Source organism: Streptomyces sp. NPDC059398 (assembly GCF_042751845.1).
In the GTDB taxonomy this organism is placed as follows: Bacteria; Actinomycetota; Actinomycetes; order Streptomycetales; family Streptomycetaceae; genus Streptomyces.
In genome coordinates, this window is the sequence record NZ_JBHYWP010000026.1 from 1 (window position 1) to 56146 (window position 56146).

The window sequence follows — 56146 nt, forward strand, 5'->3', positions numbered from 1 at the left end:
CCCCTGGGGGGGCCGCGGGGGGTCGCGGGCCCCCGAGCCCCCGCCGCCGTACGCCCCTCGTCGGGCCGCTACTAGGGCATTTCGGCAACGCCGCGAGCAGTGGGGTCTCCCCTGTTCGAGCGCAGCCGAGAACTTGGGGATGTGCCAGACACCGCGCGGCAGGCGGCACTCTGACGACAGTCCCTAGGTGTGCCGGATGTCACGCTTCCCCCGCGGCGCCGGGAGCCGTCAGACTCGTCCCTCCGCACGCGGACAGGTCAGCCCCCATGGCAGCTGCCGATTCAGCCGTCGTGAAGCCGTCATGGAGCCGTCATCGAGCCGTCGTGTGCACCGAACCGGAAAGACGGGAACCACGCCCGTAGAACCAGCAGGCCCGAACCCACCACGAGGAGCCGCCCGATGTCCGACGCCGCAGCCGCAGCCGCAGCCGCCTTCGTACCCGGACTCGAAGGAGTCGTCGCATTCGAGACCGAGATCGCCGAACCGGACAAGGAGGGCGGTGCCCTGCGGTACCGCGGCGTCGACATCGAGGACCTGGTCGGCCATGTGTCCTTCGGGAACGTCTGGGGTCTGCTGGTCGACGGGGCGTTCAACCCCGGGCTGCCGCCCGCCGAGCCGTTCCCGATCCCGGTCCACTCCGGTGACATCCGGGTCGACGTGCAGTCCGCGCTGGCGATGCTCGCGCCCGTCTGGGGCCTGAAACCGCTGCTCGACATCGATGAGCGCACCGCGCGCGACGACCTGGCGCGTGCGGCGGTGATGGCCCTCTCGTACGTCGCCCAGTCGGCGCGCGGCCAGGGCAGCCCGATGGTCCCGCAGAGCGAGATCGACAAGGCGGACTCGGTGGTCGAGCGGTTCATGATCCGCTGGCGTGGTGAGCCGGATCCCCAGCACGTCAAGGCGGTTGACGCCTACTGGACGTCGGCGGCCGAACACGGAATGAACGCCTCCACGTTCACCGCCCGGGTCATCGCGTCGACCGGCGCGGATGTCGCCGCCGCGCTCTCGGGTGCGGTGGGCGCGATGTCCGGGCCGCTGCACGGCGGGGCGCCGTCGCGGGTCCTCGGCATGATCGAGGAGATCGAGCGGACGGGCGACGCGAGCGCGTATGTGAAGCGGGCGCTCGACCAGGGCGAGCGGCTGATGGGTTTCGGCCACCGCGTCTACCGCGCGGAGGACCCGCGGGCCCGGGTCCTGCGCCGCACCGCGAAGGAGCTGGCCGCACCGCGCTTCGAGGTCGCCGAGGCGCTGGAGAAGGCCGCTCTTGAGGAGCTGCACGCCCGGCGCCCGGACCGGGTGCTGGCCACGAACGTGGAGTTCTGGGCAGCGATCGTGCTGGACTTCGCGGAGGTCCCGGCGCACATGTTCACATCGATGTTCACCTGTGCCCGTACGGCCGGGTGGAGCGCGCACATCCTGGAACAGAAGCGGACGGGGCGGCTGGTGCGGCCGTCGGCGACGTACGTGGGGCCGGGGACGCGCGACCCGCGTGCGATCGAGGGGTACGACAGCATCACGGGGTGAGCGTGGGGGCGCCCGCACACCCTGTACGGCGCGCTCCAGGGCGTACAGGGTGCGGCGGGGCCGTCGCTTGTCTGCGGACGCTCATCCAGGCTGCTTGTCAGCCGGCCGGCCTCCTTCACGCTGCCACTGTGCCTCGCTCCACTCGACGTATTCGACGCGAACACCGCCACCCAGCTCGGCCGTCAGGTTCCGGCCCGTCGGGACCTCCTGAGGGCCGCGCAAGACCCGCGCACCTGTTTCGGTGAGGCGTGCCAGGCACTGGTCGAGGTCGTCGACGATCACCGTGGCCGCCGTCGCCCGGTACGGTGCCAGCGTGCTCTGATCGCCGGCCACCACCAGAACACGGCCGATGGTGGCCAGTTGCAGCCCGTTGGGCATCGTGAACCGGCTGCCGACCGACTCACCGGTCACCGCGGTGAACGATGCCAGTACCGAGTCGAGGTCGTCGGTGTAGACGCGGGCGTAGGTGCGCAGGGTAAGCATGCCCCTCCACAAGTCCTCAGCGGACGCGAATATTCCGCCGACCGCCCTCAGGCGCTCGGCCGCCGGGAGGGGCGCGCCTCCCTGAGGCCCTTCAGGGTGCTGCCGCTGAAGGCCCCGACGTCGAGGCTCGCGTACTGGATGCCGTTCGAGTCATTGGCGTACGGGTCGAAGGATCCCGCCGTGCTGGTGACATCGCTCGTGGCGGATGCCTGCCCGGCCGAGAGCGGAACGAGGACGAGGGCCGGCAGGGCGGCGAGGGCGGCCAGGACCGGACGTTTCCGCATGAGCCGTCTCCAACTGGCTTTTCGGCCACAGGAGTTCCGGCGTGCATAGTGATGCGCGAGCCTGTGTCACCTGGGTCACTGGTAAGCAGTGATCCGGGGTATGTCCTGAACCGGAGTCGTACCGAAGACGTACCGGATTCGTCCCGGAGTACGGAGGATCCATGCGCGCCGGAATGCGGACGCCCCAGGTGGGCGAGGGATGGTCCAGGGGGCGTCGGCTCACTGTCGTCGGGTGGACCTTACGGGTGGCCGGGGCGGCCCTTGGCGTCACCGGCTGGGTGATCTTCCGGGCGGGATGGACCAGCGATCAGGTTCCGGCGATGCTCCACCCCCTCTGGTGGCTGCGCGCACTGGTGGCCCTGGTCGCTGTCGCCATCGGCCTGCGGGCCTTCGGCGCCGGCCGCCGTCTCGTGGTGCAGGGCAAGCGGTACACAGCCGATGTGATCGACTCGTTCGGCCCGCTGGCGGGGGCCCGTTACGTGCTCTATCTGCGCCCCTTCGCGAACGACGCCGACATGGCCGCACTGGACTCCGACATCCAGGGCGGCGGGGGTGAGCCGGGGATGCTGTTCTTCCTCTCGGGGCTGACCCGCGAGGAGCAACTGGTGCATCACTTCGCGCACTTCGGCCGGGTCATCGCCATCGGCAGCCCCGGCGAACTCCTTCCGCCCATCGGCGCCGTACGCGGCCAGCTGCCCCTCGACGACTGGCAGCCCACCGTGAGCTCGCTGATCGACGGGGCCCAGGTGGTGCTGATGGCGGCGGGCCACGGCCCCGGGACGGTGTGGGAGTTCACGGAAGCGGTGCGACTGTTGCGACCGCCCACCCGGCTGGTCGTGCTGGTCTACTGCGATGCCGCCACCTATGGGCGCTTCCGCGAGGCGGTCGCCCTGGAGTACGAGCGGCGCGTGCTGGCCGCCATTCTGTTCGTGGCTACCTCCGGCTGTCGTGGTCAACGGTGTACCTGCGCTTCGCCGAGTGGAGTCAGGCGAGGGTCTGGGCCAAACTCCACCGCCTGGTGCCGGACGAACTCGGCGCGAACGGCAAGCTCGACTGGTCGCGGTGCGCGATCGACTCGGTGAACATGCGGGCAACGAAAGGGGGGATCTGACAGGCCAGGACCGTACCGCCCGCATGCTCCGTACCGCACGGCCATACCTCCCGCACGACCGGGCCCGTTTCGCGTGGCGCGGGCGGGTGGCGCTTCCGCGTGGCGGGGCCCGTCCGACCCGTCCGCCGTGCGGCGGGAAATGCCAACAGCCCTTCCACCGTTACGCATTGGTGATCACCCGGACCAAGGACGATCATATGAAACGACGACATTGAGCGCATTCGCCCTCGGCGCGGCCCGCATGGGCAGACAGCCGGTCGCGCCGGGGCATTCCGTATCCCGCGACGAACCATGACGACCCATGACGAGCCGTCATAGTCCGCCAGGGGCCGTCATGCACCGTCACGGGCCGTAGAAGTGGGGAGAACGCATGCTGCTCAAGCGACTGCTCACCCTGGCCTCAGCTGTAGCCGTGGTCGCCGTGGCCGGTACGGCATCGGCGGTCACGGCCGAGGCCGGCACCATCGGGTCCACCGGCACCACCGAGTCCCCTACCGCCAACACCGATACCACCAACACCGTTCCGACCGAGACCAGTACGACCGCGCCCGCCGCCCTCACCCTGGTCACCGGTGACCGGGTCATGGTGACGTCGGTCAAGGGCAGGATCACCTGCACGCCGGTCGGTGGGAGCCGCGACGCCGGCTTCCGCGAGATACGCCGGCCCGACGGCGACGTGGAGGTGATCCCCGCGACGGCCGTGCCCTTCCTCGGGCATGGCCTCGACATGTCGCTGTTCGACGTCTCGGCACTGCGCGCGTACAGCCACACCGGCCGGATTCCGGTTCGCCTCTCCTTTGCGGCGGGCCAGAAGCCCACCGCACCTGCGGGCGTCACCCTGACATCGGTCAGCGGCAACACCGCGACCGGCTACCTGACTTCGAAGTCGGCCACGGCGTTCGGCACGGCGCTGCGGCAGCGGAACGCGACGGACGCGACCGGCCCGCTGCCGCGTGGACTGACCAGCATGACGCTGGCCGGTGCGTCGGCACAGGTGCCGACATCGGCGCGGTACGCGTTGAGCCCCGTGCAGCTGAACATCACCGACCTGACCGGCGCCCCCGCCTCGAACGCGCTCGTCACCCTCGTCAACACCGACTCCTTCGACCGGCTACGGGCCGACCAGGTGCCCCTCTCCGACGGCGTCGCTCGCATCCAGGCACCCTCAGGCCACTACATGCTGATCGCCTCGTTCCAGGACGAGGACGCCGCCGGGAACACCACCGCGACCAGGCAGGTCGTGATGGACGACCTGACCGTGCCGTCCGGCACGGGCGGCGTGACCGCATTCAACGTCAGCGAGGCCACGGCGTCCGAGCGGATCACCGTGGGGACCCCGAGGCCGGCCACCCAGAACTCGCTGTCCGACGAGGTGCTGCGCACCGACGCGACCGGCGCCACCATGACGTTCTCCGCCGATGTCAGCGGAACGACTCCGCTCTACGTCAACGCGGTTGACGCGCCCGCCACCGGCACTCTGTCCAACATGGTGGTGTGGAGCGGCTCCGCCAGGGACTACGGGTACGACCTGGCGTTCGTGTCGAAGGACAAGGTGCCGGCGAACGAGTCCTACCGGGCGAAGCCCGCCCAACTGGCCACTGTGCGCAACCGGTTGTACAAGTCTCCCGGACACTCTTCGGCAAGCGGGAACATGACGGCCGTACTGACCGATCCGGGGTTCGGAACCTCCCTCACCTTCAGGCCGGCGACGTTCGGCACGGTGCTCACCGACTACGTCCTCTCCACCGGGGAAGGCACCTGGTCGGAGGAGATGACCACGCCCGACCACGTCACCTTCACGAGTCCGGCCGACCAGTACGTCGCAGGGCGCGCCTACACCGAGGACTGGGGCAAGGGGCCGGTCGCCCCGACCTCGACCGTCGTGTGGAACGGCCGGGCCTGTGCGATGTGCACCGCCGGTGGAACACTGAGCATCGGTCTGGGGTCTCTCGGTGACAGCGGCCCGGGGCACTCGGGTGTTTTCCTGTTCGGCATGCCGGCCTCGTACCACCTCACCGCGTACCGCGACGGCACCCACATAGGCGAGACCACCTCTACTCAGCCGCTGACGATCACCGGCCAGCCACTGGCCCCGGCCACCTACCGCGCGGTCGCGGACCTGGACGTGGGCGGTTCGAGCCTCGGCACCACGAGCCACACCGATCTCACGATGAAGTACACGCCCGACGCCCCGAGCGCCGGCGCGTCCGACTGCGACGGCGGGTCGGGGACCGTGCCCTGCCAGGTGCTTCCGATGCTGGGCGCGCACTACGACCTGGCCGGTCTTGACCTGTCGGACACCAGCACGACGCCCCAGCAGCAGCTGCACTTGACGGTCGATCACCTGGTCGTGAACGGTGCCGGCTCCGACAGCCCGGTCACCGCGGCGACCGTGGACGTCTCGTACGACGGGGGAAAGACCTGGCAGCAGGCGAGGCTCACAGGAGCGGCCGGCGACTATGTCGCGTCCTGGCCCAACTCCCCCGTACACAAAGGTGTTCTGCCGGCGATCCGGGTCACCGCTGCCGACGCCGCCGGTAACACGCTGAGCCAGACCGTCACCAACGCCTACCGCATCGGGAGCGCCCAGTGAGAAGATTTCTCCGCGTCGGCACTGGGCTGGGGGCCGTCCTGGCCGCGACGCTCGCCACCGCCGTACCCGCCTCCGCCACGCCTGCCTCCGCCCCGACGCGGATGGCAGGGGCCGCCCCCGGTCCGCAGGCATCAGCGGGTCTGTCAGCGGTGCATGACGTGTGTCCGACAGCCGCGCCCGGCCATGCCCGGTGCTACGCGCAGATACGCACCGACCCGGGCGGCGTCCGCGGTGTGCGAAGCGCCGACGCGCTGCCCGCGGGTTACGGCCCGGCCGATCTGCGCGCCGCCTACGACCTGCCGGACACGGGCGGCGCGGGACAGACGGTCGCCGTGGTCGATGCCGGTGACGACGCCACCGCTGAAGCCGATCTCGCCGTCTACCGCACGACCTACGGCCTCCCCGCCTGCACGACCGCGAACGGCTGCTTCAGCAAGGTGAACCAGGAAGGCGCAGCCGGCCCGCTGCCCGAAGACATGGGCTGGGAAGGCGAGACCGCGCTCGACCTGGCCATGGTCTCCGCCGCGTGCCCGCAGTGCCACATCCTCCTGGTGGAGAGCGACGACACCGAGTTCGCCGACTTCGCCGCCGCCGAGAACACCGCGGCCCGGCTCGGCGCGACCGAGATCTCCAACAGCTATGGCGACACGGAATCGGGCTCCTTGGTGAAGTACGCCTCGGCCTACTCCCACCCGGGCGTGGCGATCACCGTCGCCAGCGGTGACAGCGGCTACGGCCTGCCGAGCTTCCCCGCCGATCTGGACTCCGTGGTCTCCGTCGGCGGCACGACGCTGAAGCGGGCCGACAACGCGCGCGGCTGGAACGAGACGGTGTGGAACTCGCAGAAGGGAGGCGCGGGCAGCGGGTGTTCGGCGTGGGTCGACAAGCCGGCCTGGCAGCATGACGCGAACTGCCCCGGCCGTATGGTCGCGGACGTCGCCGCGGTCGCCGACCCGGACACCGGTGTCGCCATCTACGACAGCCTGGACGGTTGGAGCGTGGGAAGCGGCACCAGCGCCTCGGCCCCCCTTGTCGCCGGAATCATCGGGCTGGCCGGCCATCCCGAACACCTTCCCGACGCGTCTTACCTCTACGCGCACTCCGCCGGCCTGAACGATGTCGTCGGTGGGAGCAACGGGCTCGTGACCGACTGCGGCGGCGACTACCAGTGCACCGGCCAACCGGGCTACGACGGCCCCACGGGACTCGGCACACCTGCCGGTCTGTCGGCATTCTGACCGCGCTTCGCGTCGAGTGACGCACCGCGTGTGCGGCGGCCCACCGGCCCGCCGCACACGTACCGGCGCGGTGCACACGTATTGGCGCGGTGCAACTCCTGTGGCGCCGGCCGGTCAACGCCGGCAGAACGGCCAGACGACGAGCAACACCATCAGCGCCGCGAAGAACACCCACTTGGTCACCGAGTTCCGCGAGCCGCCCCCGCCGGAGCCGTCACCGCCCGGGGTGTACATGCCGGGGTTTCCTCCGGAGTGGTGGTGGGACCCGCCGCCACCGTGGTGGCCGCCACCTCCGCCCCCGCCGCCTCCGTGTGTCATGACTGGCTCCTTCCGTCGTCAAGAACGAACACGCCCCAGCGCCACCGGCCGGTTCCCGCGGGCCGGGGCCGTGCAGGGCCACCTACCGGCCGAAGCCCATACGACCCGGCTCTCTCACCGCTTCACCTCGGCCCAGACGGAATCGAGGAGCGCGACAAGGTGGCGGCTCACCGGGACGCCTGGCAACGGCTCACCTCCGCTGCCGAGTCGGTCGAGGCATCGGCGGATCTGATCACAGAGATAAGGAAGAACACATGAACCATGTTGACGACGCCTCCACCCTCCCCGTGACGTGGTGGAAGTCCTCGCGGTCGGACACAGGGGCGCAGTGCGTCGAATGCGGCATCGTCTCCGCCGAATCGGTCGCCGCACGGGACAGCAAGAACCCCAACGGCCCCGCCCTGCTGCTCTCCCACGGCGCTCTCGGCGGCCTGGTCGGCGCGCTGCGGTCCGGTGCGCTGAAGTAGCCCGCCGGGCTCCGGAGACGGCCGGGGCGCGGCAGCCGTCGAGCGCTACCAGACGCCGCACCGGCCACGCCCCGCACCGGCCAGCTCCACGAGGAACAGGACTGGTAGTTCAGCCCGGTGCCGTGGAGTAAGGTGCCGCACAAGCCCGGAGACGGGTGCAAGCGGTCCGTTCCCCGGCGTGACGGGAATGGGCCGCTTTGCGTATGAGCCTTGGGTTTGTGCTGGTTGGTGGGTCTGCCGGAGTTGACGTGGGTTGGCGTGGGCGGGGCCGTCACGCGTTCTGCTCGGCTCCGTCGCCCGGCGAGTACCCCGCCCCGCAGCTATGCCCCCGTAGCGCCCCCTCCACCAGCTCGCCCCACTGCGTCACCACGCGCTCGCGCCGTTCGGCGTCGTCCGTGAGCAGATTCGCCAGGCCCAGGCCCCGGGCCATGTCGAGGAGGCCCTGCACCGTCTCCCGTACGCCGGGTGCCGACTCGTCCGCTCGCAGGAGCCGTACGGCGATGCGGTGCGACTCGCGGCCGACCCTGGCCTCCAACTCCGTGACCCGGGCGTGCAGCTGGGGTTCGTTCGACGCGGCCACCCACAGGTGCAGGGCGGCCCGGAAGAGCGGGCCGGTGTAGAGGTCGACCAGGGCCGCCACCACCGTGCGGCGGTCCTGCGGGGGCAGGGTGCGCAGGGCCGTGGAGCGTTCCTCGGCCACGTACTCGACCGCCGCCGTGAAGAGGTCCTCGCGGGTCGGGAAGTGGTGCTGCGCCGCGCCCCGGGAGACGCCCGCGCGTTCCGCGACAGCGGAGACGGTGGAGCCCGCCCAGCCGTGTTCGGCCAGGCAGGAGACCGCCGCCTCAAGGAGGCGCTGCCGGGTGGCGCGGCTGCGGTCCTGCTTGGGGCCGCCCCGGCCCGTACGGGACTGGTCACCGCCCCCGACGGCGCCACCCGTACCGGACTGGTCACCGCCCCCGGCAGCACCACCCGTCCCGGACTGGTCAGCGCCCCCCGTACCGCCGTCCCGGTCCGTCAGCACACCCATGCGGGATCCCGTCGTTCGAGGAAGGCCCGTATGCCCTCCCGCGCCTCGGCGGACGCGAAGAGGGCCGCTGAGTGGGCGATGAGATCTTCCGTGTTGCGGTCGAAGTTCTCCAGCACCGTAGCGGTGACCAGGGACTTCGATGCGGCCAGGCCCTGCGGTGAGGCCCGGCGCAGGCCGTCGACGACGGGCGCGAGGGCCGCGTCCACATCGTCGGCGGCGCCGGTGATCAGTCCCGTACGGGCGGCTTCGGCTGCGTCGAACCGTTCGCCCGTGAGGTAGTAGCGGGCCGCGGCCCGTGCGTCCATGCGCGGCAGCAGCGGCATGGAGATGACGGCGGGCGCCAGGCCGAGCCGTGACTCGGTGAAGGCGAAGGAGGCGCCGGGTCCCGCCAGCGCGATGTCGCAGGAGCCGAGCAGGCCGAGCCCGCCGGCCCTGACATGGCCGGTGACCCGGGCGACGACGGGCCGGGGGTGGGCCACGATCGCCCGCATCAGGGCGACGAACGCGGCCGGATCCGGCGGCCCCTTCAGGTCCGCGCCCGCGCAGAAGGTGTTCCCGGTGTGGGTGAGGACCACCGCGCGTACGGAGCCGTCATCGGCGGCGGCCGTCAGGGCGTCCGACACCTCGGCCACCAGCTGCGCGGAGAGTGCGTTGCGGCTCTGCGGCGCGTCCAGGGTGAGGGTGGTGATGCCCCGGTCGTGGGCCGTCCGGATCGTGCTGGGCGGTGGCGGTGCCGTCATCGGGTCTGCTCCCGGCGGGCGCTGTTCCGGCGTTCCCGTTCGCGCAGTTCACGGCGGAGTATCTTCCCCGATGTGGCGCGCGGGACGGCGCCGACGAACTCCACGCGCCGGATCTTCTTGTACGGAGAGACACGCTCGGCGACGTACGCCATCAGCTCGTCCTCCGTGAGGCGCGCGGACGCCTGCCGGACGGCGAACGCCTTGGGCACCTCGTTGCCGTCCTCGTCGTACACGCCGATCACCGCCGCGTCGGCGACCGCAGGATGGGTCAGGAGCAGCGCCTCCAGTTCGGCGGGGGCCACCTGGAAGCCCTTGTACTTGATGAGTTCCTTGACCCGGTCGACGATGAAGAGCCAGCCGTCACCGTCCACCCGGCCGACGTCCCCGGTGTGCACCCAGCCGTCCTGGTCGATCATCGCGGCGGTGGCGTCCGGCCGGCCGAGGTAGCCCTTCATGACCTGCGGCCCCCGGACCGCGACCTCGCCGACCTCGTCCACGCCCAGGTCACGGGCGGGCCCCTCCAGGGACAGGATGCGCATCTCGGTGCTGGGGAAGAGCTTGCCGACCGCTCCCGGCGGGGGGTCCTCGGCGTCGAGCGGGACGACATGGGTGCCGGGTGACAGCTCCGTCATGCCGTACGCCTGGCGTACCGGGGGCAGTCCGAGCCGGGCCGAACAGGCGGCGGCCAGCGAGGCGTCCAGCGGGGCGGCAGCGCTGACGATGTAGTCGAGGGACGACAGGTCGTAGCGCTCGACGGACGGGTGTTTGGCCAGGGCGAGGACGATGGGCGGGGCCACATAGAGACCGTTGATGCGGTGCTCCTCGATGGCGGCCAGGAACTGGCCCAGCTCGAACCGGGGCAGCACCACCACCGTCGCGCCGTACCGCAGCGGGGCGTTGAGCAGCGCGGTGAGTCCGTAGATGTGGAAGAAGGGCAGTACGGCGAGGATGCGCTCGCCGGGCCCCATCCTGGCGAAGGGGTGGAGCTGCGCCAGGTTGGTGGCGAGGGACCGGTGGGTGAGCATGACGCCCTTGGGGGTGCCGGTGGTGCCCGAGGAGTACGGCAGTACGGCGATGTCGTCGGCGGGGTCGATGGCCACGGCGGGTACAGGGGCACCGGGGGCGGCCAGGTCCATCACCGAGCGGTGGCCTTCGGCCCGGTCACAGACGAAGATCTCCTCGATCCCGCCGACCAGTTCGGCCGCCCGGCGGGCCACGTCGAGCAGCCGCGCCACGGTGACGATCCAGCGGGCGGCGGAGTCCCGCAGCTGTTTGGCGAACTCCTCGGGGGTGGCGAGCGGATGCACGGTGGTGACCGTGGCACCCGCCCGGCTCGCGCCGTGGAGGACCGCCGGGTAGGCGATGCTGTTGGGGCTGTGCAGGGCGAGGACATCGCCCTTGACCACCCCGGCGGCGGCCAGTCCGGCGGCCACCGACCGGTGGAAAGTATCGAGTTGGCGGTAGCTGACCGTGGTGCCGTCCACCGCGTCGATCAGCGCGGGGGCGTCGCCGTACTCGGGGGCCCGGCCGAGGACCGCCTCGTGGAGGGGCTGGTCGAGGGCCGGGACGGCTTCGTACTCACTGTGGAACGACACCATGGCGGTTCCTTTCGGCGCGTGCGATGCGATCTCGTGACCACAGTCACGGCCCCGGTTGTGGCCCTGCCGTGGTCGTGGTCACGGACCTGGTCGTGGTCGGGCCAGAATCCTCCTGTCAGTAGGACTTGGGGAGACCCAGGGACTGGTGGGAGACGAAGTTCAGGATCATTTCCCGGCTGACCGGTGCGATCCGCGCCACCCGCGATGCGGTGATGAGCGCCGCGAGGCCGTACTCACGGGTGAGGCCGTTGCCGCCGAGGGTGTGCACGGACTGGTCGACCGCCTTCACACACGCCTCGCCCGCCGCGTACTTGGCCATGTTGGCCGCCTCGCCCGCGCCCAGGTCGTCGCCCGCGTCGTAGAGCGCGGCGGCCTTCTGCATCATCAGCCGGGCGAGTTCGAGTTCGATGTGGGACTGGGCGAGGGGGTGCGCGATGGCCTGGTGGGAGCCGATGGGTTCCTTCCAGACCTGCCGGGTCTTCGCGTAGTCGACGGCCTTCGCCAGCGCGTACCGCCCCATCCCGATGGCGAAGGCGGCCGTCATGATGCGTTCGGGGTTGAGCCCGGCGAAGAGCTGGAGCAGCCCGGCGTCCTCGTTCCCGATCAGGGCGTCGGCGGGCAGCCGTACGTCGTCGAGCACCAGCTCGAACTGCTGCTCCACCGCCTGGATCTCCATGTCGATCGGGGTGCGCCGGAAGCCGGGGGCATCCCGGGGCACCAGGAAGAGGCAGGGTTTGAGGCGCCCGGTGCGGGCGTCCTCGGTGCGGCCGACGATCAGGGTCGCGTCGGCCAGGTCGACCCCGGATATGAAGACCTTCCGGCCGGTGAGCAGCCAGTCCGTGCCGTCGCGGCGGGCGGTGGTGGTGATGCGGTGGGAGTTGGACCCGGCGTCCGGTTCGGTGATGCCGAAGGCGAGGGTCAGCGAACCGTCCGCGAGCCCGGGGAGCCAGCGCTGCTTCTGGGCGTCCGTGCCGAAGCGGGCGATGACCGTGCCGCAGATGGCGGGCGAGACGACCATCATCAGGAGCGGGCAGCCGGCCGCGCCCAACTCTTCCAGCACAATGGAGAGTTCGGCGATCCCGCCGCCTCCGCCGCCGTACTCCTCGGGGAGGCTGACCCCGAGATAGCCCAGCTCCGCCGCCGCGGCCCAGAGCGCCTGCCGGTCGTAGTCGCGGTGGCTGGTGCCCGCGTGGCGCCTGCCGAGTGCGGCCACGGCGGCGCGCAGGGCCGCGCGCTCCTCGGTCTCGATGGCGGTGTTCGGGGTGGGGGTGTTTGGGGTGGGGGTGTTTGGGGTGGGGGTGCTTGTGGTGCCGGGGCTCGGGGTGTCGGATTGCTCGGTTCCCACGCTGGTACTCATGACTCCAGGGCCTCCTGTGTGTCGGTGTCCGTGTCCGGCTGTGCGGGGCGTACGACGGCGAGCAGGGCGCCGACCTCGACCTGGTGGCCCGGGGCGGCGTGCAGCGCGGTGAGGGTGCCGGAGGCGGGAGCGGTGATGCGGTGCTCCATCTTCATGGCCTCCAGCCAGATGAGCGGCTGCCCGGCGGTGACGGTGTCCCCGGCCGCCAGACCGTCCGCGACCCGGACAACCGTGCCCGGCATCGGCGCGAGCAGCGAGCCGGGGGCGGTGCGGGCGGCCGGGTCGGGGAAGCGGGGCAGCCGGGTGAAGGTGTGCCGGCCGACATAGGTACGGTCGCCGTGCACCTCGACGTCGAAGTGGCGCAGCACCCCGTCCGCTTCGAGGGAGACGCGCCGGGGCGTGGCGGTGTGCAGCCGTACGCCGGGGAAGTCCTCGGCGCGCAGTCCGTCCCGGGTGAGGCGGTAGCGGACCTCGTGCACCTCGCCGTCGGGCTCGGAGCGGTAGCTCTTGGTCTGCGGCTGGGACGGTACGTTCCGCCAGCCGCCGGTCCGGGCGCCCGCCGCGTCCGCGAGGGCGGCCGCGAGCGCGGCGAGCGGATCCGGCGCCGGGGCGGTGAGCGCGGGCAGCTGCCGGTCGTAGAAGCCGGTGTCGAGCCGCGCGGCGGTGAAGTCCGGGTGGCGCAGGGACCGTACGAGCAGGTCGCGGTTGGTGACCGGGCCGTGGATACGGGCGTGTGCGACGGCGTACGCGAGGGTGCGCAGCGCCTCGGTGCGGGTGGGGGCGTGGGCGATGACCTTGGCGAGCATCGGGTCGTAGTGGATGCCGATGGTGTCACCCGCGGTGTAGCCGGTGTCCAGCCGGACGGTGGCCCCTGCGGCGGTACCGGCCGGGACGGCCCCGGCGGTACCGGCGGTGACGGCCCTGGCGGCGGTGACGGTGACGGCGGTGACGGTGACGGCGGTGACGGCCGGCGCGGCCCAGCCGTACTGGCCCGTCCCCGGCACGTCGAGCCGGTGCAGGGTGCCGGTCTGCGGTGCCCATCCGGCGGCCGGGTCCTCCGCGTACAGCCGGGCCTCCACGGCGTGGCCGCGGGGCGGTGGTGGGCCGCCGGGCGGGAGTGGTTCGCCCTCGGCGATCCGCAGCTGGAGTGCGACCAGGTCGAGCCCGAACACGGCCTCGGTGACGGGGTGTTCGACCTGGAGCCGGGTGTTCATCTCCAGGAAGTACGCCCGGCCCCCGGGCTCCCCGGCGCCCTCCGGATCCCCGGCGCCTTCCGGCTGCCCGGCGCCCTCTGGCTCCTCGGTACCCTCCGTGACCAGGAACTCCACGGTCCCCGCGCCCCGGTACTCCACCGCGCGGGCGGCAGCGGTAGCGGCGTCGTGCAGGGTGGCGCGCAGGGTGTCGGAGAGGCCGGGCGCCGGGGCCTCCTCGATGACCTTCTGGTGGCGGCGCTGGAGGGAGCAGTCGCGGGTGCCGAGCGCCCAGACCGTGCCGTACGCGTCGGCCATGATCTGCACCTCGACATGGCGTCCGCGCTCCACATACGGCTCCGCGAAGACCTCGCCGTCCCCGAACGCGGACCGCGCCTCGGCGACGGCGGCGGTCATCTCGCCTCCCAGCGCGCTGAGTTCACGTACGACCCGCATTCCGCGTCCGCCGCCGCCCGCCGCCGCCTTGAGCAGCAGCGGCAGATCGGCTGCGGTGGCGGCGGCCGGGTCGACCGGCGCCAGCAGCGGGACACCGGCCCCGGCCATGATCTTCTTGGCGCGGGTCTTGGAGGCCATCGCCTCGATGGCATCGGCGGACGGGCCGACCCAGGTGAGCCCGGCGGCGGTGACCTCGCGGGCGAACGCGGCGTTCTCGGAGAGGAAGCCGTACCCGGGGTGGACCGCGTCGGCCCCGGCGGCGAGCGCCGCCGCGACGACCAGATCGCCGCGCAGATAGGTGTCGCCGGGCGCCGCCCCCGGCAGCCGTACGGCGGTGTCGGCCTCCCGTACGTGCAGCGCGTCCGCGTCCGGGTCGGAGAAGACCGCCACGGTGGCGATGCCCAGGGCGCGGCAGGTGCGGAAGATACGGCAGGCGATCTCACCGCGGTTGGCGACAAGGAGCGAGCTGATCATCTTTGTCCTCATCTCTGTGCTGTCTCTGTCCCCGTGTCGGTCCGCACCCCGGTCTCCGTCCCGGTCCTCATCCCGGCCCCCATCCCGGTCTCCGTCCTCACATCCGGAAGATGCCGAAGCCGCCGCGGGCGCCCTCGACCGGTGCGTTGTGGATGGCGGAGAGACAGAGACCGAGCACGGTCCTGGTGTCGCGGGGATCGATGACCCCGTCGTCGTACAGCCGCCCGGACAGGAACATCGGCAGGGACTCGGACTCGATCTGCTGCTCCACCATGGCGCGCAGCGCGGCGTCCGCCTCCTCGTCGTACGGCTGCCCCTTGGCCTGTGCGGAGGCGCGGGCGACGATCGACAGCACGCCGGCCAGCTGCTGCGGTCCCATCACGGCGGACTTGGCGCTGGGCCAGGCGAAGAGGAACCGGGGGTCGTAGGCGCGCCCGCACATGCCGTAGTGGCCCGCGCCGTAGGAGGCGCCCAGCAGGACCGAGAGGTGCGGGACCTTCGAGTTCGATACGGCGTTGATCATCATCGCGCCGTGTTTGATGATGCCGCCCTGCTCGTACTCCTTGCCGACCATGTAGCCGGTGGTGTTGTGCAGGAAGAGCAGCGGGATGTCGCGCTGGTTGGCCAGCTGGATGAACTGGGCGGCCTTCTGGGACTCCTCGGAGAAGAGGACGCCCTGGGCGTTGGCGAGGATGCCGACCGGGTAGCCGTGCAGCTCGGCCCAGCCGGTGACCAGGCTCGGCCCGTAGAGCGGCTTGAACGCGTCGAAGTCCGAGCCGTCGGTGATGCGCGCGATGACCTCGTGCGGGTCGAACGGGGTCCTCAGATCGCCGGGCACGATCCCGAGCAGCTCTTCCTCGTCGTACCGGGGCGGCGCGGGCCTGCCCGGTGGATCCGGCTGTGCCTTGCGCCAGTTGAGGCGGGCGACGACACGGCGGGCCTGGCGGAGCGCGTCGGGTTCGTCCTGCGCGAGGTAGTCGGCGAGGCCCGAGACCCGGGCGTGCATCTCGGCGCCGCCGAGCGACTCGTCGTCGGACTCCTCGCCGGTCGCCATTCTGACCAGCGGCGGTCCGCCGAGGAAGACCTTCGACCGCTCCTTGATCATGATCACGTGGTCGGACATGCCGGGTACGTACGCGCCGCCCGCCGTCGAGTTGCCGAACACCACCGCGACGGTGGGGATTCCGGCGGCGGAGAGCCGGGTGAGGTCGCGGAAGAGCGCGCCGCCGGGGATGAAGATCTCCTTCTGGGAGGGGAGATCGGCGCCCCCGGACTCGACCAGGCTGATGCACGGGAGCCGGTTGGCGTACGCGATCTCATTGGCCCGGAACGCCTTCTTCAGCGTCCACGGGTTGCTGGCGCCGCCGCGCACCGTGGGGTCGTTGGCGGTGATCAGGCACTCGACGCCCTCGACGGTGCCGATGCCGGTGATCATCGAGGCACCGAGCGGGTGGTCGGTGCCCCAGGCGGCGAGCGGGGAGAGTTCCAGGAAGGGCGTGTCGGGGTCGAGCAGCAGCTCGATGCGCTCACGGGCGAGCAGCTTGCCGCGTGTGCGGTGCCGCTCGACGTACTTCTCACCGCCGCCCGCGAGCGCCCTGGTGTGCTCGGCCTCCAGCTCGGCGAGCTTGGCGAGCATGGCCTCGCGGTGCGCGGTGTACTCGGGGGACGCGGGGTCGACGGCGGTACGGAGAGTGGTCATCGGGGGCTCCCGGGGTGGCGGACGGATATGTCGTCGGGGCGCGGCTCGGGGACATCCACGGCGGACGGGGCCTCCCCGACCGGCCGCTGACGGGCGTCCGCTGCGGGTGTGGCCTCCTCGGCCTCCGCCGGTACGTCGACGAGCCGGCTCCGCAGCCACTCCCCCACCCCCTTGCCCTGCGCGTCGAACCGTGTCTGCGCCGCGACGCCCTCCCCGAGCAGCCCCTCCACCACGAAGTTCAACGCCCGCAGATTTGGCAGCACATGGCGCGACACCACCAGACCCCGCGTCTCGGGCAACAGCTCCTGGAACCGCTCGACGGTGAGCGCGTGCGCCAGCCACCGCCAGGCCGGATCCGTCCGCACCCACACCCCCACGTTCACGTCACCGCCCTTGTCACCACTGCGGGCCCCGGCGATCCGCCCGAGCGGGATACGCCGGGTGGGGCTGTTCCCGGGGAGCGGCGTGGGGAGCGCATCGGGCTGCGGGGCGGGGAGCGGCCCGGGAAGGGCGGGCGGTGGATCGGGAAAGGCGGAAGGCGGACCGGGGAGCGACGCCGGCGGGACGGGCGGAACGGCCGCCGTCCGGGTGGGCGGAACGGCCCCCTGCGACTCCGACGTACGGGGCGGGTCCGGTATCAACACCCTTTCCCCGTCCGGGAGTACGGCCACCTCCCGGACCGCCCCCCGGTCCATGTACACCGCGTCGAAGACCCCGTACGGCGCGCCACGGCCGGGCGGCGCCGTCACATGGAACCCGGGGTAACTGCCGAGCGCCAGCTCGATCGCGGCACCGCTCACCACCCGCCCGACCGCCTCCCGGTCGCTGTCCCGGACCACGAGCCGCAGCAGGGCGCTCGCGCACTCCTCGGTGTCGGCGTCGGCGCGGTCCGTACGCACCAGCTCCCATCGCACATCCGCCGGGCGGGACGCCCCCGGCCCGCCTGCCGCCGCCCCGAACGCGTCCTCGACCTGGGCGCGGACCAGCTCCGCCTTGGCCTCGATGTCGAGACCGGTGAGCACGAACACGACCTCGTTGCGCCAGCCGCCGATCCGGGTGACCCCGGCCTTGAACGTCGCGGGCGGCGGCTCTCCCTGTACGCCCGAGATCCGCACCCGGTCGGGCCCGTCCTGCGTCAGCCGTACGGTGTCGAGCCTGGCGGTGACATCGGGGCCCGCGTACCGTGCGCCGTCCGTCTCGTAGAGCAGCTGGGCGGTTACCGTCCCGATGTCGACGGCCCCGCCCGTACCGTCTTGCTTGGTGATCACGGCGGATCCGTCGGCGCTGATCTCCGCGACCGGGAAGCCGGGGTGGCGGATGTCGTGCCCGGTGAAGAACGAGTAGTTGCCGCCGGTCGCCTGGGTCCCGCACTCCAGCACATGCCCGGCGGCCACCGCGCCCGCCAGCCGGTCGAGTTCGCCGGGGCCCCAGCCGAAGTGCCAGGCGGCGGGGCCGGTGACCAGCGCCGCGTCCGTCACCCGGCCCGTGACCACCACGTCCGCGCCGCCGTTCAGACACGCGGCGATTCCGGCGCCGCCCAGATAGGCGTTGGCGGTCAGCGCGCCGTCCGGCAGCGGGAGGGCGTCCCCCTCCACATGCGCGACCCGGACCGGCACGCCGGTCCGCTCACCCAACTCCCGTATCGCGTCCGCCAGTCCGGCCGGATTGAGGCCCCCCGCGTTGGTGACGATTTTTACGCCCCGGTCGTGCGCCTCACCGAGGCAGTCCTCCAACTGGCGCAGGAACGTACGGGCGTAACCGGCGCGGGGGTCCTTGAGGCGGTCGCGGCCGAGGATGAGCATGGTCAGCTCGGCGAGATAGTCCCCGGTCAGCACATCCAGCGGGCCGCCGGTGAGCATCTCCCGCATCGCGCCGAACCGGTCGCCGTAGAAGCCGGACGCGTTCCCGATCCGCAACGGCCTGACGGGCATCTGCGCGGCGTGCGCGTCCCGGTCCCGCGACGGCCTGACGGAGGCGGCTCCTCCGCCCGGCGCGCCTCCGTCCCGCGAGGGCATCACACCGCGCCCCTGGGCGCGCGTCCGGCTCCGGGTGGCCCGGCGAACGCCTGCGCGATCCCCAGCCACCGGTCGGCGTCGGCGCCCGTCGCCCGCAGCGCCAGATCGTCGCGGTGGGCGCGCTGGGTGACGAGCAGACAGAAGTCGAGCGCGGGCCCGGTCACGCGCTGCTGGGCGCCGTCGGGCCCGTACACCCAGAGCTCCCCGCCCGGTGCCGTCAGCTCGACCCTGAACTCCGCACCCGGCGCGTCGAGTCCGTGTGCCCCGAAGGCGAAGTCCCGGGCCCGCACGCCGATCCGTGCCACATGCCGGAGCCGTGCGGTGGGTGCCCGGCGCACCCCGAGCGCGTCCGCCACGTCCTGGCCGTGCGCCCAGGTCTCCATCAGCCGGCCGGTGGCCATGGACGCGGTGCTCATCGGCGGGCCGTACCAGGGGAAGCGCGCACCGGCCGGGGAAGCCCGCAACGCCCGCTGAAGCCGTTCGCGGCCGTCGCGCCACCGGGCGAGCAGCACACCGGGGTCGAGCGCCGCGCCCTCCTCCGCACCGTCGTCCACAAAGGTCCCGGGGGCGGCGAGCGCCTTCTCGACCTCCAGGCCGAAGCTGTCGGGCTCGGTCACCGCGAGCAGCGCCGCCCGGTCGGTCCAGGCCAGATGCGCGATCTGGTGGGCGACGGTCCACCGGGGCGCGGGGGTGGCGAGCGCCCACCGCGTACGGTCCAACTCCCCTACCAGGAGATCCAGTTCGGCGCTCTCGTCGACCAGATCATCCAGCACGGCACCTGCATCGGACACGGAACGCTCCCTCCGGGCACGGCTTCGTGTCCGGGAGCATGGCAGCGGCCCGAAAAACAAGCAAGCGTGCTTGCATTATTTTTACGAAGCGTCGGCACGGGCAGGACGATCCTGATCACTCCGCACCCGCACCCTCACCGGCCAGGAACGGACGCAACAGCGCGAGCAGGGCCTGCGGCCGGTGCAGGGGAATGATGTGGCCGCAGTCCTCGATGACGTGTCCGGTGAGATCGTCGGCGACCGGGCGGAGTTGACGTTCCAGGGCAGGGCCGACGGGGTGGGCGCCCAGCGCCATCGTCGGCACGGTCAGTCGGGCGGAGGCGGTCGCCTGCTCGATCTGGAGGGCACTTTCGGGCAGGGCCCGGTAGTACGAGAACGCCCGCCCCAGCGCCTCCCTGCCCGTGTACGCGCGGACAAACGCGTCCCGGACGGCGGGGACCACCCCGTCACCGAGCGTCCCGGTGTTCAGGAACCAGTCGACGTATTCGGCCTCGTGGCCCTCCAGGACGGTCTCGGCGAGTCCGGGCGCGGCGGCGTGGAAACCGAACCACCAGGGCGGACCCCCGGCGAGGAAGTCCTCGGCGCCGGACAGCCGGCCCAGCAGCGACTCCATGACGACCAGCCGCCGCACGAGACCGGGGCGGCGCAGGGCGAGGAGGAAGGCCGGCGGGGTGCCAGCGTCGATGCCCACCACCGCAGCCGATGACACACCGAGCGCGGTGAGCAGCGCGGCGGCGTCCTCGACCAGGGTGCCCGCGTCGTATCCGGAGGCGGTCCCGCCACTCGCGCCGAAACCCCGCAGGTCGGGCGCGATGACGCGGTAGCGGTCGGACAGGTCGGCCATGATCTCCGTCCACAGCTCCCAGGTGTGCGGGAAGCCGTGGAGGAGCAGGACGGCCGGGCCTGATCCGGCGAGGGCGACGTTCAGCTCGACGCCGTTGACAGGGATGCGCCGCCGTTCGGGCAGTTCCGGCAGTTCCGGCAGTTCCGGCAGTTCGGGCATGAGGCAGTTCCAGGGGGTGAAGGAGGGGTGAAAAGGAGAGGGGTGGTGAGGAATGGTGACAGGGTCACGATAGGGAACTACCCTGGTCCGCCCAAGACGGCACTTTCTCCTCAGGTGGTGAGCTCCGGGTGACCATGCCCAGGACCGATGAGCCCGGTTCCGATGAGCCGGGTTCCGAAGAGCCCGGTCGGCGGCCCGGGGAGCGCGGTCGGCGGCCCGGGGAGCGCGGCGATCTGCTGGATCCGGACTGCCCGACCCGCCAGTTGCTCGACCGTATCGGCACCAAGTGGACCTCGATGGTGGTCAAGGTGCTGGCCGAGACCGACCCCGGGGAACTCCGTTTCGCAGAGCTGCGACGTCGCGTTCCGGGGATCTCCCAGAAGATGCTGTCCGTCACCTTGCAGGGCCTCGCACGGGACGGCCTGGTCGCACGCCGCGTGGAACCCACCGTGCCGCCCGCCGTCCACTACCGGCTGACCGGTCTCGGCCTCTCCCTCGAAGGTCCGCTCTCCGCACTGAGGGCCTGGGCCGAGACACACATGCCGGAGATCGACCGCAGCAACCGGCTCGCCGATGCCCGGCAGACGTGACGGGAACAGCTACGGTCCCGGCTGTTCCCTGGGGGCGGCCGCGTGGGATTCATGATCGGCAGTTGCAGAGACTACGCATAGTGCCGCGTCACGGATGTTGAGCCAGAACCGTTCGAAGTGAACGAAGCCACCCGGCCTCCACCGCGCTCATCCGTGCGCGGCACGGCCGCAGGTAGTCACCCGGTTCCGTCACAGCGGCCCTTCTCCGTCCGCTCCCCCGCACCACGCGCGTTCAACTGGCGAGTGCCTCCCCAAGTCTGCTGCGGGCCTGGCCCACGAGCGAATGATGCAGAGCATCAGCACGGGAGCGGACCAAGCCCTCTCGGTATGCCCGGGGCAGCCGTTGCCAGACATCGACAGCCGCATCTGCGGCCGCAGAGAAGTCCCCGTTCACCTGAAGGCAAGTAGCGGCGTCCAGAGCCAGCAGCGCGCGGGTCATGACCGAAGGGGAACCGGTCAGCGAAAATGCGGCTTCTTGTTCGGCGTTCGCTTCGCGGGTCCGTCCCATCAAGGTGAATGCCTGGGAGAGGTGGACGTGATGCTTCTGGAGGGGGTAGCCGAACCAGGTGTCGGCGCCTTGGGTCCTGTCCAACCGCTCGGCGACGGAGCGCGCGTCAGCGACCGCGCGCAGGGCCCCCTTGTGGTCTCCCATGGAGGCAAGGGCTCGTGCGGTGACCGCAGCGGCAAGCGCAGCAGGGGCTGTTGCCGTACGGCCGGCCTCGGCACGGGCCTGGGTGGCCAGTTCTGCGGCCGCGTTCGGAGCGCCGTAATTGAGCGGGACCATCGCGTGCCGTGCCAGGCTCCAGGCCAGCATCTGCCGGTCGCCCGACTCTCGGGCGGCCTGCTCGGCAGTGGAGAACCAGCCGTGCGCATCACGCTGGTCACCACGGTCGTGTTGGATGATCGCGACCAAGCCGGTGATCCCAGCCGCCGTACGGGCGAGATCCGCCCGAGCAGATGCCCGGTGCGGACGGCTGAGGGCGTCCCGCAGAAGGTTGAGGTCGTCCTTCATCTGAGCGAGGACGACGTCTGGCGGACGACCGCGATAGCCGCCTCGATGCCGCTCGAACGCTCCTTGCAGATAGCCGAGGTCGCCGGTATCGGAATCGAAGAGGCTGGCATTGATTCCCAGTCGCGCCTCAGCGATACCTGGCAAGGCGATCGCCCCGGTCGCGCCCGCTGCCACACCGAGAAACTGCCGCCGTTTCACGGTCGCAGCCTCCTCTCCTTCATCAACGGCTCGGCTCTGCAGCCTTCGGTAGCGCCTACTCACCGCCACCGCACGAACAATCTCCTCCACGGAGGGCCCGTAGACCTCTGCCAGCAGCTCGTGCCACACCGGTGTCGGCAGACGGCGCTCGGTCTCCCAGCGCTTCAGGTTCTCCGGATCGAACCACCGGCCGCCCTGGGCTTCCTGTATCGCCAGGGCCTGCTCATCACGTGTGAGCCCGAATGATTCGCGGATCCCTCTCAGCATGGCGCCGATGCCGTGCGGTTCCATGCCCACCCCCAAGCGTCCGACAGTCCCGAGCCCATTCCTGGCCCCCCAAAATGGCCCCCACGCGAAAACGCACCCCTCGATGGCACCGGACCGCCCTCACGTAGATGAGTTGACTGGGCTTCAGCCGAACCACGGACAGAAAAGGGATCCCCCGCCTCCCAGCTCGCTACGCCTCAACCCCGGTTCCGAAGTTCGCCGAAGGCCTCGCAGTGGGAGCAGTCCAGCCCGGGACCGGCAGCGGAGTCGGCAGAGAGCAACACACCTAGTGCGTTTCACCCAGAGAAAGAGAGTCACCATGCCCGACCGACAGAACACGACCCAGGACGAAGCGAACGACCTGATGCCCATCGAGATCGGTGACGTGGCCGAGCTGACCCAGGGACAGGGTGGCGGCAGCAGCGAGGACAAGCGTCGCGCCTACAACTGACCAACCAGCCTGGTGCGGCCTCACCACGGGGCCGCACCACGCCCCGGACCATGGAGGAACCGGTGATCTTCGGAGGCTTCAGCAGCCCGCACAAGCCCCACCCCCGGCTGAGCGGAGCAAACCCCGTCGCAGCTCGGTCCCGAACGTGGCAGCTGGGCGGTCCAGCCCGTTCGGCGACGGACGAGACCGGTCGCCGTCATGTACTCGTCCTCGGGCTCTGTGGTGCCACCAGCTCCGAAATTCAGTGTCTGGCCGGTCGCAGGCTGCCGGATGACGTGGGATGGCGATGGCCCGGCTCCTACACGGTCGTGGAAGAAACCGAGACCGGTGTGGCCGTACATGCGGACCCGGCCGCCAGTCGCCCCGTCTACGCCGCTGCCCACCAGGGTGGTTGGGCATGGTGCACGTCGGCCCGGGCACTGGCGTCACTCATCGATGCCCCCGTGGACGCCCAGCGGCTGGTGTGCTCGGTCTTGCTGCCATCGGTACCCGCTCTGGCCGGCAGAAGGACCTTCTTCGCGAAAGTCGAGCAGCTGCCGCCCGGCAGCCGAGTCGAGTTGCCGGCCAATGGCGGCAGCCCCAGGTGTACAACCTTGTGGCACCCCGGGGTCGACGCTGCCGGGCTGCCTACCCACCGTCTGCGTAGTGCACTGACCGAGTCCGTGGCGCTACGAGTGACAGCCGCCCCCGACCTGTCGTGCGACCTGTCCGGAGGGTTGGACTCGACCTCGATCGCCGTACTTGCAGCGTACGCATCGCCCCGCTCCGGGCGTCTCAATGCCGTCACTGTCCATCCCGAGGACGACACCTCCGGTGCGGATGTGCACTACGCGCGTATGACAGCCGATGCGCATGGAGACCGCATCGCCCATCACCTGTTGCCGATGACAGCGCGACACCTGCCGTACACCCGGATCACCGCGGTGACAGCCACCGATGAACCGGCCCCCTCCGTTCTCACTCAGGCCCGTCTGACCGGCCAGCTCCGCTGGGTGCGGACGAACCTCGGCAGTCATACACACCTCACGGGCGACGGCGGCGACAGCGTTCTGTTCCAGCCACCCATTCACCTCGCCGACCTCATACGCGACCGCCGCTGGAGGCAAGCAGTCGGCGAGGCCTTCGACTGGGCTCGCCTGCGACACGGCACGGTCCTGCCGCTTCTGCGCGATGCCTCTCGGGCCGCCAGGACCAGCCGCCGAGACGCCCTTGTTCATCTCGCCGACGTGGTCGGCACACGTGACCGATACGACCACGGGTGCGTCCGCTGGTTCCCCCTTCTTCCATTCCCCGCCTGGGCCGAACCGAAAGCTCAGCGCCTGCTGGGCCAAGCGGCACGCGAGGCGGTCAGTGCACCGGACACGCTGCCCGGTACAGACAGCTCCGTGCGAGTCCTGGTGGACGAGATCCGTGAAGTCGCCCGTACGGCAGCAGCAGACGCCGAGCTTGCCGCCTCCTGCGGAATCGATCTGCAAAACCCTTTCCTGGACTCCACGGTGATGGACACCGTGCTCCGAACACCACTCGCCCAACGGCCACCACTTCATGCCTACAAGCCGCTGCTGAGCGGGGCGATGGCAGGCCTTCTCCCACCAGCCGTAGCCGCCCGCACCACCAAGGGCAGCTTCGATGCTGACCACTACGCCGGCTTGCGCGCCAACCTGCCCGACCTCCTTGCCCTCGCCGACGGCTACTTGGCCAGTCTCGGCCTGATCGACCCGATCTCCCTGGGCCGCGCCCTGTACGGGGCTGCCACGGGCATCCCCATGCCGCTGGCGACCCTTGAACAAGCTCTGGCCGCCGAGGCATGGCTGGTCGCCCACCACCGCGACGCCCCACCTGCCTGGACGATTGGGCACGTCAGGAGCACACGTGATTGAGCTGCCCCGCTTTGCCACCGCCCCAGCCCAGGTCCGAGCCCTCGATTTCCGGCACGTGGTCGTCCTCGTCCACTACCGCAATGGCCAAGTCCTATGTCTCCCGCCCGCCGGAGCAGGACTATGGCGCGACGCTGCTGCCACTGGGCGCCTGGACCGCATACCCCCGGGACTCGCCACCCGCCTACTCACCGCCGGTCTTCTTACCCCGACCACTTCACCCACACCGTGGTCAGCGCCCCTGATCGCGAAGTCCGCCACCGCGAGCTGGGGAAGTGCGGAACACCCCGCCGGAGCGGCTCGACCCGCCGCCACCCGCACCTCCACTGCGGCCGCAGCTGCGGCCGCTCTGGCCGTGGTCCTCGCGACAACTCGACTCGGCAGCCGCAGCGCCGCCATGTACCGCATCACGACCATGATCCGGAGTGCGTTGTCAATCTGCCGCCGCCCCGCCACCCCCGAGCAGGCAGAGGCCGCCGTACTCGCCGTCCGCCGGGTCGGCTGGTACTCACCGGCAAGAACCGCTTGTCTGGAGGAGTCCGCCGCCTCCGTGCTCCTGCTCGCCTCTCGGCGTCTGTCCGCCACCTGGTGCCACGGTGTCGCACCGGACCCCATCAGGCTTCACGCCTGGGTGCAGACTGGCGATGGAGCCCCTGTCGCCGAGCCGCCGTCGACGCTCGCCTATACGCCCACACTCACCATTGGAGGCCGCCATCAGCACCTGCCCTGACCCGATCCTCTGGATCGGCACCGACACCTGCGCTCTCGGCCCCTACCGCGCCGACCTCGTCGAAACCTACTGGCGCTGGGAGCAGGACCCCGCTCTCCTCGTCGGCTATGGCCGCCAAGCACCCGAATCCCTCGAAGCACGCACGGAAGGCATGGCACACCAACTCCGGGGCGAGAACATCCGCTTCACCATCTACCAACTGGACAAGGGTGAACCCACCCCGGTGGGGGTCGCCAGCCTTCTGCCGGACCACGCTGTCCGCACCGCCGAGTACGTCGTCATGCTCGCCGCCGAAGCCCGTGGACGAGGGCTCGGAGCCCTGGCCACCCGACTGACCCTCGACTACGCCTTCCACATCACCAACTTGCGCATGGTCTGGCTCAAGGTCCTCGCCCCGAACAAGGCAGGCATCCGTGCCTACGAGAAGGCGGGATTCCGCACAGTCGGCGCTCTCCGTGAAGCCGGGTACTGGCTCGGGCAGACGTGCGACGAAGTCATCATGGATGCCACCGCGGGAGACTTCGAGGGCCCTTCAGTCGTGACGTGCATGGTGCGCAGCTAGAGGTTGCCCCGTCCGGGTTTGTACGCGTCACGGGCCAGGCCCACAAAGTACCCGTCCCACGGGCTGATGGCCCCTACTCGGGTGCGGCTCCGAACTTGGTCGAGCAGTAGATCCCGAACCCCGCCGAGCTGCTGAAGCCGCCCAGCGAGCTGAGGCTGAGCACCCGCCCGGACCGCTGGCCGCGCATCACCGGAAGCACCGCGCGGCTGACGTTGAGCAGACCGAAGACGTTGGTGTCGTACACCGCACGGACGGCGGCGTCCGTAGCCTCCTCCACCGCACCCAGCAGACCCCGTCCCGCGTTGTTGACCAGGACGTCGATCGTGCCGAAGGTGTCGACGGCGACGGACACCGCCGTACGGGCCTGGGCCTCGTCGGTGACGTCGAGGGCGAGCGGGAGCAGGCGGCCCTCGTACCCGGGCAGTGCCGAGGAGACGGTTTCGGGCTCACGGGCGGTGGCGACGACGTTGTACCCGCGGTCGAGGGCCTGGCGGGCGATCTCCCGGCCGAAACCGAGAGCGAAGCGCCGGTGAGGAAACATGTGGTCATGCGTACTCCTTGGCAGGAAGGACGAGGGATGGAGGCGGCGAACCGTGCGTCGTCCCTGGCGGGTGGGGGTCGTGCTTCCCATGCTCGGCGCGTCCGGGGCGGTCATCCAGGGAAGGATCTACCTAGGAACAGCTGTCCGATGCCGTCTTCGCGCCCACTCCGGTGATCGCCGCACGGTCGACCCCGAGTTCGCGTGCCAGGGCGTCGTCCGTCCACTCCAGCATCGTGGCGCGGGTGAGCGAGCCGGTGTACGAGGTCATCTGCACCGCGAGCCCGTCGAGCAGCGCGGTCAGCCGCCACGCCGCCGCTGCCGGGTCCGCGCAGGAGAACTCGCCCCGCTCGACGCCCTCCGCGACGACCTCGGCCAGCGCGGCCTTCCACTGCTGGTCGAGCCCGCGGGTCACCTCCCGCAGCGCCGGGTCCCGCAGCGCCGCCGACCAGCCCTCGATCCACAGCCGCCAGCCCTTGGCCTGTCCGGTCGGCGCGTACCAGCGGACCGCCGCGCGCAGCCGCTGTACGGCGGTGGTGCGGCGCCCGAGCACTCCACGGAGCTGGGCGAGGTCGGCCTCGGCGGCATGGTGGAACGCGGCCGCGACGAGCCTCTCCTTGGTCGAGAAGTGGTAGAGCACCAGCGCGTTGCTCACCCCGAGAGCCGCGGCCACATCGGCGATCCGCACTGCGGGCACCCCCCGCGCCTCGATCTGCTCGACGGCTGCGCGCAGCAGCTCCTCGCGCCGCTCCTCCACGCTCAACCGGACTCTCGCCATACCGTCACCCTAGGCCGGAGCGCCGGGCCCCCGGACCTCCCGTGCGCTGTCCGCCGTGCGCCGTACGGCGATGACGTTGTCGGTGACCGTCGCGGTCCGGCCGTCAGGCCCGGTGGCGGTCCGCCGGGGCGCGTGGCACCGCTCGGTGTGCCAGCCGTCATCGAGTCGCAGGGAGGCCAACACCTCGGCGGGCGAGGGGAATTGCACGTCCTCACCGGCCCGCCAGGACCATGGGGCCACCGAAGCGTGCTCCACCACGATCAGCAGACCGCCCGGCGCCACCGCACGGGCGGCACGGCGCAGCACCTCATCGCGGGGGATCTCGACCGGGGTGTGGAAGTAACTGGCACTGACCAGGTCGAAGGAGCCGTCGGGGAACGTCCTGGCCAGGTCGTGCCGGTCGGGGTGGACCCGGTCGGCCACACCGGCGGCCTCGGCCCCGGCGGCGACCCGGCCCAGGGCCGTGGCGGAGACGTCGACCGCGGTGACGTCCCACCCGCGTGCGGCGAGCCAGAGCGCGTCGCCGCCGTGCCCGCAGCCCAGGTCCAGGGCGGTCTTCGGAGCGGGGGCCAGGGCGGGGACGAGTTCGGCCAGGACCGCGTTGGGCCTGGTGCCCCATTGCGGCGGAAGACCGGCATAGTGGCGCTCCCAGAAGGATGTGGAGTCGGTGGTGGTGGGCGTGGTGGCGCTCTCCGGGGTGCTGCGGTCTGCGGCGCTGTTCATGGGCACGGCCTCTCTGCTGGGGGTGGGCTGCGCGGCCTGTGGTGAGGACAGTGCGCCGTCCACCGGCGGAGTTGCAAAGGTTCATGCCGTTTCGGCATCTTGGAGACATGGGCACCAAGGGCGCGGACGCAAAGGGCACAGGCGCCAAGGGCACGGACGCCAAAGGCATGAGCGCCAGGGGCGCGGGCACCGCGAAGAAGGACGTGCTGGACGCGGTCGGGCCGCGGCTGCGGGAGTTGCGGCGCAGGCGCGGCCTGACGCTGGCCGAGCTGGCCGAGCGGACCGGGATCAACGGGAGCACCCTCTCCCGTCTCGAATGCGGTGACCGCAGACCGACCCTGGAGCTGTTGCTGCCGCTCGCGGAGATCTACGCGGTCCCTCTCGACGAACTGGTCGGGGCGCCGCGCACCGGCGATCCGCGCATCCATGTCCAGCCGGTCACCCGGGACGGCATGACGTACGTACCGCTCAGCCGTCCCGGCGGTGTGCAGGCCCACAAGCTGCTCATCCCGCCCCGGCCCGGTGTCGAGCCCGAGCTGAAAACGCACGCGGGGTTCGAATGGGTCTATGTGCTCGCCGGACGGCTGCGGCTGATCCTGGGCGAGCAGCGTCTGGCCCTGAAGGCCGGTGAGGCGGCCGAGTTCGACACCCATGTACCGCACTGGCTCGGCTCGGACGACGACCGGACGGTGGAACTGCTCGTACTCTTCGGGCACCAGGGCGAGCGGGCCCACCTCAAGGCCCGCACCGGCTGACACCGCCGGACCTGCCGCGGCCTCACCGCCGAACCTGCCACGGCCTCACCGCCGGACCTGCCACGGCCTCACCGCCGGACCCGCCACGGCCTCACCGCCCCTGCCACAGCCTCCTGTCCTGCGTGCTGTCCGACGTACTGCCCGTCGTCCTGTCCGCCGTCAGGATGCGGTGGATCAGCCGGGCGCCCGCCCGTGCGGTGCGGCGGTCGGCGTCGAGGCCCGGGTTCAGTTCGGCGACATCGACCAGCAGGGGAGCCCCGCCGGCTGCCACGCGGGCGCAGACATGCTCGATGATCTCCATCTGTACGCCGTAGGCGGCCGGGGCGCTGACCCCGGGAGCCGCACCGGCCGGAAGCACATCGAGGTCGATGCTGAGATGGACGATGTCGCAACTCGCCAGGAACGCGTCGACGAACGCGTCCACGCGCGGCAGGTCGAACATCCGGCAGTGGGTGTCCGGCAGGTACCGCACGCCGAGCCGGTCGGCGGTGCGGAACAGCCGCTCGGTGTTGCTCGGCTGACTCACGCCGAGCACCCAGTAGTTCAGCTCCGCACCGCGCTGCTGCTCGGCGTGTGCCATCTGCAGGAACGGTGTGCCGGAGCTGGGCTGTACGTCGTCGCGCAGGTCGAAGTGGGCATCGAGGTTCAGTACGCCGAGACGGCCGCCCTCACGCACCGCGCGGGTACCGGCCAGCCCGATGTAACTGCCGTACGCCACCTCGTGGCCGCCGCCGAGCACCACCACCGGGTGGCCGCCGTCGACGAGCGGGGTGATCACCTGGCCCAGGCGGTGCTGCCCCTCTTCGAGGTGACCGTCGGCCACTTCGATGTCACCGATGTCCAGCGCGCGCAGCGGCCTCGGAAGCGCCATGGGCCCGAGGGCGGCGCGCAGTTCGGCCGGTCCTTCCGCCGCCCCCTGGCGGCCCTTGTTCCGGCGGACGCCCTCGTCGCTGCGGAAACCGACGAACGCCACGTCGCCCGGTTCCGCGTGGCCGGCACCGAGGCCGACCACATGGTGCCAGCGCAGGTTGTCGTCCCCGGGCCCGTCGTCACGGCCCGTCCAGGGTGCGGGGGCCACGTCCACGGCCGACGGCGGCATCAGGACCGACGTCGACTGCGGTGTCCGGGGCGACGCAGGTGTCCGGACCGACTGCGGTGTCGGGGCCGTCGGCGGTGTCTGGACCGACCGCGGTGTCCGGGTCGCCGTCACCGGCCGTCCTCCTCGGTCATCGGAATGCGTACGCCACGGTCGCGCGCCACGGACGCGGCGTGGTCGTAGCCGGCGTCCACATGACGGATGACACCCATGCCGGGGTCGTTGGTCAGCACCCGGGAGAGCTTCTGGGCGGCGAGTTCGGTGCCGTCGGCGATGCAGACCTGGCCGGCGTGGATGGAGCGGCCCATGCCGACGCCCCCACCGTGGTGGATGGAGACCCAGGACGCACCGGACGAGGTGTTCACCAGGGCGTTGAGCAGCGGCCAGTCGGCGATGGCGTCGGAGCCGTCGAGCATCGACTCGGTCTCGCGGTACGGCGAGGCGACGGAGCCGGAGTCGAGGTGGTCGCGGCCGATGGCGACCGGGGCGGACAGCTCGCCGGATGCGACCATCTCGTTGAACCGCAGTCCGGCGCGGTGGCGCTCGCCGTAGCCGAGCCAGCAGATACGGGCGGGCAGGCCCTCGAAGGAGACGCGCTCCCCGGCCATCTTGAGCCAGCGGTGCAGGTGCTCGTTCTCCGGGAACAGCTCCATGATGGCCTTGTCGGTGGCCGCGATGTCCTCGGGGTCGCCGGAGAGCGCGGCCCAGCGGAACGGGCCGAGGCCTTCCTCGAACAGCGGGCGGATGTGCGCCGGGACGAAGCCGGGGAAGTCGAAGGCGCGGGCGTAACCCGCCTTGCGGGCCTCGTCGCGGATGGAGTTGCCGTAGTCGAAGACCTCGGCGCCCGCGTCCAGGAAGCCGACCATGGCCTCGACGTGCCGGGCCATGGAGGCGCGGGAGCGCTCGGTGAAGTCGGCCGGGTCCTTGGCCGCCAGCTCGTGCCACTCCGCCAGGCTCACGCCGGCGGGCAGGTAGGCCAGCGGGTCGTGCGCGGAGGTCTGATCGGTGACGATGTCGAGGGGCGCGCCCCGCCTGAGCAGCTCGGGGAAGACGTCGGCGGCGTTGCCCGCCAGGCCGATGGAGAGCGGCTTGCGGGCGTCGCGGGCCTCGGTGGCGAGGCGGAGCGCGTGGTCGATGTCGTCGGCCGCGACGTCGAGGTAGCGGTGGGCGATACGGCGCTCGATACGGGTGGGGTCGACGTCGACGCAGATCGCGACGCCGTCGTTCATCGTCACGGCGAGCGGCTGAGCGCCGCCCATGCCGCCGAGCCCGGCGGTCAGGGTGATCGTCCCGGCCAGGGTGCCGCCGAACTTCTTGCGGGCGACGGCGCCGAACGTCTCGTACGTGCCCTGCAGAATGCCCTGGCTGCCGATGTAGATCCAGGAACCGGCCGTCATCTGCCCGTACATGGTCAGCCCGCGCGCCTCCAGGGAGCGGAACTCCTCCCAGTTGGCCCAGTCGCCGACCAGGTTGGAGTTGGCGATCAGCACGCGCGGCGCCCACTCGCTGGTGCGCATGACGCCGACCGGCTTGCCCGACTGCACCAGCAGCGTCTCGTCGTCCTTGAGCGTCTTCAGGGTGCGGACGATGGCGTCGTACGCGGGCCAGTTACGGGCGGCCTTGCCGGTGCCGCCGTAGACGACCAGGTTCTCCGGGTGCTCGGCGACCTCGGGGTCGAGGTTGTTCATGAGCATCCGCAGCGCGCCTTCCTGCTGCCAGCCGAGGCAGGTCAGTTCGGTGCCGCGGGGTGCCTGGACGGTCCGGGGGCGGGCCTCCGGGGAAACGCTGGTCATTGAGACTCCTGGGGGGAGGTCTGAGTGGGGAGCGCCGGTGGTGCGGTACCGGCGTGCTCTCCCATGACAGGCGGCGGGCGGGAGCCGGGCCAGTGCTTACGCCCCGGTTTCTCGGATCCGAGACCGTGAAGGGGGCTCGCCTATAGTTTTCGGGCGGGGGACAAGGGGCGGACGGGCTGGTGACAGGGATGGCGGACGGCTTGGCCGTGAGCACTGCGGGGCTGGCCCGGCTGTACGGGGAGCGCACGGCCGCCGGCACACCGGCGTACCAGCGGATCAAGGACCTGGTGGCGGAGCAGATCCGCAGCGGGCGCTGGCGGGAGGGCGACGCGCTGCCGTCGGAGAGCCAGTTCGTCGCCTCGCTCGGACTGTCCCGGATGACGGTCAACCGCGCACTGCGGGAGCTTGCGGCGCAGGGGCTGATCCGCCGGGTGATGGGCGTGGGCAGCTTCGTGGCCCTGGCCAAGGGGAGTTCGGGCCTGGTCGAGGTGCAGAACATCGCCGAGGAGGTCCGCCGCCGGGGCCACCGCTACGGCGCCCGGGTGCTGTCGGTCCGCGCCGAGCCCGCCGACCGCAGGGCAGGCGCCGAACTCGGGGTCGCCGCCGGGCGACCCGTCTTCCGCTCCCGGGTCCTGCACAGCGAGAACGGCGTGGTCATCCAGCTGGAGGACCGCTACGTCAACCCGGCCTTCGCGCCCGGGTATGCGGAGCAGGACTTCACCGAGCGGACTCCGTTCGCCTTCCTCTCCGCTGTCGCACCGCTCGACCGCGGGGAGCACATCGTGGAGGCGGTGCTGCCCGACGCCGAGGAGTGCGCCCTGCTCGGCGTCGCCGCGTCTGAGCCCTGCCTGCTCGTCCACCGTCGTACCTGGTCGCGGGGTGCCCTGGTGAGCATCGCGCGCCTGCTGCATCCCGGCTCGCGCTATCGGCTGGAAGGCGCCTTCGAGCCGGAGGGACCGGCCTGATCCGCCTGGCCTGTGCGAGCCACCTGACCCGTCTGGGCCGTCTGGGGTGTGCGCCCCCTCTGGGCCGTCTGGCCTGTGGGACCCGTCTGGGGCGTCTGGCCTGTGCGACCCACCTGCCCTGCCTGACCCGTCTGCCCCGCCTGGCCCGTCTGCCCCGCCTGCCCCGTCCGGGGCGTCTGGCCTGTGCGACCCACCTGACCCATCTGCCCCGCCTGGCCCGTCTGCCCCGCGGGCGCCCGGCCGGATACGGCGGACGTCAGCCGGGACGCGCCCTGCTGGAGGGCGTCGCGCACCTCGTCGGGGCCGTGCGGGCTGTGGTGGGTGTGCCAGGTGGTGCTGAGCGCCGCGACGGGGCGCCCGTGGTGGTCGAAGGCCGCCACCCCGAGCGAGCGGAAGCCCCGGGAGACCAGCTCGGTCTCCTCCGACCAGCCGCGTTCCCGGTCCCGGGCCAGCAGACCGAGCAGCTCCGTCAGTGACCGCGGCCCCTTCCCCGTACGGGTGATGAGGTCGCCGGGGCGTGAGAAGAGCGCCCGTACCTGCGCCTCGGTGGAGTGGGCGAGGATGGCGCGGCCGTTGGCCGTGAGATGGGCGGGCAGCCGTACGCCGATATCGGTGACGAGGCCGGCCTCCACATCGCCCGAACGCCCCGCGGACGGGCGTTCCTTGAGCAGATAGACCGTCTCGGCGCCGTGCAGGATCCCGAGGTGCACGGTCTGGCCGAGCCGGGCGGCGAGCGTGTGCAGCACGGGGCGGGCGAGCCGCTCCAGGGGCTCGTGGCGCAGATAGGCGGAGCCGATCTCGAAGGCGGCCATCCCGAGGCCGTACGCCTGTTCCTCCGGGAGGTAGGTGACGAATCCGCGCTCGGCGAGCACCGCGAGGATGTGGTACGCGGAGGAGCGCGGGATGCCCAGGTCGCGGGCGATGGCGGCGGTCTTCACCGGTCCCGAGCGCCCGGCCAGATGGACCAGGATGTCCAGCGCGCGGCCCACCGCGGGCGAAGTGCTCGACACCGGGCCGGTCGGTGCGGCGCCCTGCTCATTCACTCTGCTCACCCACCTTGCTCAGCCACCTTGCTCACCCACCCTGTTCACTCACTGGATCACCCCTTGACATCACCTGTATATACAGGAATATACAGGGTGCTCCCCGCGGTGCGCGGCGCTCAGGGATTCACTCAGGGGCTCCACTCACGGCTCCACTCACGGCTTCACTCACGGCTCCGGAGAGTCCCCACTCCGGCCTCCCCTCCCCCAAGCGTCCCGCACCCCCGTCACCGCTGGTCCCACCAAGGGAGGACACAGTTGTCCACCGAAAAGGCGACGCTGAGCCGAGGGCTCAACTCCCGGCACATCCGCTTCATCGCACTGGGTTCGGCCATCGGCACCGGACTCTTCTACGGGTCGTCCGAATCCATCAGAGCAGCCGGGCCTGCCGTGCTCCTGGCCTATCTGATCGGCGGCGCCGCCGTCTTCCTCGTCCTGCGGTCGCTCGGCGAGATGGCCGTACGCTCCCCGTGCGCCGGCTCCTTCGGCGAGTACGCCACGAAGCATCTCGGCCCGCTGGCCGGCTTCACCACGGGGTGGACCTACGCCTTCGAGATGGTCATCGTCTGTATCGCGGACATCACCGCGGTCGGCGTCTACATGGGCTTCTGGTTCCCCGGTGTGCCGCGCTGGATCTGGGTGCTGGCCGCCGTCCTCGTCATCGGCGCGCTCAATCTCGTCAGCGTCAAGGTCTTCGGTGAGCTGGAGTTCTGGCTCTCCCTGGTGAAGATCGTCGCCATCGCCGCGATGATCATCGGGGGCATCGCCGTGATCGTCTTCGGCCTCGGCAGCGGGAGCGAGCACGTGGGCGTGTCGAACCTCTGGGACAACGGCGGCTTCTTCGCCCATGGCGTCCACGGCTTCGTCATCTCCTTCGCCGTGGTCATGTTCGCCTTCGGCGGCACCGAGATCATCGGCGTCACGGCAGGTGAGGCGGACTCCCCGGAGAAGACCATCCCGAGCGCCGTGAACTCCATCCCGGTGCGCATCATCCTCTTCTACGTCCTGACCCTCGCCGTGATCATGTCCGTCAACCCCTGGCAGCACGTCGGCACCACGGGCAGCCCCTTCGTGCAGATCTTCACCGGCGTCGGCCTCAAGTCGGCCGCCGCCGTACTGAACGCCGTCGTCCTCACCGCGGCCCTCTCCGCGATCAACAGCGACATCTTCGCGGCGGGCCGCATGATGTTCGGCCTGGCGGAGCGCGGTCAGGGCCCCGCGGTGATGCGCAGGCTCAGCCGCAACGGCGTGCCCTGGGTGACCACCCTCAACATGATCGGAGCGCTGCTCCTCGGCGTCCTGATGAACTACCTGATGCCGGGCAAGGTCTTCCTGATCATCTCCTCGATCGCCACCTTCGCCACGGTCTGGGTGTGGCTGATGATCCTGCTGACCCAGGTGAAGGCCCGCCGGGACATGTCCCGCGATGAGCAGTCCGCGCTGCGGTTCCCCGTCCCCTGGTGGCCGTACGGGCAGATCGCCGCCATCGTCTTCATGGCCGGCGTCCTGGTGGTGCTCGGCTTCTACGGGAGCACCCGCGTCGCCCTGGTCGTCGGCGTCGTATGGCTGGCGCTGCTCGCGGGCATCCACACTCTCTGGGTGGGCCCGCGCCTCGCCGCCCGGCCGGATCCCGACTCCGCCCGGCCGGATCCCGACTCCACCGCGCAGCCGGATCCGGACTCCGCCGCCCGGCCGCGTACGGACGAGGTGGCGGCGCCCGGGACGGGGACCGCCACGGCGGGCCCGCGGTAACCGACGGGCGCCAGGACAGCCGCGTCCGGGATACCGGACCGCACGGTGCCACCCGGCCGTGTCTGGTATCCCGGACACATCTCTCCTGCCACCTGTCGCGTCTCCCCCCTGACATGCGGCTTCATGGAGACATGAACATTGTTGTAGGGATCGGCCCTCTCTCCGCCGAAGATGTCGTCTCCGTCGCACGCCACGGCGCCCGCGTCGAGCTCTCGCCGGAAGCGCTCAAGGAGATCGCACGCAGCCGCGAGGTGATCGAGGGCCTCGCCGACGACGTGGTCCCCCACTACGGCGTCTCCACCGGCTTCGGTGCCCTTGCCACCCGGCACATCCCCACCGAATCGCGCGCCCAGCTCCAGCGCAGCCTGGTGCGTTCGCACGCCGCCGGTTCGGGCCCCGAGGTGGAGCGCGAGGTGGTGCGCGCCCTCCTACTGCTGAGGCTGTCCACGCTGGCCACCGGCCGTACCGGCGTACGCACGGAGACCGCCGAGGCGTACGCGGCGCTGCTCAACGCCGGTCTCACCCCGATCGTCCACGAGTACGGCTCGCTGGGCTGCTCCGGTGACCTCGCGCCGCTGGCGCACTGCGCGCTCGCCGTCATGGGTGAGGGCGAGGTACGGGACGCGGAGGGCGTACGCAAACCGGCCGGCGAAGCACTGGCCGATGCGGGCCTCACCCCGGTCACCCTGCACGAGAAGGAGGGCCTCGCCCTCATCAACGGCACCGACGGCATGCTCGGCATGCTCGTGCTGGCCGCACACGACCTGCGGAAGCTGCTGCGCACCGCCGACATCGCCGCCGCGATGAGCGTCGAGGGCCAGCTGGGCACCGACGCCGTCTTCGCCGCCGACCTCCAGGCGCTGCGCCCGCACCCGGGCCAGGCCGACAGCGCGGCGAATCTGCGCGCGCTGATGGCCGGTTCCGGCATCGTCGCCAGCCACCGCGGCCCGGAGTGCACCCGGGTGCAGGACGCGTACTCGCTGCGCTGTTCCCCGCAGGTGCACGGCGCGGCCCGCGACACTCTCACCCACGCCGAGACCGTCGCATCCCGCGAGCTCGCCAGCGCCATCGACAACCCGGTGGTGACCCACGACGGCCGGGTGGAGTCCAACGGCAACTTCCACGGCGCACCCGTCGCCGCCGTCCTGGACTTCCTCGCCATCTCCGCCGCCGATGTGGCCTCGGTCTCCGAGCGGCGCACCGACCGCTTCCTCGATGTGGCCCGTAACAACGGTCTGAACCCGTTCCTCGCCGACGACCCGGGCGTCGACTCCGGCCACATGATCGCGCAGTACACACAGGCCGCGATCGTCTCCGAGCTCAAGCGGCTGGCCGCGCCCGCATCGGTCGACTCCATCCCCTCCAGCGCCATGCAGGAGGACCACGTCTCGATGGGCTGGTCCGCCGCCCGCAAGCTGCGCCGCGCGGTCGACGGGCTCACCCGTGTCCTCGCCGTCGAGATCTACACCGCGGCCCGCGCGCTCGACCTGCGGGCACCGCTGACCCCGGCGGCCGGCACCGGCGCGGTGCTCGGCGGACTGCGCGAAACGGTCGAGGGCCCCGGCCCGGACCGCTGGCTCGCCCCCGAGATCGAGGCGGCCGTGCGCTATGTCGCGGAGGGCGCCGCCGTGGCCGCAGCGGAGTCGGCGGTCGGCCGGCTCAGCTGACGCAGCGGCTCAGCTGACGCGGCGGCGCGGCTCACGCGGCGGCCCGGCTCACGCGGACGGCTCAGCTGAGGCGGGCGCCCGTACGGAGCGACGACGGCCGGGCGGCTCGGGCAGCCCGGCAGGCAGTAGCGGCGGCACGGGCAGCCCGGGCAGAGGCGGGCGCCCCACGCCGTACGGAGGGCCGGCACCCGGCGTGCTCACACGCTGCGGGCCGGCCCTTCCTCCATGCCCGCCGGCGCCTCCAGCACACCGCCCACCCGGCGGGTCAACTCCCTTGCGGTACGCAGGACATGGCCCGCGATCCGCTCCCGCTCCTCCAGCCCGACGGCGGCCCCCGGAAAGGTGACAGCGACGCCCGCGATCGGGTGGGCGCCGTGGTCGAGCACGGCGGCGGCGACGGAGGAGAAGCCCTCGGTGACCTCCCCCTCCTCCGTCGCGTAACCGCGCCGCCGCACCTCGACCAGCAGGTGATGGAGCGCCGACAGGGAGTTCGGCCCGGTCTCGTTACGCGAGACGAACGCCGACGCGTCGGGGAAGAGGGCGCGCACCTGCGCCCGCGAGAGCCGCGCCAGGACGGCCCGGCCACTGGCGGTGAGGTGGGCGGGAAGCCGTACCCCCACATCGCTGACCAGCGGCGCCCGGCCCGGTGCGCGCTCCTCGATCACGTACAGCACCTCGCGCCCGTGCAGCAGCGCGAGGTGCGCGTTGTGCCCGCTGCGGTCGACGAGCTGCGCGAGCGGCAGCCTGGCCAGCCGCTCGAAGGGGGCCTGCCTGCTGTAGCCCGAAGCGAGTTCGAAGGCGCTGACGCCCAGCCCGTAACGGCGCTCCTCCGTCAGATGGACGACGAAGTCCTCGCGGGCGAGCGTGTCGAGCAGGTGGTACGTCGTGGACCGGGGCAGCCCCACATCGCGGCTGATGGCGGCGGCGGGCACCGGACCGGCCTGACGTGCGAGATAGCGCAGGACAGCAAGTACCTGGGCGGCGGCGGGCACAGTGGACATGCCGCGAGCGTACGCGCGCCACGCACCGGGCCGCGCACGTCGCCGCCGTACACGCCGCCCCCGCCACGGCCGCCACCCCACCCGCCGCACCATGTCTGGGATGCCAGACAGTAGGTACGCTGCCACCGTGGCGGGACGGTCTCCGGCTGGGGCTTCATGGAGACATGGCACACGCGACCACCACCCTCGTCACGAACATCGGCAGCCTGGTCACGAACGACCCCTCGCTCGGTGCCGGCCCCCTGGGCCTGCTCCGCGACGCCGCCGTCCTGATCGAGGGCGCGGACATCGCCTGGGCCGGGCCCGCCGCCACGGCCCCGGCGGCGGACCACCGCGTCGACGCCCAGGGGCGCGCCGTCATCCCGGGCTTCGTCGACTCGCACAACCACCTGGTCTTCGCGGGTGACCGCACCGAGGAGTTCAACGCCCGTATGTCGGGCCGCTCCTACACCGCGGGCGGCATCCGCACCACCGTCGCCGCCACCCGCGCGGCGAGCGACCAGGAGCTGAGCGCTACCCTGGCCCGCCACCTCGCCGAGGCGCTCCGGCAGGGAACGACCACGGTCGAGACGAAGTCCGGTTACGGTCTCACCCCCGAGCACGAGGCCCGTGCGCTGCGGGTGGCGAGGGAGCACACGGACGAAGTGACGTTCCTGGGCGCGCACATCGTCCCGCCCGAGTACGCCGACGACCCCGCGGGGTACGTCGGTCTGGTCACCGGCCCGATGCTGGAGGCGTGCGCCCCGTACGCCCGCTGGATCGACGTCTTCTGCGAGCAGGGCGCCTTCGACGGCGACCAGGCCCGTGCGATCCTCACCGCCGGTACGGCCAGGGGCCTCATCCCCCGCGTGCACGCCAACCAGCTCGGCCACGGCCCCGGGGTCCAGCTCGCCGTCGAACTCGGCGCCGCATCAGCGGACCACTGCACCCACCTGACCGACGCCGACGTCGACGCCCTCGCCCAGGGCGGCACCGTCGCCACCCTGCTGCCCGGCTGCGAGTTCTCCACCCGCGCCGCCTACCCCGACGCCCGGCGGCTCCTCGACGCCGGCGCCACCCTCGCCCTGTCCACCGACTGCAACCCGGGCTCCTCCTTCACCAGCTCCATGCCCTTCTGTATCGCCATCGCCGTACGGGAGATGGGCATGACCCCCGACGAAGCCCTCTGGGCCGCCACCGCCGGAGGAGCCCGCGCCCTGCGCCGCGACGACATCGGCCGCCTCACCCCCGGCGCCCGCGCGGACCTCGCCCTCCTCGACGCCCCCTCCCCTGTCCATCTCGCCTACCGGCCCGGCGTACCCCTGATCTCCGCCGTGTGGCAGGCGGGCCGGCGCCACCCGGGCACCGCGTGAACGGCGGCCCGCCGCGCGCCGCACGACCGCATGACCACGTGACCGCCTGACCGAGGACCGCAGGACCGCACGACCGCACGACCGCACGACCGCACGACCGCACGACCGCACGACCGCACGACCGCACGACCGCACGACCGCACCCGAAGGGAACCACTCAGATGGTCGACCAGGCAGCCGCCACCGGCAGAGAGCTGCGCGTGCTCCGGGCGCACAACCGGGCGCAGGCGCCCTGGAAGAACGGCGGCGGCATCACCCGCGAGGTCGCCGCAGGACCTGCCGGGGCCGGTCTTGACGACTTCTCCTGGCGGGTGAGCCTGGCCGAGGTCGGGCAGGGGGGACCGTTCTCCTCCTTCGCCGGTGTGGACCGGGTCATCGCCCTCGTGGAAGGGGCCGGGATGGAGCTCACGGTCGACGGATTCCCGCACCCGGTCGCCGCCCCCTTCCGGCCCTTCGCCTTTCCGGGGGACGCGACCACCACCTGCCGCCTCATCGGCGGCCCCCTCGTCGACTTCAACGTCATGACACGGCGCACCGAGGCCACGGCCCAAGTCCACTTCGCCTGTGCGGACTTCGCCCCTGAAGACTTCGCCCTCTCCCCCCGTCAAGGGGAGCTGATCCTCGTGATCGCCCTGCTGGGCACGGTGACCTTCGACGAGCCGGGCGTGACCCTCGGCCGTTTCGACGCGGCCCTGCTCTCCGGCGGGGGCGCCGGGGCGGATGCCGGGGCGGGCGGCGGCTGGGACATCGGCCAGGACACCGACCCGGGCATCGGCCGTGAGCCGGCTCCGGCCACCGGCCGGGGAATCCGTCAGGTGCGGGTCGAAGGAGCTGCGGCGATCGTCACCCTGACCCCCGTCCCCGGCTCGTCCGGCCTGTGACCGGTGGGAACAGCCGTGCAGGCACCCGGGCGCGCCGACATCGCCGGCCCCGTCGCCGCCCGTCTGCGGCAGTTGATGGAGGGCCACCGGCCGACCCCCGCCCAGCAGCGCATCGCGGACAGTATGCTGCGCCGCCCGGCCGACGTACCGTTCCTCTCCAGCGTCGCGCTGGCCGGTCTTGCGGGTGTCAGCCAGCCGTCCGTCACCCGGTTCGCGGTGGCGCTGGGCTTCGACGGCCACCCGGCCCTGCGGCGCCATCTGTGGGAGGCCGTCACCGGCGGGCCGGGACCGGCTGCCACCACCGCGAACGCCTACCAGACGCTGGTCAGGGCCGAGATCGACAACCTCCGCGAGCTGACCAACGCCCTCGCCGACCCGGCGTCCGTCGTCCGCGCGGGCCGTCTGCTCGCCGCCTCCCGCCCGCTGCTGGTCCTGGGCCTGCGGGCCGCCGCCGCCCAGGCCGCCGACTTCGACCGTCTCGCCCGTACGGTGCACCCCGACGTACGGCTGCTCGACCGAGGCGGAACAGAGCTGACCGACCGCATCGACGACGCCGTGCGCACCGGCGCATCGGCACTGCTGTGTTTCGCCCTGCCCCGGCACCCGCGCGAGGTGGTCGACGCCCTCGCCTACGCGCAGGGGGCCGGTCTGACCGTCGTCACCGTCACCGACAGCGCCTTCGGGCCCGTCGCCCCCCACACCGACCTGCTGCTGCCCGCCGCGGGCACGGCCCGGCGGTTCGAGACCGGCTGCGCCACGGTGCTGCTCGGCCGCGTTCTGCTCCGGGCCGTCCACCAGGCACTCACCGGGGGCGCGTCACCCGCACCGAGTACGGAACCCACCACCAACCAGCCTTCCTGGCAGTCTTCCTGACAGGCCATCACCCATACCACCCGAAACGCTCGGCGATCACCGGCAGCCGGTCCGCGACGATGGCGTGGGCGGCAGCCCGCGGCGTCGTTCCGTCGGCAGCGGACCGGGCGAGCACCTGGTCGACCAGCGCCCGCATCGACCGCCGGATGTGGGCGAACGCCTCATCCGCGTCGGCTCCGATGTCACCGAAGAGCGTCCACCACCACCACGCGTTCGTGGCCGAGTTGACGACCACATCGGGCAGGACAGCGACACCGCGCTCCGCGAGCAGGGCCTCCGCATCGGGCCGTACGGGCATATTGGCCGCCTCGACGATCCAACGCGCCCCGATCCGTGTCTGGTTGGCCGCATCGATGGCGTACGAGACAGCCGCCGGCACAAGCACATCGGCATCGACAGCCAGCCAGGCATCCCGCCCCGGCAGCTCCACATCGCCGGGACCGAGCGCGGTACGGTCCACCGTCCCGTAGGCGTCGCGCGCGGACAGCAGCGCCTCCACATCGAGCCCGGCGGGGTTGGCGACCGTGCCCCTGACATCGGCCACAGCCACGATCCGCAGACCGGCAGCGGCGAGAAAACGGGCGGTCGCCCCGCCCATCGTGCCGAGCCCCTGCACCGAGACCCGCGTCCCCTCGTACGGGTCGCCCGCGCGGTCCAGGACCGCCAGCACCGATTCGGCGACCCCGCAGCCGCCCGCCAGTTCACCGAGCCCGATCCCGTCCACCTCGACCGCGAAGGCGTCCGCCAGCCGCTGCCGGGCCGCAGGCTCGTCGTCGAGGAGGGGGTAGACGGCCTGGACGGAGGAGACGAGTCCCGCATCGGCGGCGGCTCTGTCCACGTCGTCCTGGCTCAGCCCCAGATCCTCACCGGTGGTCCAGAACCTCTCGATGTACGGCCGCATGGCCCGCAGATACCGCACCAGGATGCCGTAAGCGTCGGGGCTGCGCGGGTCGCAGTCGATACCGCCCTTGGCGCCGCCGAGCGGGAGGTAACGGGCCGTGGGGTCGTCGCCGTTGAAGTGCAGGGCCTCCTTCATGGTCATGCCCCGTGCCAGCCCGGCGACCTCGTCGAGCGTGCAGCCCTCCCGCATCCGCAGACCGCCGCTGGACACACCGCGCACCAGCCGGTCGACCACCAGGTGGCCCCGGCGGCCGGTGACATGGTCGGTCCAGGTCAGCGAGATCAGCGGGGCGGGCGGCTCGGACACGGTGCCTCCTGGGACGACGTACGACGGCGGAGTCAATCTACTGAACCGCCAGTCAGCATGCCGGACCGGTCCCGGACAGGCCGGACCCGTCAGGAGAGGGCCCGGACCCGTCAGGAGAGGACCGGACCCGTCAGGAGAGGACCGGACCCGTCAGGAGAACGGAATGCCGTCGCCGCGGCCGGTCACGCCGGGCCGGGTGTTCAGCGACCACATGTGCGTACACCGAGGGCACTGGAGGTGGACGACCGGCCCCCTGTTGGAGATCAGATAGCGCCAGTGCTCGAAGCAGTTGCGGCGCGAGGCGCAGGTCGCGCAGTGGCGGGCGTCGTCGCAGACCGGACAGGCCACCCAGGCACGCCGCCCGGAGTCCGCCTGCGGATCAATGGGCAGCCGCACGGCCCGGCCCCTCCCCCGGCAGAACACCGGCCGCCACCAGCATGTCGTAGGTACGCTGCTGCTCCGCGTCCAGGCCCGAGTACAGCAGGGCGTACGCCTCGTCCTCACCCCGGAGCGCGGCCACCGGGTCCCAGTCGGAACCGAGCGCGGCCATGACCTCGGTCCGCCGCCTGACCTCGTCGAGGGTCAGGTCGACAGCGAAGGGGGTGAGGTCGGCGGCGCCGTCGGTGTTGTCCTGGTTCTCGGTGTTGTCCGGGTTCATGGCGAGACTTCCGATGAGCTGGCAGTTCACCACCATCTGTACCAGGCACCGAGGGCCCGAGGGAAGGGTGACCTAAGTCGCCCCGGACACCCCGGACGGCGCCCGGCCGGGGCGACCGGCGGACCGCACTCGGGCCCACGTCCGGATCCGCAGCCGGAGGAAGGCGGTTGCCCCCGTCGAGGAGCGCCGCACGGACCGGCCCGACCGGGACAGGCACCCATGGCACCCGTGGCACCTGTGACGTACTTCATGGCCCACCGGCCACAGGCTGAGCCGCCGCCTCACTTCCCCGTGACCTGTGTCCGTACCGCCCCCATGCTCGCCACGATCACCAGCGCGATGGCCAGCGCGTCCACGGCGGAGAGCGCCTGGTGCAGGACGAGGAAACCGGCCGTCGCCGCGATGGCCGGTTCCAGGCTCATCAGGACCGCGAAGGTCGACGCGGGGAGCCGGCGGAGGGCGAGCAGTTCCAGGGTGTACGGGAGTACGGACGAGAGCAGGGCCACCGCGGCGCCCAGCCCGAGTGTGCTCGGGACGAGCAGCTTCGAGCCCGCGTCCGCGATGCCCAGCGGCAGCATCAGCAGGGCCCCCACCGTCATCGCCAGCGCAAGACCGTCCGCGCGCGGGAACCGGGCGCCGGTGCGGGCGCTGAAGATGATGTACGCGGCCCACATCCCGCCCGCCGCGAGCGCGAACGCCACACCCACCAGGTTCAGACCGCCGAAGCCACCACCGCTCAGCAGCACCACCCCGCAGAGGGCGAGACCGGCCCACAACAGGTTCACCAGCCTGCGTGAGGCGATCACCGAGAGGGCGAGCGGGCCCAGCACCTCCAGGGTCACGGCCGCGCCCAGCGGGATACGGTCGGCCGCCTGGTAGAAGAAGCCGTTCATTCCGGCCATGGCGACCCCGAAGACCAGGACGGTGCCCCAGTCCGTCCGTGAAAGCCCGCGCACCCGGGGCCGGCACACGACGAGCAGCACGACCGCGGCGACGGCGAGCCGCAGCGAGACCACACCGAGCGCCCCGGCCCTCGGCATCAGCCAGACCGCCACGGCCGCCCCGAACTGCACCGAGATCCCCCCGGCCAGCACAAGCCCGAGCGGCCCGAGCCGACCGCGCAGCCCGGCGGGCCCGGATCCGGCGTCGGCGACCGGGACGGCGTCGGCCACGGCGGAGGGTTCGGTCAGCGCGGCGTCGAGGGCCTTGGCGTCGGCGGGGGCGATCGGATCCATGCCGTCCACAGTAAGGGCCCGCCACAAGGCCCCGGCCTTACCGCCCGTCGGCAACCCCGCCCCCGCTCACCACATCGAGGGAACCGGGCACACTTTCCTACCGTGCCCCTGTACCGGGCAGTACTCTGCGGCGGGTCCGGACAGGGAGCAGGAGAGGGCGCGGAGTGCAGGGTCTGCCAGGGCTGGATCAGGTAACCGGGCTGCTGCCCCCGGGCCGCTACGCGGCCGGTATCGACCAGTTGCACGCGCGATTCGTCGCCTCACCGGACTTCGCCGAATCGGCGACGCGGAAACAGCTGTGGGCCGAATGGGAACAGCACCGTCTCATTGTCGACGCGGTGACGGGCGGGGTATCCAGGCTGTGGCTGGGCGGGAGCTTCGTCAGCGGCAAACTCGATCCGGGCGACATCGACGTCACCTATCTGCTGCGCGCCCAGACATTCGACCGCCTGGACCGTGAGTCCCTCGCCTCGCTCGACGAGCTCACCGACAGAGCGTGGTGCGTGAAGCACAACATGCGCATGGACGCCTATCTCGTCCGGCTTCCGGAGGACGTGTCTTTCTGGCAGCTGATGCCGAGCCTTTTCACGCCACTCACCAACGATTCGTTCCGCGACATCGGGCTTTACGATGAGGACTGGCAATACGCCCGGAATTCGTCCCCGTCCGATAGTGAAGCCGACCGGCTGCGCCGAGGATATGTGGAGGTGCTGCTGTGACGGCTCAGGCTCCATTCCCGGACCCGCAGGACCGGGCAGCCGTACTGCGGTGGATGCGTGAGAACAGGCAGCGCGAGGGCGACCGGCCTGTTCCCGGGACTCCGGAGGAGTTCGCCGCTGTACAGCGCGAACGGTTGTTGCGCCGCGAGGACCTGCCCGGCACGCCGGCGACACGACGCCGTATGGACGTGGCGCTGACCGGTCCTTCCACCTCCGCCCACGAGGTGCGAGCGTCCGTGCTGGGCCCTTTCCTCGCCAACCTCCAGGAGTCGGTCTCGGCTGTCGCTCAGGCGCTGACCGGGCGGCCGACGAACGCCGCATCGATTCCCCGGCCCATTCGTGACATGACCGCGCTGAGCGCGGCTGCGCTGTTCCCGTCGTCGTTCGGAGTGGTCCTCTACGGACCGGAACGGGAGATCACACAGGACAGCCTCTTCCCCGGGCTTCTCGGAGACCTGCCCACCGTCCTTGACGATGCTGTCGGCACCGTTCTGGACGTGGTGGACCTGTCCGAGAACACCGGCCGGTCCGACGAACGCCTGGACGAACGGCTGGTACCGCTGGGTCAGCGCGCGATGAAGCACATCGGCGCGCTGACCGCCGGGCTCACCGACGCGGAGCTGGGGCTGCGTCTGACCTGGTACGCGGAAGGGGGCCGGTCCCGGCACAGCCAGTGGACGCCCGAGGGTGCCCGGCGGGTGCGCTACCTCTGTGAGCAGAGCGAGTTTCAGGCTCCGGAGATTCTGTCCGTCACCGGGTGGCTGGGCAGCGCCAGCGCGCTCCGGGGCACGGTCGAGATCCGCACCGACGGTGGGGAGATCATCCGGGCGCGCACGGACGAAGAGATCACACCACGGCTCGGCACCTACTTCGGCAATCGTGTGGAAGCCGATGTGGAGGTGACGGCCGTCCGCTCGGCCGGAGGCCGTGAGCGCAGAAACTACGCAGTCGTGGCCCTGCGGAACACGTAGCCCCACCCGTCGGTGGGCGGGGGGCGAAACCTTCGTGCCTGGCCCGTCCCGCCCCACCATTCACGCCTCGTCCAGCCCCTCCGCCAGCACCTCCGCCAGATGCCGGGCGGGCCGGCCGCCCCGCCCGGAGAGCTGTTCCAGCTGGGTGCGGCAGGAGAAACCGTCCGCGAGGATCTCCGTTCCGGGGGACGCTGCCCGTACCGAGGGCAGCAGCTGTTCCTCGGCGCAGGCGACCGACACCTCGTAGTGGCCGTTGCCGCGTTCGAAGCCGAAGTTGCCCGCGAGGCCGCAGCAGCCACCGCTCAGTTCGCCCGTCAGGCCCGCCTTGGTGCGCAGTCGGCGTTCGGCCGCGTCGCCCAGGACCGCGTGCTGGTGGCAGTGGGTCTGGCCGGCCACCTCGCGGGCGAGCACCGGGGGCCGCCACTGCGGGGCCTGTTCCTCCAGGGCCTGGGCGAAGGTCCGTACCGCAGCCGCCAGGCGGTGGGCGCGCGGGTCGTCCGCCAGCAGTTCCGGCAGGTCGGTCCTGAGGGCGGCGGCGCAGCTCGGTTCCAGTACGACGACGGGCAGCTCCGCTTCGAGCAGCGGCTCCACCCGGTCGAGCGTGCGGCGCAGCACCGTGCGGGCCCGGTCCAGCTGGCCGGTGGTCACATAGGTCAGCCCGCAGCACACCCCGTCCGGCGGAAGGGCGATGCCGAGCCCCGCCGACTCCAGGACCCGCACTGCGGCCCGGCCCACCTGCGGCGCGAGATGGTCGGTGAAGGTGTCGGGCCACAGCACGACCCGCGCGGGCGGCTGTACCCGGGTGCCGAACCACCGGCGGAACGTCTGCGGCGCGAGCACCGGGATGGTCCGCTCGGGGGCGATCCCACCGAGCCGTCCGGCGAGCGAGGCCAGCGGGGCCACCCGGGCCAGGGCGTTCACCGTGCGGGCGTACGGCGCGGCCATCCGCAGCCACTGGGGCAGCCGGCCCATCGTGTAGTGCGCGGCGGGCCGGATGCGGCCCGCGTAGTGGTGGTGCAGGAACTCCGCCTTGTACGTGGCCATGTCGACGCCGACCGGGCAGTCGCTGCGGCAGCCCTTGCAGGAGAGGCAGAGGTCGAGGGCGTCGCGCACCTCGGTCGAGCGCCAGCCGTCCGTCACGACCTCGCCCGCCAGCATCTCGTGCAGCAGCCGGGCGCGCCCGCGCGTGGAGTGCTGCTCGTCGCCGGTGGCGCGGAACGACGGGCACATGACGTCGGCCCCCGGCGCCTTCTCCGTACGGCACTTGGCGACGCCGACACAGCGGCGTACGGCGGCGGAGAAGTCGCCCCGGTCGGCGGGGTAGCCGAACTCCACGTCCACCGGTCCGGACGGCAGGACGGCGAAGCGGAGGTTCTCGTCGAGCCGGTGGGGGCGGGCCAGCATGCCGGGGTTCATGCCGCCCGCCGGGTCCCAGATGTCCTTGAAGCGGCCGAAGAGCGCGACCAGTTCGTCCCCGTACATCTTCGGCAGCAGTTCGGCGCGTGCCTGTCCGTCGCCGTGTTCGCCGGAGAGGGAGCCGCCGTGCGCGACGACCAGCCCGGCCAGTTCGCCGGAGAAGGTACGGAAGCGGGCGACGCCGCCGGGGGTGAGGAGGTCGAAGTCGATCCGTACATGGATGCAGCCGTCGCCGAAGTGGCCGTACGGCGTGCCGCGCAGCCCGTGCGCGGCGAGGAGCGCGCGGAAATCGCGCAGATACGCGCCGAGCCGGGCGGGCGGCACCGCGCAGTCCTCCCAGCCGGGCCACGCCTCCGCGCCGTCCGTGGTGCGGGTCGCGGTGCCGCTGGCGTCCTCACGGATCCGCCACAGGGTGCGCTGGGCCGCCGGGTCGTCGATGACCAGCGCGTCCAGCGCGTCGGCCGCGCGCACGATCTCATGGGCCCGGGTGCGGGCCGCGGCCGGGTCGTCGCCGCCTGTCTCGACGAAGAGCCAGGCGCCGCCGCGCGGCAGCCCGGCGGGCTCGCGCACCAGGTCGGCGGCCATGCCCTCGACGGTCAGCGGGTGGTACGGGAGCAGCCCGGCCGCCGCGTCGGCGGCGTCGCTCTCGTGGGCGTAGCCGAGGACGGCGAGCGCCCGTGCGCGGGGCGCGTCGACCAGCCGTACGGTCGCCTCGGTCAGCACCCCGAGCGTGCCCTCGCTGCCGCAGAAGGCGCGGGCCAGGCCGGTGCCGTTCTCGGGGAGCAGGGCGTCGATCGCGTACCCGGAGATCCTGCGCGGCAGACCGGCCGGGTAGCCGGTGCGCAGCAACGCCAGGTTCGCTTCGACGAGTTCGCGCAGTCCGGGCGGTGCGCCGTCCCAGCCCCGGCCGATGCGGTGGGTGCCGCCCCGGTAGGCGGCGGTGGTCAGCCCGACGACGTTGTCGGCCGTGGTGCCCCAGGCGACCGAGTGCGAACCGCAGGCGTTGTTGCCGATCATCCCGCCGAGTGTGCAGCGGTTGTGGGTGGAGGGGTCGGGGCCGAAGGTCAGGCCGTACGCACCGGCCGCCGCGCGCAGTTCGTCGAGGATCACCCCGGGCTGGACGACGGCGGTCCCGGCCTCCGGGTCCAGCGAGACGATCGCGCGCATGTGCCGGGTGAAGTCGAGGACGACCCCGGTGCCGGTGGCCTGGCCCGCGATGGACGTACCGCCGCCGCGCGGCACCACGGGTACGCCGTGGGCGCGGCACACGTCGAGCGCGGCCGCCACGTCGTCGGCGTCCCGTGGGGCGACGACGCCGAGGGGGACGCGGCGGTAGTTGGAGGCGTCCATCGTCATCAGGGCGCGGGCGGTGGAACCGAATTCGACGTCTCCGCGCACACAGCGGCGCAGCGCCCGCTCCAGTTCGCCGGCGGGCGGGCCGGTGCCGGGGCGCTTGCCCGGACGGCTGCCGGGGCGACTGCTGGAATGGGCAGCCGGACCATCGCCCGGACGGCCACCCGGGCCGCCACCCGGACGGGCGCTCCGACCGCCGTCCCGGCCGTTCCGCTCTCCGTTTACCTGCCCGTCACGGTGCTCGCCCATGGTCTACGCATGCCCCTGTGCACAATGTGTACCTGAGTCAACAATTTCCACACCTGCAACTTCCCAAACCGATCACCAACCCTCATATAGTTGACAGGCGTTACGCATGACTCACTGCATTCCTTTGGCTTACTTACTCCACTCCTGACCGCTTTACCCCACTCTCACCCCTTCTGACCCATCCGTCCATGAGGACTCCGCCAGATGACAGAGCGCCCCCCGCTCCGCCCGACCGCGCTGGCTCTGCTGATCTCCGTGATCGCTTCGGGCCTGCTGTGCGTCTGGGCGGTGGCCGCAGCCCCCGACTCCATACGCACCCCGCTCGCCTGGTGCTCGGCCGGGGCAGCCCTGCTGTTCAGCGCCGCCGTCGCCACCGCCGTCCACGCGGTCGCGTACGCCAGCAGAACATCGCGGACCCTCCGCGCCCAGATCGACCAACTGAGCGTGGAGAACTCGCAGTTCGGCGCGCGGGCCGCCCGTCTCACCGCCGAGTACGAGAGCCGGACCGCGCAGCTCACCGCCGCCCACGAGGCGAAGACAGCCGAGCTGACCGCGCAGCGTGAGGCCATCGCCGCCGGACTCACCGCCGAGTGCAACACCAGGACCGCCGAGCTGAACGCCCGGATCAGCCGCGCCGAGTCCGTACGCTCGGCCGCCCTGTCAGCGGCGGCCAACGCCGCCGGACGGATGCAGGCCCTGGCCACCGGCATGCTCGCCGACCTGCGTGAGATGGAGCACCGGCACACCGACGAGGACGTTCTCGGCGATCTGCTGCACCTCGACCACCGCACCGCGCAGGCGGGCCGGCTGGCCGACTCCATCGCCGTCCTGGCAGGGGCCCGCTCCGGGCGCCGCTGGGCGAAGCCCATCGTCATGGAGTCGATCCTGCGCGGCGCGATGGGACGGATCGCGGGATACCAGCGGGTACGGCTCCACTCGACCAGTGAGATCGCCATCGCGGGCCACGCGGCCGAGGGCATCATGCACGCACTCGCCGAACTCCTGGACAACGCGGCCAACTTCTCGCCGCCCACCGCCGAAGTGCATGTGTACGTCGAAGAGGTACCGGCCGGGGTGATCCTCACCATCGAGGACAGCGGTCTGGTCATGAGCGACGTCCAGCTGCGTCGCGCCGAACGGGCCGTCACGGCGGAGACCACCCAGCAGACCGACCTCGCCGGACTCTCCGGGACCAGGCTCGGCCTCGCGGTCGTCGGGCGGCTGGCCCGCAAGCACGGGCTGACCGTGTCGTTCCGCCCGTCGGCGCGCGGCGGCACCGGTGTCCTGGTGCTCCTCCCGCACGAGCTGATCACCCGCACCCCCCGGCCTGCCGTGCCCGCACCGCTGGCCGCACCGCCCCGGGCCGTACCGCCCCAGCACACCAGGGCTGCGGACCCGCCGACCGCCGATGCTCCCCCGGCCGCGCCGGAAGCCCCGGCCCCGCTGCCCACACGCTCACCCGCGCCGGCGCCCGTACCAGCGCCCGCGCCGGAACCCGGGCACGGGACCTCGTACGGCCCCTCGGCCCCGACCGGCCCCGCGTCCACCGCGACGTCACCAGCGACGCCCCCGGAGGCCGCCGCCCCCACGGCGCAGCCCACCCCCGCGACCGCCCCGGCCCCCGGCTCCGAGCCCGAACCCGCCCACTCGGCAAGTGAGTTCGGCGAGAGCGGCCTCCCCAAGCGGCGGCGCGGCCAGACCCTGGCGGCTGCGCATCCGGGAGGCACCCATATCCCGGGCTCCGCCAAGCCCGTCGACTCGACCTCGTCCACGACATCCGCCGCCAGGTTCAGCGCGTTCCGCCAGGCCGTACGTGGCGATTCCCCGAACGGCGACTCCCAGAACCCGGAAGGCAGCAGCTCATGAGCACGACCACCACCGACGAGAAGCTCAACTGGCTCCTGGAGAGCCTCCTCGAGCGCACCCCGGGCGCCCGGCACGCCCTGGTCCTCTCCCGGGACGGCCTCAAGCTCTGCCGTACGTCGGCGCTCTCCGTCGACCAGGCCGACCAGCTGGCCGCCATCTCCGCCGGTATCCAGTCGCTCTCGCACGGCGCGTCGATGGAGTTCGGCGACGGCACCGGCGGCGTACGGACCGCGATGGCCGAGTTCTACGGCGGGGTGCTCTTCATCGTCGAGGCGGGCGACGGCGCCCATCTCTCCGTCGTCGCCGACGAGTCCGCCGACGTGGGCCTCATCGGGCACAACATGAGCGAACTGGTCGAGCAGCTGGGTGAACACCTCAGCGCGGAGCCGCGCGCGTGACCGCCCCGGTGCCCAGGCCCAGGCCGGGCCGTGACGACGACCCGGACCGCCTCTACACCGTCACCGGCGGGCGCAGCCGGTCCGACGCCACCGCCTTCGACCTGGTGACCCTGGTCGTCGGCGAGTGCGACCCGACGCCCGGCATGCAGTCGGAGCACGCCACGATCCTGCGGATGTGCGGCCGCCCCACAGCCGTCGTCGAGATCGCGGCCGGGCTGAAGCTGCCCGTGTCCATCACCCGGATCCTGCTCTGCGACCTGCTCGACACGGGCCGGATCAGCGCCCGCCACCCGCGCACCGCACGCGGCGCCGACAGCCTTCCCGACCCTCACATCCTGGAGCAGGTGCTCGTTGGACTCCGCAGCCTCTAACCAGAACGCCCTGGCCGGCACCGCCGACAACGGTCTCAAGATCGTCATCGTCGGCGGGTTCGGCGCCGGGAAGACCACCATGGTCAGGTCCGTCAGCGAGATCCGCCCGCTGAACACCGAGGAGACCATGACGCAGGCGGGGGCGGCCGTCGACAACACCGACGGGGTGCAGGCCAAGACCGCCACCACCGTCGCGTTCGACTTCGGCCGCATCAGCATCGACGAGCGGACGATCCTCTACCTCTTCGGCGCGCCCGGCCAGGAGCGCTTCTGGTTCCTCTGGGACCGGCTGTTCTCCGGCACGCTCGGCGCCGTCGTCCTGGTCGACACCCGCAGACTCGCCGACTCCTGGTACGCCATCGACCGCCTCGAACACCACGGCACACCGTTCATCGTGGCCTGCAACGACTTCGGCGGCCCGGTCCACTCCCTGGAGCAGCTCCGTGAGGCGCTGGACCTCTCCCCCGAGATCCCGCTGATCGACTGCGACGCCCGGGACCGTACGTCGAGCAAGTACGTACTGATCACCCTCCTCCAGCACCTGCACGCCCTGTCCTCAGCGTCCTCAGCAACGTCAGCGTCCTCGACATCCGCAGCGACCTCCGCAGCGACGTCCGCACGGGAGCCAAGCACCACATGACCACCGACACCCCGCCCACCCCGCTGAGCGGCCCGCGATTCCAGACGGACCCGGCCCAGCTCTACCGGGAGATGCGACGCGCGCACGGACCGGTGGCCCCGGTGCTGCTCGACGGCGACGTACCGGCCTGGCTGGTCCTCGACTACCGCGAGCTGCACCAGGTCACCGCCGACCCGGTGCTCTTCAGCCGGGACTCCGAGCTGTGGAACCAGTGGGACAGCATCCCCGCCGACTGGCCGATGCTGCCGATGATCGGCCGTAAGCAGCCGTCGATCCTCTACACCGTGGGCGAACGGCACCGCGAGCGCGCCGCGATGATCGGCGACGCGCTGGAGTCCGTCGACCCCTTCGAACTGCGGCGCGTGGCCGAGCAGTTCGCGGACGAGCTGATCAACGCCTTCTGCGGCAGGGGCGATACGGACATCATCGGCCAGTACGCGATGCTGCTGCCGGTCCGGGTGCTCGCCCGGCTGTACGGATTCCCCGACGACGAGGGCCCGGCCCTGGTCAAGGCGATGAACGACATGATCGACGGCCGTGAACTGGCCCTGGCGGGGCAGCAGCACCTCGGGCGGTCGATGATGAACCTGCTCATCGCCCGGCAGGAGTCGCCGGCCGAGGACGTCGCCTCGCACATGCTGGCCAACGAGGCGGGCTTCACCGTCGAGGAGATCGCCCAGGACCTGATGGTCATGATGGCGGCAGGCCACCAGCCCACCGCCGACTGGATCGGCAACTCACTGCGGCTGATGCTGACCGACGACCGGTTCGCCGCCTCGCTCTCGGGCGGCCGGCACAGCGTCGCCGAGGCGATGAACGAGGTCCTCTGGGAGGACACCCCCACCCAGAACGTCGCGGGCCGCTGGGCCTCGCGCGACACCCACCTCGGCGGCCGGCACATCCAGAGCGGCGACATGCTGCTCCTCGGTCTCGCCGCCGCCAACGCCGACCCCCAGGTACGCACCGACGGTTCGGCCCTGACCGGCGGCAACAACGCCTTCTTCTCCTTCGGCCACGGCGAGCACCGCTGCCCGTTCCCGGCCCAGGAGATCGCGGAGGTCGTCGCGCGTACGGGGATCGAGGTCATCCTCGACCGCCTCCCCGACGTCGACCTCGCGGCCCCCGGCGAGAGCCTCACCCAGCGCCCCTCGCCCTGGCTGCGCGGCCTGTCCACCCTGCCCGTCATCTTCACGCCGGTTCCCGCGCTGTGAGCCGAAGACCCGCGCAGCGCGGCCGTACCCACCCCAGGAGGCACAGATGAGTTGCCCGGTCGACCACGGAAGCCACTCCCGGAGCACCGGCCACGCCGACAGCGTCGCCCTGGACCCGTTCGTCCGGGACCTGGACGGGGAGGGCGCCGCCCTGCGTGCGGCGGGCCCGCTGGCCCGGGTCGTCCTGCCGGGCGGGGTGCCCTGCTACGCGGTGACCCGGCACGCGGAGGCCAGGCAGCTGCTCACCGATGCCCGGCTGGTGAAGGACATCAACGTCTGGGGCGCCTGGCAGCGCGGTGAGATCCCGCTGGACTGGCCGCTGATCGGGCTGGCCAACCCGGGCCGCTCGATGCTGACGGCCGACGGCGCCGAGCACCGCAGGCTCCGTACGCTCGTCGCGCAGGCGCTGACCGTGCGCCGGGTGGAGCGGCTGCGCGCCGGGATCGAGAAGCTCACCGCCGGGATGCTGGACCGGCTGGCGGAGGTGCCGGCCGGCGAAACGGTCGACCTGAAGGCGGAGTTCGCGTACCCGCTGCCGATGAACGTGGTCAGCGAGCTGATGGGGGTCGACCCGGTCGACCACCCCCGGCTGAAGACCCTCTTCGAGAAGTTCTTCTCGACGCAGACACCTCCGGACGAGGTCCCGCAGATGATGGCGGACCTCGGCGCGCTCTTCTCGAAGATCGTCGAGTCGAAGCGGGCCCGTCCGGGCGACGACCTGACGAGTGCGCTGATCGCCGCGTCCGAGGACGGCGACCACCTCACGACGGAGGAGATCACCAACACCCTCCAGCTGATGATCGCCGCAGGCCACGAGACGACGATCAGCCTCATCGTGAACGCGGTCGTCGCCCTCCAGGCCCACCCCGAGCAGCGCCGGATGGTGCTCGCGGGCGAGGTCCCCTGGGAGAACGTCATCGAGGAGACGCTGCGCTGGTCGACGCCGACCTCGCACGTCCTGATCCGCTTCGCGTCGGAGGACATCGAGGTGGGCGGTGCGGTGCTGCCGAAGGGCGAGGGCCTGATCGTCTCGTTCGGCGCGATCGGCCGCGACGAACAGGCGCACGGTCCGACGGCCGGGGACTTCGACATCACCCGCACCCCGAACCGCCACATCTCCTTCGGCCACGGCCCGCACGTCTGCCCCGGGGCCGCGCTCTCGCGTCTCGAAGCGGGCGTCGCACTGCCCGCGCTCTTCAACCGCTTCCCCGAACTCCACCTGGCGGTCCCGGCCACGGAACTGCGCAACAAGCCGGTGGTCACCCAGAACGACCTCTTCGACCTGCCGGTGAAACTCGGCGCCTGAACGACGCGTTCCGCCCCCGGGGCAGCCGATCCCGGGGGCCGGGCCGGCCGGCCAGGAGATCTCCCTCCCGGCCCGGAGACCTCCGTCACACACCGTGCCGTCCGTCTCACCGGCCGGACCCGCTGTCCGTGAACGCCCGGAACCGGCTACGCTCCGGCTCGTGGCTGAGATCCGGATTCCCGCTGACATCAAGCCCGCCGACGGCCGTTTCGGCGCGGGCCCCTCCAAGGTGCGTACCGAGGCGCTGGACGCCCTCGCCGCCACCGGCACTTCCCTGATGGGCACCTCCCACCGCCAGGCCCCGGTGAAGAACCTGGTCGGTGCGGTACGCACAGGCGTACGCGACCTCTTCCAGCTCCCCGACGGCTATGAGGTGATCCTGGGCAACGGAGGCTCCACCGCCTTCTGGGACATCGCGACCCACGGACTCATCGAGTCCAAGTCGCAGCACCTCAACTTCGGCGAGTTCTCGTCCAAGTTCGCCAAGGCGTCGAAGCTCGCCCCGTGGCTGGCCGAGCCGACCGTCATCGCCTCCGACCCGGGCACCCACCCGGAGCCGAAGGCCGAAGCGGGCGTGGACGTGTACGCGCTGACGCACAACGAGACGTCGACCGGTGTCGCCGCGCCGGTCAAGCGCGTCACCGGCGCCGATGAGGGCTCCCTCGTGCTGGTGGACGCCACGTCGGGCGCGGGCGGCCTGCCGGTCGACATCACCGAGACCGACGTCTACTACTTCGCCCCGCAGAAGTCCTTCGCCTCCGACGGCGGCCTGTGGATCGGCGTGTTCTCCCCGGCGGCGCTGGAGCGCGCGGCGCGTATCCACGCCTCGGGCCGGCACATCCCGGAGTTCTTCAGCCTGCCGACGGCGATCGACAACTCGCTGAAGAACCAGACGTACAACACCCCGGCCCTCGCCACGCTGTTCCTGCTCAACGAGCAGCTGACCTGGATGAACACCCAGGGTGGCCTGGACTGGACGGTCGGCCGCACGGCGGCGTCCGCTCGCGCCCTGTACGGCTGGGCCGAGCAGTCCAAGTACGCGACCCCGTTCGTCACCGACCCGGCGAAGCGCTCGCAGGTCATCGGGACCATCGACTTCGCGGACGAGATCGACGCGACGGCCGTCGCGAAGGCGCTCCGCGCCAACGGCATCGTGGACACCGAGCCGTACCGCAAGCTGGGCCGCAACCAGCTGCGGGTGGCGATGTTCCCGGCGGTCGACCCGAAGGACATCGAGGCGCTGACGGCCTGCATCGACTACGTGATCGAGCAGC

Annotated in this window: 50 protein-coding genes and 1 pseudogene (1 of these 51 cut by a window edge); 26 read left to right on the top strand and 25 right to left on the bottom strand. The window is 71.7% G+C overall.

All coding sequences use genetic code 11. The features are described 5' to 3' along the window. The first annotated feature begins 399 nt into the window (after nt 1-399). Complete coding sequence (locus ACFXBC_RS12345; RefSeq protein WP_385022359.1) at nt 400-1524, top strand: citrate synthase 2; 1125 nt, start codon at nt 400-402, stop codon at nt 1522-1524. 81 nt (nt 1525-1605) lie between these two features. Here the strand turns inward: ACFXBC_RS12345 and ACFXBC_RS12350 are convergent, their stop codons facing one another. Together ACFXBC_RS12350 and ACFXBC_RS12355 are read right to left on the bottom strand one after the other, a co-directional pair. Then, nucleotides 1606-2007: a VOC family protein gene (locus ACFXBC_RS12350; protein ID WP_385022362.1), complete on the bottom strand. Its 402-nt coding sequence runs from the start codon at nt 2005-2007 to the stop codon at nt 1606-1608. Nucleotides 2008-2054: 47 nt separating this feature from the next. Then, nucleotides 2055-2291 carry a hypothetical protein gene (locus ACFXBC_RS12355; protein ID WP_385022365.1) on the bottom strand — a complete coding sequence of 79 codons (237 nt, stop codon included), beginning with the start codon at nt 2289-2291 and terminating at the stop codon, nt 2055-2057. 899 nt (nt 2292-3190) lie between these two features. On the opposite strand from ACFXBC_RS12355, the pseudogene ACFXBC_RS12360 reads away from it, so the two are divergent. From ACFXBC_RS12360 to ACFXBC_RS12370, 3 genes and pseudogenes are all read left to right on the top strand, one after another. After that, nucleotides 3191-3464 (top strand): annotated as a pseudogene (locus tag ACFXBC_RS12360) (IS5/IS1182 family transposase); the annotation flags it as partial. A gap of 308 nt (nt 3465-3772) precedes the next feature. Beyond that, nucleotides 3773-5995 carry a hypothetical protein gene (locus ACFXBC_RS12365; protein WP_385022368.1) on the top strand — a complete coding sequence of 741 codons (2223 nt, stop codon included), beginning with the start codon at nt 3773-3775 and terminating at the stop codon, nt 5993-5995. Beyond that, complete coding sequence (locus ACFXBC_RS12370; protein ID WP_385022371.1) at nt 5992-7233, top strand: peptidase S8; 1242 nt, start codon at nt 5992-5994, stop codon at nt 7231-7233. Before ACFXBC_RS12365 ends, ACFXBC_RS12370 begins: the two co-directional genes overlap by 4 nt. Nucleotides 7234-7347: 114 nt before the next feature. Here ACFXBC_RS12370 and ACFXBC_RS12375 read toward each other — a convergent pair whose 3' ends face one another. After that, nucleotides 7348-7551 carry a hypothetical protein gene (locus ACFXBC_RS12375; RefSeq protein WP_385022373.1) on the bottom strand — a complete coding sequence of 68 codons (204 nt, stop codon included), beginning with the start codon at nt 7549-7551 and terminating at the stop codon, nt 7348-7350. 254 nt (nt 7552-7805) lie between these two features. Here ACFXBC_RS12375 and ACFXBC_RS12380 point away from each other — a divergent pair, with 254 nt between their 5' ends. Then, nucleotides 7806-8018 carry a DUF397 domain-containing protein gene (locus tag ACFXBC_RS12380; protein WP_385022376.1) on the top strand — a complete coding sequence of 71 codons (213 nt, stop codon included), beginning with the start codon at nt 7806-7808 and terminating at the stop codon, nt 8016-8018. Between the two features lie 271 nt (nt 8019-8289). Here the strand turns inward: ACFXBC_RS12380 and ACFXBC_RS12385 are convergent, their stop codons facing one another. The 9 genes from ACFXBC_RS12385 to ACFXBC_RS12425 form a co-directional block, all read right to left on the bottom strand. After that, a complete protein-coding gene (locus ACFXBC_RS12385; RefSeq protein ID WP_385022379.1) occupies nt 8290-9045 on the bottom strand; it encodes a TetR/AcrR family transcriptional regulator in 756 nt (251 codons plus the stop codon). Next, nucleotides 9033-9785, bottom strand: coding sequence for an enoyl-CoA hydratase family protein (locus ACFXBC_RS12390; protein ID WP_385022382.1), 753 nt, complete (start codon nt 9783-9785; stop codon nt 9033-9035). The genes ACFXBC_RS12385 and ACFXBC_RS12390 overlap by 13 nt, the downstream gene beginning before the upstream one ends. Beyond that, nucleotides 9782-11380: a 4-coumarate--CoA ligase family protein gene (locus ACFXBC_RS12395; protein ID WP_385022545.1), complete on the bottom strand. Its 1599-nt coding sequence runs from the start codon at nt 11378-11380 to the stop codon at nt 9782-9784. The genes ACFXBC_RS12390 and ACFXBC_RS12395 overlap by 4 nt, the downstream gene beginning before the upstream one ends. 118 nt (nt 11381-11498) lie before the next feature. Next, nucleotides 11499-12740: an acyl-CoA dehydrogenase family protein gene (locus tag ACFXBC_RS12400; RefSeq protein ID WP_385022385.1), complete on the bottom strand. Its 1242-nt coding sequence runs from the start codon at nt 12738-12740 to the stop codon at nt 11499-11501. Next, nucleotides 12737-14860: an acetyl/propionyl/methylcrotonyl-CoA carboxylase subunit alpha gene (locus ACFXBC_RS12405; protein ID WP_385022388.1), complete on the bottom strand. Its 2124-nt coding sequence runs from the start codon at nt 14858-14860 to the stop codon at nt 12737-12739. The genes ACFXBC_RS12400 and ACFXBC_RS12405 overlap by 4 nt, the downstream gene beginning before the upstream one ends. 97 nt (nt 14861-14957) lie before the next feature. Then, a complete protein-coding gene (locus tag ACFXBC_RS12410) occupies nt 14958-16559 on the bottom strand; it encodes an acyl-CoA carboxylase subunit beta (protein ID WP_385022391.1) in 1602 nt (533 codons plus the stop codon). Further along, the gene (locus tag ACFXBC_RS12415; protein ID WP_385022394.1) at nt 16556-18490 is read right to left on the bottom strand and encodes an acyclic terpene utilization AtuA family protein; all 1935 of its coding nucleotides are present in this window, start codon (nt 18488-18490) and stop codon (nt 16556-16558) included. Before ACFXBC_RS12415 ends, ACFXBC_RS12410 begins: the two co-directional genes overlap by 4 nt. Before the next feature lie 83 nt (nt 18491-18573). After that, on the bottom strand, nt 18574-19365 hold the full coding sequence (locus ACFXBC_RS12420; protein WP_385022397.1) for a TIGR03084 family metal-binding protein: 792 nt from the start codon (nt 19363-19365) through the stop codon (nt 18574-18576). A gap of 115 nt (nt 19366-19480) precedes the next feature. Beyond that, entirely contained in the window at nt 19481-20368 is an 888-nt protein-coding gene (locus ACFXBC_RS12425; protein ID WP_385022400.1) for an alpha/beta fold hydrolase, read from the bottom strand. Between the two features lie 134 nt (nt 20369-20502). Between ACFXBC_RS12425 and ACFXBC_RS12430 the strand changes: the two genes are divergently transcribed. Continuing rightward, on the top strand, nt 20503-20958 hold the full coding sequence (locus ACFXBC_RS12430) for a winged helix-turn-helix transcriptional regulator (RefSeq protein WP_385022548.1): 456 nt from the start codon (nt 20503-20505) through the stop codon (nt 20956-20958). A gap of 232 nt (nt 20959-21190) precedes the next feature. Here ACFXBC_RS12430 and ACFXBC_RS12435 read toward each other — a convergent pair whose 3' ends face one another. Next, the gene (locus ACFXBC_RS12435; protein ID WP_385022403.1) at nt 21191-22459 is read right to left on the bottom strand and encodes a transcriptional regulator; all 1269 of its coding nucleotides are present in this window, start codon (nt 22457-22459) and stop codon (nt 21191-21193) included. A gap of 295 nt (nt 22460-22754) precedes the next feature. Here ACFXBC_RS12435 and ACFXBC_RS12440 point away from each other — a divergent pair, with 295 nt between their 5' ends. The 4 genes from ACFXBC_RS12440 to ACFXBC_RS12455 are packed head-to-tail and all read left to right on the top strand — an operon-like array spanning nt 22755 to nt 26055. After that, nucleotides 22755-22886 carry an albusnodin family lasso peptide gene (locus tag ACFXBC_RS12440; RefSeq protein WP_385022406.1) on the top strand — a complete coding sequence of 44 codons (132 nt, stop codon included), beginning with the start codon at nt 22755-22757 and terminating at the stop codon, nt 22884-22886. A 50-nt stretch (nt 22887-22936) separates the two neighbouring features. Beyond that, nucleotides 22937-24766 (top strand): albusnodin/ikarugamycin family macrolactam cyclase, encoded by a 1830-nt coding sequence (locus tag ACFXBC_RS12445; RefSeq protein ID WP_385022409.1) that lies wholly within the window; start codon nt 22937-22939, stop codon nt 24764-24766. Between the two features lie 55 nt (nt 24767-24821). Further along, a complete protein-coding gene (locus tag ACFXBC_RS12450; RefSeq protein ID WP_385022551.1) occupies nt 24822-25493 on the top strand; it encodes a lasso peptide biosynthesis B2 protein in 672 nt (223 codons plus the stop codon). Beyond that, nucleotides 25465-26055, top strand: a complete 591-nt coding sequence (locus ACFXBC_RS12455; RefSeq protein WP_385022412.1) for a GNAT family N-acetyltransferase — start codon at nt 25465-25467, stop codon at nt 26053-26055. The genes ACFXBC_RS12450 and ACFXBC_RS12455 overlap by 29 nt, the downstream gene beginning before the upstream one ends. A 73-nt stretch (nt 26056-26128) precedes the next feature. Here ACFXBC_RS12455 and ACFXBC_RS12460 read toward each other — a convergent pair whose 3' ends face one another. The 3 genes from ACFXBC_RS12460 to ACFXBC_RS12470 all read right to left on the bottom strand — a co-directional run bounded on the left by ACFXBC_RS12460 (nt 26129) and on the right by ACFXBC_RS12470 (nt 28094). Further along, on the bottom strand, nt 26129-26596 hold the full coding sequence (locus ACFXBC_RS12460) for an SDR family NAD(P)-dependent oxidoreductase (RefSeq protein WP_385022415.1): 468 nt from the start codon (nt 26594-26596) through the stop codon (nt 26129-26131). A gap of 130 nt (nt 26597-26726) precedes the next feature. After that, nucleotides 26727-27371: a TetR/AcrR family transcriptional regulator gene (locus ACFXBC_RS12465; protein ID WP_385022418.1), complete on the bottom strand. Its 645-nt coding sequence runs from the start codon at nt 27369-27371 to the stop codon at nt 26727-26729. A 9-nt stretch (nt 27372-27380) separates the two neighbouring features. Further along, nucleotides 27381-28094 carry a class I SAM-dependent methyltransferase gene (locus tag ACFXBC_RS12470; RefSeq protein ID WP_385022421.1) on the bottom strand — a complete coding sequence of 238 codons (714 nt, stop codon included), beginning with the start codon at nt 28092-28094 and terminating at the stop codon, nt 27381-27383. A 167-nt stretch (nt 28095-28261) separates the two neighbouring features. Here ACFXBC_RS12470 and ACFXBC_RS12475 point away from each other — a divergent pair, with 167 nt between their 5' ends. Further along, complete coding sequence (locus tag ACFXBC_RS12475) at nt 28262-28849, top strand: XRE family transcriptional regulator (RefSeq protein ID WP_385022554.1); 588 nt, start codon at nt 28262-28264, stop codon at nt 28847-28849. A 91-nt stretch (nt 28850-28940) separates the two neighbouring features. Here the strand turns inward: ACFXBC_RS12475 and hutG are convergent, their stop codons facing one another. Then, nucleotides 28941-30059, bottom strand: a complete 1119-nt coding sequence (gene hutG, locus ACFXBC_RS12480) for a formimidoylglutamase (protein WP_385022424.1) — start codon at nt 30057-30059, stop codon at nt 28941-28943. After that, nucleotides 30056-31738: a urocanate hydratase gene (gene hutU / locus ACFXBC_RS12485; RefSeq protein WP_385022427.1), complete on the bottom strand. Its 1683-nt coding sequence runs from the start codon at nt 31736-31738 to the stop codon at nt 30056-30058. The genes hutG and hutU overlap by 4 nt, the downstream gene beginning before the upstream one ends. 206 nt (nt 31739-31944) lie before the next feature. Between hutU and hutC the strand changes: the two genes are divergently transcribed. Further along, entirely contained in the window at nt 31945-32703 is a 759-nt protein-coding gene (gene hutC / locus ACFXBC_RS12490) for a histidine utilization repressor (protein WP_385022557.1), read from the top strand. On the opposite strand, the gene ACFXBC_RS12495 is transcribed toward hutC, so the two are convergent. Beyond that, complete coding sequence (locus ACFXBC_RS12495; protein ID WP_385022430.1) at nt 32661-33755, bottom strand: IclR family transcriptional regulator; 1095 nt, start codon at nt 33753-33755, stop codon at nt 32661-32663. The genes hutC and ACFXBC_RS12495 overlap by 43 nt on opposite strands. Nucleotides 33756-34004: 249 nt before the next feature. On the opposite strand from ACFXBC_RS12495, the gene ACFXBC_RS12500 reads away from it, so the two are divergent. Continuing rightward, a complete protein-coding gene (locus tag ACFXBC_RS12500; protein WP_385022433.1) occupies nt 34005-35498 on the top strand; it encodes an amino acid permease in 1494 nt (497 codons plus the stop codon). 131 nt (nt 35499-35629) lie between these two features. Next, the gene (hutH, locus tag ACFXBC_RS12505) at nt 35630-37165 is read left to right on the top strand and encodes a histidine ammonia-lyase (RefSeq protein WP_385022436.1); all 1536 of its coding nucleotides are present in this window, start codon (nt 35630-35632) and stop codon (nt 37163-37165) included. Nucleotides 37166-37362: 197 nt separating this feature from the next. Here the strand turns inward: hutH and ACFXBC_RS12510 are convergent, their stop codons facing one another. Then, nucleotides 37363-38166, bottom strand: coding sequence for an IclR family transcriptional regulator (locus tag ACFXBC_RS12510; protein WP_385022440.1), 804 nt, complete (start codon nt 38164-38166; stop codon nt 37363-37365). 164 nt (nt 38167-38330) lie between these two features. Here ACFXBC_RS12510 and hutI point away from each other — a divergent pair, with 164 nt between their 5' ends. The 3 genes from hutI to ACFXBC_RS12525 all read left to right on the top strand — a co-directional run bounded on the left by hutI (nt 38331) and on the right by ACFXBC_RS12525 (nt 41272). After that, a complete protein-coding gene (hutI, locus tag ACFXBC_RS12515; protein ID WP_385022443.1) occupies nt 38331-39518 on the top strand; it encodes an imidazolonepropionase in 1188 nt (395 codons plus the stop codon). Nucleotides 39519-39679: 161 nt separating this feature from the next. Continuing rightward, nucleotides 39680-40399, top strand: coding sequence for a HutD family protein (locus tag ACFXBC_RS12520; protein WP_385022446.1), 720 nt, complete (start codon nt 39680-39682; stop codon nt 40397-40399). Between the two features lie 75 nt (nt 40400-40474). Next, entirely contained in the window at nt 40475-41272 is a 798-nt protein-coding gene (locus ACFXBC_RS12525; protein WP_385022560.1) for a MurR/RpiR family transcriptional regulator, read from the top strand. 7 nt (nt 41273-41279) lie between these two features. On the opposite strand, the gene ACFXBC_RS12530 is transcribed toward ACFXBC_RS12525, so the two are convergent. The 4 genes from ACFXBC_RS12530 to ACFXBC_RS12545 form a co-directional block, all read right to left on the bottom strand. Next, nucleotides 41280-42479, bottom strand: coding sequence for a Glu/Leu/Phe/Val dehydrogenase dimerization domain-containing protein (locus tag ACFXBC_RS12530; RefSeq protein ID WP_385022449.1), 1200 nt, complete (start codon nt 42477-42479; stop codon nt 41280-41282). A gap of 150 nt (nt 42480-42629) precedes the next feature. Beyond that, a complete protein-coding gene (locus ACFXBC_RS12535) occupies nt 42630-42875 on the bottom strand; it encodes a hypothetical protein (protein ID WP_385022452.1) in 246 nt (81 codons plus the stop codon). Further along, entirely contained in the window at nt 42859-43137 is a 279-nt protein-coding gene (locus ACFXBC_RS12540; protein WP_385022563.1) for a DUF6400 family protein, read from the bottom strand. Before ACFXBC_RS12540 ends, ACFXBC_RS12535 begins: the two co-directional genes overlap by 17 nt. 281 nt (nt 43138-43418) lie before the next feature. Then, nucleotides 43419-44372 carry a DMT family transporter gene (locus tag ACFXBC_RS12545; RefSeq protein WP_385022455.1) on the bottom strand — a complete coding sequence of 318 codons (954 nt, stop codon included), beginning with the start codon at nt 44370-44372 and terminating at the stop codon, nt 43419-43421. A gap of 164 nt (nt 44373-44536) precedes the next feature. Between ACFXBC_RS12545 and ACFXBC_RS12550 the strand changes: the two genes are divergently transcribed. Both ACFXBC_RS12550 and ACFXBC_RS12555 read left to right on the top strand, forming a co-directional pair. Beyond that, entirely contained in the window at nt 44537-45091 is a 555-nt protein-coding gene (locus ACFXBC_RS12550; protein ID WP_385022458.1) for a DUF6932 family protein, read from the top strand. 53 nt (nt 45092-45144) lie between these two features. Beyond that, complete coding sequence (locus ACFXBC_RS12555) at nt 45145-46062, top strand: hypothetical protein (RefSeq protein ID WP_385022460.1); 918 nt, start codon at nt 45145-45147, stop codon at nt 46060-46062. Nucleotides 46063-46122: 60 nt separating this feature from the next. Here the strand turns inward: ACFXBC_RS12555 and ACFXBC_RS12560 are convergent, their stop codons facing one another. Further along, nucleotides 46123-49080, bottom strand: a complete 2958-nt coding sequence (locus ACFXBC_RS12560; RefSeq protein WP_385022463.1) for an FAD-binding and (Fe-S)-binding domain-containing protein — start codon at nt 49078-49080, stop codon at nt 46123-46125. Between the two features lie 204 nt (nt 49081-49284). On the opposite strand from ACFXBC_RS12560, the gene ACFXBC_RS12565 reads away from it, so the two are divergent. The 7 genes from ACFXBC_RS12565 to serC all read left to right on the top strand — a co-directional run. Then, nucleotides 49285-50946 (top strand): sensor histidine kinase, encoded by a 1662-nt coding sequence (locus tag ACFXBC_RS12565; protein ID WP_385022466.1) that lies wholly within the window; start codon nt 49285-49287, stop codon nt 50944-50946. Next, nucleotides 50943-51344: a roadblock/LC7 domain-containing protein gene (locus tag ACFXBC_RS12570; RefSeq protein ID WP_385022469.1), complete on the top strand. Its 402-nt coding sequence runs from the start codon at nt 50943-50945 to the stop codon at nt 51342-51344. The genes ACFXBC_RS12565 and ACFXBC_RS12570 overlap by 4 nt, the downstream gene beginning before the upstream one ends. Continuing rightward, nucleotides 51341-51715 carry a DUF742 domain-containing protein gene (locus ACFXBC_RS12575; RefSeq protein WP_385022472.1) on the top strand — a complete coding sequence of 125 codons (375 nt, stop codon included), beginning with the start codon at nt 51341-51343 and terminating at the stop codon, nt 51713-51715. Before ACFXBC_RS12570 ends, ACFXBC_RS12575 begins: the two co-directional genes overlap by 4 nt. Continuing rightward, nucleotides 51696-52355, top strand: coding sequence for an ATP/GTP-binding protein (locus ACFXBC_RS12580; protein WP_385022475.1), 660 nt, complete (start codon nt 51696-51698; stop codon nt 52353-52355). Before ACFXBC_RS12575 ends, ACFXBC_RS12580 begins: the two co-directional genes overlap by 20 nt. Then, entirely contained in the window at nt 52352-53566 is a 1215-nt protein-coding gene (locus ACFXBC_RS12585; RefSeq protein ID WP_385022478.1) for a cytochrome P450, read from the top strand. The genes ACFXBC_RS12580 and ACFXBC_RS12585 overlap by 4 nt, the downstream gene beginning before the upstream one ends. A 46-nt stretch (nt 53567-53612) precedes the next feature. Continuing rightward, nucleotides 53613-54872, top strand: coding sequence for a cytochrome P450 (locus ACFXBC_RS12590; protein WP_385022481.1), 1260 nt, complete (start codon nt 53613-53615; stop codon nt 54870-54872). A gap of 160 nt (nt 54873-55032) precedes the next feature. Further along, nucleotides 55033-56146: the 5' portion of a phosphoserine transaminase gene (gene serC, locus ACFXBC_RS12595; RefSeq protein WP_385022484.1), read on the top strand. It continues 5 nt past the right edge of the window; the window shows 1114 of its 1119 coding nt (coding positions 1-1114); the start codon lies at nt 55033-55035; the stop codon falls past the right edge of the window.

What these genes read in the sequence shown, in the direction of transcription:
- ACFXBC_RS12415 (WP_385022394.1), bottom strand. Translation starts at nt 18,490, where the DNA reads ATGCCCGTCAGGCCGTTGCGGATCGGGAACGCGTCCGGCTTCTACGGC.
- ACFXBC_RS12345 (WP_385022359.1), top strand. Translation starts at nt 400, where the DNA reads ATGTCCGACGCCGCAGCCGCAGCCGCAGCCGCCTTCGTACCCGGACTC.
- ACFXBC_RS12590 (WP_385022481.1), top strand. Translation starts at nt 53,613, where the DNA reads ATGAGTTGCCCGGTCGACCACGGAAGCCACTCCCGGAGCACCGGCCAC.
- ACFXBC_RS12430 (WP_385022548.1), top strand. Translation starts at nt 20,503, where the DNA reads ATGCCCAGGACCGATGAGCCCGGTTCCGATGAGCCGGGTTCCGAAGAG.
- ACFXBC_RS12560 (WP_385022463.1), bottom strand. Translation starts at nt 49,080, where the DNA reads ATGGGCGAGCACCGTGACGGGCAGGTAAACGGAGAGCGGAACGGCCGG.
- ACFXBC_RS12565 (WP_385022466.1), top strand. Translation starts at nt 49,285, where the DNA reads ATGACAGAGCGCCCCCCGCTCCGCCCGACCGCGCTGGCTCTGCTGATC.
- ACFXBC_RS12570 (WP_385022469.1), top strand. Translation starts at nt 50,943, where the DNA reads ATGAGCACGACCACCACCGACGAGAAGCTCAACTGGCTCCTGGAGAGC.
- ACFXBC_RS12540 (WP_385022563.1), bottom strand. Translation starts at nt 43,137, where the DNA reads ATGAACCCGGACAACACCGAGAACCAGGACAACACCGACGGCGCCGCC.
- ACFXBC_RS12545 (WP_385022455.1), bottom strand. Translation starts at nt 44,372, where the DNA reads ATGGATCCGATCGCCCCCGCCGACGCCAAGGCCCTCGACGCCGCGCTG.
- ACFXBC_RS12440 (WP_385022406.1), top strand. Translation starts at nt 22,755, where the DNA reads ATGCCCGACCGACAGAACACGACCCAGGACGAAGCGAACGACCTGATG.
- ACFXBC_RS12350 (WP_385022362.1), bottom strand. Translation starts at nt 2,007, where the DNA reads ATGCTTACCCTGCGCACCTACGCCCGCGTCTACACCGACGACCTCGAC.
- ACFXBC_RS12410 (WP_385022391.1), bottom strand. Translation starts at nt 16,559, where the DNA reads ATGACCACTCTCCGTACCGCCGTCGACCCCGCGTCCCCCGAGTACACC.
- ACFXBC_RS12470 (WP_385022421.1), bottom strand. Translation starts at nt 28,094, where the DNA reads ATGAACAGCGCCGCAGACCGCAGCACCCCGGAGAGCGCCACCACGCCC.
- ACFXBC_RS12385 (WP_385022379.1), bottom strand. Translation starts at nt 9,045, where the DNA reads ATGGGTGTGCTGACGGACCGGGACGGCGGTACGGGGGGCGCTGACCAG.
- ACFXBC_RS12445 (WP_385022409.1), top strand. Translation starts at nt 22,937, where the DNA reads ATGGAGGAACCGGTGATCTTCGGAGGCTTCAGCAGCCCGCACAAGCCC.
- ACFXBC_RS12380 (WP_385022376.1), top strand. Translation starts at nt 7,806, where the DNA reads ATGAACCATGTTGACGACGCCTCCACCCTCCCCGTGACGTGGTGGAAG.
- ACFXBC_RS12460 (WP_385022415.1), bottom strand. Translation starts at nt 26,596, where the DNA reads ATGTTTCCTCACCGGCGCTTCGCTCTCGGTTTCGGCCGGGAGATCGCC.
- ACFXBC_RS12375 (WP_385022373.1), bottom strand. Translation starts at nt 7,551, where the DNA reads ATGACACACGGAGGCGGCGGGGGCGGAGGTGGCGGCCACCACGGTGGC.
- ACFXBC_RS12435 (WP_385022403.1), bottom strand. Translation starts at nt 22,459, where the DNA reads ATGGAACCGCACGGCATCGGCGCCATGCTGAGAGGGATCCGCGAATCA.
- ACFXBC_RS12555 (WP_385022460.1), top strand. Translation starts at nt 45,145, where the DNA reads ATGCGTGAGAACAGGCAGCGCGAGGGCGACCGGCCTGTTCCCGGGACT.
- ACFXBC_RS12365 (WP_385022368.1), top strand. Translation starts at nt 3,773, where the DNA reads ATGCTGCTCAAGCGACTGCTCACCCTGGCCTCAGCTGTAGCCGTGGTC.
- ACFXBC_RS12425 (WP_385022400.1), bottom strand. Translation starts at nt 20,368, where the DNA reads ATGCCCGAACTGCCGGAACTGCCGGAACTGCCGGAACTGCCCGAACGG.
- hutH (WP_385022436.1), top strand. Translation starts at nt 35,630, where the DNA reads ATGAACATTGTTGTAGGGATCGGCCCTCTCTCCGCCGAAGATGTCGTC.
- ACFXBC_RS12355 (WP_385022365.1), bottom strand. Translation starts at nt 2,291, where the DNA reads ATGCGGAAACGTCCGGTCCTGGCCGCCCTCGCCGCCCTGCCGGCCCTC.
- ACFXBC_RS12475 (WP_385022554.1), top strand. Translation starts at nt 28,262, where the DNA reads ATGAGCGCCAGGGGCGCGGGCACCGCGAAGAAGGACGTGCTGGACGCG.
- ACFXBC_RS12510 (WP_385022440.1), bottom strand. Translation starts at nt 38,166, where the DNA reads ATGTCCACTGTGCCCGCCGCCGCCCAGGTACTTGCTGTCCTGCGCTAT.
- ACFXBC_RS12390 (WP_385022382.1), bottom strand. Translation starts at nt 9,785, where the DNA reads ATGACGGCACCGCCACCGCCCAGCACGATCCGGACGGCCCACGACCGG.
- hutU (WP_385022427.1), bottom strand. Translation starts at nt 31,738, where the DNA reads ATGACCAGCGTTTCCCCGGAGGCCCGCCCCCGGACCGTCCAGGCACCC.
- ACFXBC_RS12585 (WP_385022478.1), top strand. Translation starts at nt 52,352, where the DNA reads ATGACCACCGACACCCCGCCCACCCCGCTGAGCGGCCCGCGATTCCAG.
- ACFXBC_RS12525 (WP_385022560.1), top strand. Translation starts at nt 40,475, where the DNA reads ATGGAGGGCCACCGGCCGACCCCCGCCCAGCAGCGCATCGCGGACAGT.
- ACFXBC_RS12400 (WP_385022385.1), bottom strand. Translation starts at nt 12,740, where the DNA reads ATGAGTACCAGCGTGGGAACCGAGCAATCCGACACCCCGAGCCCCGGC.
- ACFXBC_RS12465 (WP_385022418.1), bottom strand. Translation starts at nt 27,371, where the DNA reads ATGGCGAGAGTCCGGTTGAGCGTGGAGGAGCGGCGCGAGGAGCTGCTG.
- hutI (WP_385022443.1), top strand. Translation starts at nt 38,331, where the DNA reads ATGGCACACGCGACCACCACCCTCGTCACGAACATCGGCAGCCTGGTC.
- ACFXBC_RS12520 (WP_385022446.1), top strand. Translation starts at nt 39,680, where the DNA reads ATGGTCGACCAGGCAGCCGCCACCGGCAGAGAGCTGCGCGTGCTCCGG.
- ACFXBC_RS12405 (WP_385022388.1), bottom strand. Translation starts at nt 14,860, where the DNA reads ATGATCAGCTCGCTCCTTGTCGCCAACCGCGGTGAGATCGCCTGCCGT.